Annotated in this window: 58 protein-coding genes and 2 riboswitches (2 of these 60 running past the window's edge); of the genes, 23 read left to right on the forward strand and 35 right to left on the reverse strand. The window is 66.9% G+C overall.

All coding sequences use genetic code 11. The annotated features are described in order from the left end of the window. Positions 1–1,129, reverse strand: the 5' portion of a protein-coding gene (phoH2, locus tag D5S18_RS13605; RefSeq protein WP_439651120.1) for an RNA 5'-3' helicase PhoH2. The gene continues 200 nt to the left of window position 1, outside the view; only the first 1,129 of its 1,329 coding nucleotides appear in the window; it begins with the start codon at positions 1,127–1,129; the stop codon falls past the left edge of the window. Between the two features lie 358 nt (positions 1,130–1,487). On the opposite strand from phoH2, the gene D5S18_RS13610 reads away from it, so the two are divergent. After that, entirely contained in the window at positions 1,488–1,760 is a 273-nt protein-coding gene (locus tag D5S18_RS13610; protein WP_120040848.1) for a hypothetical protein, read from the forward strand. Between the two features lie 28 nt (positions 1,761–1,788). On the opposite strand, the gene D5S18_RS13615 is transcribed toward D5S18_RS13610, so the two are convergent. Both D5S18_RS13615 and D5S18_RS13620 read right to left on the reverse strand, forming a co-directional pair. Beyond that, complete coding sequence (locus D5S18_RS13615; protein ID WP_120040850.1) at positions 1,789–1,983, reverse strand: ferredoxin; 195 nt, start codon at positions 1,981–1,983, stop codon at positions 1,789–1,791. A 22-nt stretch (positions 1,984–2,005) separates the two neighbouring features. Beyond that, the gene (locus D5S18_RS13620; protein WP_120040853.1) at positions 2,006–3,202 is read right to left on the reverse strand and encodes a cytochrome P450; all 1,197 of its coding nucleotides are present in this window, start codon (positions 3,200–3,202) and stop codon (positions 2,006–2,008) included. Between the two features lie 216 nt (positions 3,203–3,418). Here D5S18_RS13620 and D5S18_RS13625 point away from each other — a divergent pair, with 216 nt between their 5' ends. After that, positions 3,419–4,141 carry a helix-turn-helix domain-containing protein gene (locus tag D5S18_RS13625; protein ID WP_120040855.1) on the forward strand — a complete coding sequence of 241 codons (723 nt, stop codon included), beginning with the start codon at positions 3,419–3,421 and terminating at the stop codon, positions 4,139–4,141. Here D5S18_RS13625 and D5S18_RS13630 read toward each other — a convergent pair. Then, positions 4,121–4,843 carry a TetR/AcrR family transcriptional regulator gene (locus D5S18_RS13630; protein ID WP_120040857.1) on the reverse strand — a complete coding sequence of 241 codons (723 nt, stop codon included), beginning with the start codon at positions 4,841–4,843 and terminating at the stop codon, positions 4,121–4,123. The two genes, D5S18_RS13625 and D5S18_RS13630, sit on opposite strands and share 21 nt — an antisense overlap. Before the next feature lie 99 nt (positions 4,844–4,942). Between D5S18_RS13630 and D5S18_RS13635 the strand changes: the two genes are divergently transcribed. The 3 genes from D5S18_RS13635 (at position 4,943) to D5S18_RS34855 (ending at position 8,272) form a co-directional block, all read left to right on the forward strand. Continuing rightward, positions 4,943–6,130 (forward strand): FAD-dependent monooxygenase, encoded by a 1,188-nt coding sequence (locus D5S18_RS13635; RefSeq protein WP_239003750.1) that lies wholly within the window; start codon positions 4,943–4,945, stop codon positions 6,128–6,130. Between the two features lie 157 nt (positions 6,131–6,287). Continuing rightward, positions 6,288–7,514 carry a WXG100 family type VII secretion target gene (locus tag D5S18_RS13640; protein ID WP_158607863.1) on the forward strand — a complete coding sequence of 409 codons (1,227 nt, stop codon included), beginning with the start codon at positions 6,288–6,290 and terminating at the stop codon, positions 7,512–7,514. A gap of 11 nt (positions 7,515–7,525) precedes the next feature. Continuing rightward, complete coding sequence (locus tag D5S18_RS34855) at positions 7,526–8,272, forward strand: ESX secretion-associated protein EspG (RefSeq protein ID WP_158607864.1); 747 nt, start codon at positions 7,526–7,528, stop codon at positions 8,270–8,272. A 6-nt stretch (positions 8,273–8,278) separates the two neighbouring features. On the opposite strand, the gene D5S18_RS13650 is transcribed toward D5S18_RS34855, so the two are convergent. From D5S18_RS13650 to D5S18_RS13660, 3 genes are all read right to left on the reverse strand, one after another. Further along, a complete protein-coding gene (locus D5S18_RS13650; protein ID WP_203236721.1) occupies positions 8,279–9,064 on the reverse strand; it encodes an SGNH/GDSL hydrolase family protein in 786 nt (261 codons plus the stop codon). A 184-nt stretch (positions 9,065–9,248) separates the two neighbouring features. Beyond that, positions 9,249–10,538, reverse strand: coding sequence for a serine hydroxymethyltransferase (gene glyA, locus D5S18_RS13655; protein WP_120040867.1), 1,290 nt, complete (start codon positions 10,536–10,538; stop codon positions 9,249–9,251). 55 nt (positions 10,539–10,593) lie between these two features. After that, positions 10,594–11,175 (reverse strand): TetR/AcrR family transcriptional regulator, encoded by a 582-nt coding sequence (locus tag D5S18_RS13660; protein ID WP_120040869.1) that lies wholly within the window; start codon positions 11,173–11,175, stop codon positions 10,594–10,596. 91 nt (positions 11,176–11,266) lie between these two features. Here D5S18_RS13660 and D5S18_RS13665 point away from each other — a divergent pair, with 91 nt between their 5' ends. Further along, complete coding sequence (locus D5S18_RS13665; RefSeq protein WP_120041028.1) at positions 11,267–11,722, forward strand: PaaI family thioesterase; 456 nt, start codon at positions 11,267–11,269, stop codon at positions 11,720–11,722. Positions 11,723–11,741: 19 nt separating this feature from the next. Here the strand turns inward: D5S18_RS13665 and D5S18_RS13670 are convergent, their stop codons facing one another. Beyond that, entirely contained in the window at positions 11,742–12,938 is a 1,197-nt protein-coding gene (locus D5S18_RS13670) for a DUF885 domain-containing protein (RefSeq protein ID WP_120040872.1), read from the reverse strand. Positions 12,939–13,126: 188 nt separating this feature from the next. On the opposite strand from D5S18_RS13670, the gene coaA reads away from it, so the two are divergent. Next, positions 13,127–14,059, forward strand: a complete 933-nt coding sequence (gene coaA / locus D5S18_RS13675; protein WP_120040874.1) for a type I pantothenate kinase — start codon at positions 13,127–13,129, stop codon at positions 14,057–14,059. Positions 14,060–14,068: 9 nt separating this feature from the next. Here the strand turns inward: coaA and D5S18_RS13680 are convergent, their stop codons facing one another. Then, positions 14,069–14,857 (reverse strand): isoprenyl transferase, encoded by a 789-nt coding sequence (locus D5S18_RS13680; protein WP_120040876.1) that lies wholly within the window; start codon positions 14,855–14,857, stop codon positions 14,069–14,071. Between the two features lie 160 nt (positions 14,858–15,017). Between D5S18_RS13680 and trhA the strand changes: the two genes are divergently transcribed. Next, entirely contained in the window at positions 15,018–15,674 is a 657-nt protein-coding gene (gene trhA / locus D5S18_RS13685; RefSeq protein ID WP_120041030.1) for a PAQR family membrane homeostasis protein TrhA, read from the forward strand. Here trhA and D5S18_RS13690 read toward each other — a convergent pair. Then, the gene (locus tag D5S18_RS13690; protein WP_120040878.1) at positions 15,641–17,866 is read right to left on the reverse strand and encodes a thioredoxin domain-containing protein; all 2,226 of its coding nucleotides are present in this window, start codon (positions 17,864–17,866) and stop codon (positions 15,641–15,643) included. The two genes, trhA and D5S18_RS13690, sit on opposite strands and share 34 nt — an antisense overlap. Before the next feature lie 319 nt (positions 17,867–18,185). On the opposite strand from D5S18_RS13690, the gene D5S18_RS13695 reads away from it, so the two are divergent. Continuing rightward, complete coding sequence (locus D5S18_RS13695) at positions 18,186–19,460, forward strand: ATP-binding protein (RefSeq protein WP_120040880.1); 1,275 nt, start codon at positions 18,186–18,188, stop codon at positions 19,458–19,460. 42 nt (positions 19,461–19,502) lie between these two features. Here D5S18_RS13695 and D5S18_RS13700 read toward each other — a convergent pair whose 3' ends face one another. From D5S18_RS13700 to D5S18_RS13715, 4 genes are all read right to left on the reverse strand, one after another. Beyond that, on the reverse strand, positions 19,503–20,480 hold the full coding sequence (locus D5S18_RS13700; protein WP_120040882.1) for an SDR family NAD(P)-dependent oxidoreductase: 978 nt from the start codon (positions 20,478–20,480) through the stop codon (positions 19,503–19,505). Between the two features lie 27 nt (positions 20,481–20,507). Beyond that, positions 20,508–20,744 carry a hypothetical protein gene (locus D5S18_RS13705; protein ID WP_147403945.1) on the reverse strand — a complete coding sequence of 79 codons (237 nt, stop codon included), beginning with the start codon at positions 20,742–20,744 and terminating at the stop codon, positions 20,508–20,510. Between the two features lie 35 nt (positions 20,745–20,779). Next, complete coding sequence (locus D5S18_RS13710; RefSeq protein WP_120040886.1) at positions 20,780–21,853, reverse strand: glycoside hydrolase family 113 protein; 1,074 nt, start codon at positions 21,851–21,853, stop codon at positions 20,780–20,782. A 119-nt stretch (positions 21,854–21,972) separates the two neighbouring features. Next, positions 21,973–22,656 (reverse strand): TetR family transcriptional regulator, encoded by a 684-nt coding sequence (locus D5S18_RS13715; RefSeq protein WP_203236723.1) that lies wholly within the window; start codon positions 22,654–22,656, stop codon positions 21,973–21,975. 80 nt (positions 22,657–22,736) lie between these two features. Here D5S18_RS13715 and D5S18_RS13720 point away from each other — a divergent pair, with 80 nt between their 5' ends. Next, entirely contained in the window at positions 22,737–23,597 is an 861-nt protein-coding gene (locus D5S18_RS13720) for an SDR family NAD(P)-dependent oxidoreductase (protein ID WP_120040891.1), read from the forward strand. Positions 23,598–23,871: 274 nt separating this feature from the next. On the opposite strand, the gene D5S18_RS34860 is transcribed toward D5S18_RS13720, so the two are convergent. From D5S18_RS34860 to D5S18_RS13730, 3 genes are all read right to left on the reverse strand, one after another. Further along, positions 23,872–24,018, reverse strand: a complete 147-nt coding sequence (locus D5S18_RS34860; RefSeq protein WP_158607865.1) for a hypothetical protein — start codon at positions 24,016–24,018, stop codon at positions 23,872–23,874. Between the two features lie 321 nt (positions 24,019–24,339). Next, entirely contained in the window at positions 24,340–25,113 is a 774-nt protein-coding gene (locus tag D5S18_RS13725) for a CPBP family intramembrane glutamic endopeptidase (RefSeq protein ID WP_120040893.1), read from the reverse strand. A 19-nt stretch (positions 25,114–25,132) separates the two neighbouring features. After that, the gene (locus tag D5S18_RS13730; protein ID WP_120040895.1) at positions 25,133–26,317 is read right to left on the reverse strand and encodes a serine hydrolase domain-containing protein; all 1,185 of its coding nucleotides are present in this window, start codon (positions 26,315–26,317) and stop codon (positions 25,133–25,135) included. Between the two features lie 133 nt (positions 26,318–26,450). Between D5S18_RS13730 and D5S18_RS13735 the strand changes: the two genes are divergently transcribed. After that, positions 26,451–26,915 (forward strand): flavodoxin family protein, encoded by a 465-nt coding sequence (locus D5S18_RS13735; RefSeq protein WP_120040897.1) that lies wholly within the window; start codon positions 26,451–26,453, stop codon positions 26,913–26,915. 23 nt (positions 26,916–26,938) lie between these two features. Here D5S18_RS13735 and D5S18_RS13740 read toward each other — a convergent pair whose 3' ends face one another. From D5S18_RS13740 to D5S18_RS13750, 3 genes are all read right to left on the reverse strand, one after another. Beyond that, positions 26,939–30,085, reverse strand: coding sequence for an AfsR/SARP family transcriptional regulator (locus tag D5S18_RS13740; RefSeq protein ID WP_203236724.1), 3,147 nt, complete (start codon positions 30,083–30,085; stop codon positions 26,939–26,941). A 61-nt stretch (positions 30,086–30,146) separates the two neighbouring features. After that, entirely contained in the window at positions 30,147–30,614 is a 468-nt protein-coding gene (locus D5S18_RS13745) for a type II toxin-antitoxin system VapC family toxin (RefSeq protein WP_345789762.1), read from the reverse strand. Beyond that, on the reverse strand, positions 30,556–30,810 hold the full coding sequence (locus tag D5S18_RS13750; protein ID WP_120040904.1) for a type II toxin-antitoxin system Phd/YefM family antitoxin: 255 nt from the start codon (positions 30,808–30,810) through the stop codon (positions 30,556–30,558). The genes D5S18_RS13745 and D5S18_RS13750 overlap by 59 nt, the downstream gene beginning before the upstream one ends. 161 nt (positions 30,811–30,971) lie before the next feature. Between D5S18_RS13750 and D5S18_RS13755 the strand changes: the two genes are divergently transcribed. Then, a complete protein-coding gene (locus D5S18_RS13755) occupies positions 30,972–31,538 on the forward strand; it encodes a GyrI-like domain-containing protein (RefSeq protein WP_120040906.1) in 567 nt (188 codons plus the stop codon). Here D5S18_RS13755 and D5S18_RS13760 read toward each other — a convergent pair. The 3 genes from D5S18_RS13760 to mca form a co-directional block, all read right to left on the reverse strand. Further along, a complete protein-coding gene (locus D5S18_RS13760; protein WP_120041032.1) occupies positions 31,514–32,074 on the reverse strand; it encodes a TIGR03086 family metal-binding protein in 561 nt (186 codons plus the stop codon). The genes D5S18_RS13755 and D5S18_RS13760 overlap by 25 nt on opposite strands. Positions 32,075–32,310: 236 nt before the next feature. After that, the gene (locus D5S18_RS13765; RefSeq protein WP_120041034.1) at positions 32,311–32,571 is read right to left on the reverse strand and encodes a hypothetical protein; all 261 of its coding nucleotides are present in this window, start codon (positions 32,569–32,571) and stop codon (positions 32,311–32,313) included. 2 nt (positions 32,572–32,573) lie between these two features. Next, entirely contained in the window at positions 32,574–33,458 is an 885-nt protein-coding gene (gene mca, locus D5S18_RS13770; RefSeq protein WP_239003752.1) for a mycothiol conjugate amidase Mca, read from the reverse strand. A 104-nt stretch (positions 33,459–33,562) separates the two neighbouring features. Between mca and D5S18_RS13775 the strand changes: the two genes are divergently transcribed. Further along, on the forward strand, positions 33,563–33,988 hold the full coding sequence (locus D5S18_RS13775) for a DUF4307 domain-containing protein (RefSeq protein WP_120040910.1): 426 nt from the start codon (positions 33,563–33,565) through the stop codon (positions 33,986–33,988). Between the two features lie 303 nt (positions 33,989–34,291). Continuing rightward, complete coding sequence (gene greA / locus D5S18_RS13780; RefSeq protein ID WP_120041036.1) at positions 34,292–34,786, forward strand: transcription elongation factor GreA; 495 nt, start codon at positions 34,292–34,294, stop codon at positions 34,784–34,786. A gap of 88 nt (positions 34,787–34,874) precedes the next feature. On the opposite strand, the gene D5S18_RS13785 is transcribed toward greA, so the two are convergent. Continuing rightward, on the reverse strand, positions 34,875–36,017 hold the full coding sequence (locus tag D5S18_RS13785) for a cystathionine gamma-synthase (RefSeq protein ID WP_120040912.1): 1,143 nt from the start codon (positions 36,015–36,017) through the stop codon (positions 34,875–34,877). A 94-nt stretch (positions 36,018–36,111) separates the two neighbouring features. Between D5S18_RS13785 and D5S18_RS13790 the strand changes: the two genes are divergently transcribed. Both D5S18_RS13790 and D5S18_RS13795 read left to right on the forward strand, forming a co-directional pair. Beyond that, on the forward strand, positions 36,112–37,287 hold the full coding sequence (locus tag D5S18_RS13790; RefSeq protein ID WP_120040914.1) for an acyl-CoA dehydrogenase family protein: 1,176 nt from the start codon (positions 36,112–36,114) through the stop codon (positions 37,285–37,287). A 47-nt stretch (positions 37,288–37,334) separates the two neighbouring features. After that, the gene (locus tag D5S18_RS13795) at positions 37,335–37,670 is read left to right on the forward strand and encodes a DUF6401 family natural product biosynthesis protein (RefSeq protein WP_120040916.1); all 336 of its coding nucleotides are present in this window, start codon (positions 37,335–37,337) and stop codon (positions 37,668–37,670) included. Positions 37,671–37,734: 64 nt separating this feature from the next. Here the strand turns inward: D5S18_RS13795 and D5S18_RS13800 are convergent, their stop codons facing one another. The 3 genes from D5S18_RS13800 to D5S18_RS13810 form a co-directional block, all read right to left on the reverse strand. Next, positions 37,735–38,544 carry a mechanosensitive ion channel family protein gene (locus D5S18_RS13800; protein ID WP_120040918.1) on the reverse strand — a complete coding sequence of 270 codons (810 nt, stop codon included), beginning with the start codon at positions 38,542–38,544 and terminating at the stop codon, positions 37,735–37,737. 131 nt (positions 38,545–38,675) lie between these two features. Then, complete coding sequence (locus tag D5S18_RS13805) at positions 38,676–39,794, reverse strand: AbrB family transcriptional regulator (protein ID WP_120040920.1); 1,119 nt, start codon at positions 39,792–39,794, stop codon at positions 38,676–38,678. A gap of 143 nt (positions 39,795–39,937) precedes the next feature. Beyond that, positions 39,938–41,326, reverse strand: coding sequence for a cystathionine beta-synthase (locus tag D5S18_RS13810; protein ID WP_120040922.1), 1,389 nt, complete (start codon positions 41,324–41,326; stop codon positions 39,938–39,940). Between the two features lie 92 nt (positions 41,327–41,418). Between D5S18_RS13810 and D5S18_RS13815 the strand changes: the two genes are divergently transcribed. The 3 genes from D5S18_RS13815 to D5S18_RS13825 are packed head-to-tail and all read left to right on the forward strand — an operon-like array spanning position 41,419 to position 44,075. Next, on the forward strand, positions 41,419–41,874 hold the full coding sequence (locus D5S18_RS13815; RefSeq protein ID WP_120040925.1) for a hypothetical protein: 456 nt from the start codon (positions 41,419–41,421) through the stop codon (positions 41,872–41,874). A gap of 53 nt (positions 41,875–41,927) precedes the next feature. Next, on the forward strand, positions 41,928–42,815 hold the full coding sequence (locus D5S18_RS13820; RefSeq protein ID WP_203236725.1) for an SGNH/GDSL hydrolase family protein: 888 nt from the start codon (positions 41,928–41,930) through the stop codon (positions 42,813–42,815). Between the two features lie 39 nt (positions 42,816–42,854). Beyond that, positions 42,855–44,075 carry an acetyl-CoA C-acetyltransferase gene (locus D5S18_RS13825; protein ID WP_120040927.1) on the forward strand — a complete coding sequence of 407 codons (1,221 nt, stop codon included), beginning with the start codon at positions 42,855–42,857 and terminating at the stop codon, positions 44,073–44,075. Positions 44,076–44,139: 64 nt separating this feature from the next. On the opposite strand, the gene D5S18_RS13830 is transcribed toward D5S18_RS13825, so the two are convergent. Both D5S18_RS13830 and D5S18_RS13835 read right to left on the reverse strand, forming a co-directional pair. Continuing rightward, positions 44,140–45,000: a Bax inhibitor-1/YccA family protein gene (locus D5S18_RS13830; RefSeq protein ID WP_120040929.1), complete on the reverse strand. Its 861-nt coding sequence runs from the start codon at positions 44,998–45,000 to the stop codon at positions 44,140–44,142. Positions 45,001–45,125: 125 nt separating this feature from the next. After that, positions 45,126–46,274: a class I SAM-dependent methyltransferase gene (locus D5S18_RS13835; RefSeq protein ID WP_120040931.1), complete on the reverse strand. Its 1,149-nt coding sequence runs from the start codon at positions 46,272–46,274 to the stop codon at positions 45,126–45,128. 148 nt (positions 46,275–46,422) lie between these two features. Between D5S18_RS13835 and D5S18_RS13840 the strand changes: the two genes are divergently transcribed. The 4 genes from D5S18_RS13840 (at position 46,423) to D5S18_RS13855 (ending at position 48,985) form a co-directional block, all read left to right on the forward strand. Continuing rightward, positions 46,423–47,004, forward strand: a complete 582-nt coding sequence (locus D5S18_RS13840) for an AMIN-like domain-containing (lipo)protein (protein WP_120040934.1) — start codon at positions 46,423–46,425, stop codon at positions 47,002–47,004. A gap of 49 nt (positions 47,005–47,053) precedes the next feature. Continuing rightward, on the forward strand, positions 47,054–47,596 hold the full coding sequence (locus tag D5S18_RS13845; RefSeq protein ID WP_147403946.1) for a DUF6153 family protein: 543 nt from the start codon (positions 47,054–47,056) through the stop codon (positions 47,594–47,596). An 89-nt stretch (positions 47,597–47,685) separates the two neighbouring features. Then, positions 47,686–48,282, forward strand: coding sequence for a DUF305 domain-containing protein (locus D5S18_RS13850; RefSeq protein ID WP_120040938.1), 597 nt, complete (start codon positions 47,686–47,688; stop codon positions 48,280–48,282). Between the two features lie 163 nt (positions 48,283–48,445). Then, positions 48,446–48,985 (forward strand): Rv2240c family protein, encoded by a 540-nt coding sequence (locus D5S18_RS13855; RefSeq protein ID WP_120040940.1) that lies wholly within the window; start codon positions 48,446–48,448, stop codon positions 48,983–48,985. A gap of 359 nt (positions 48,986–49,344) precedes the next feature. Here the strand turns inward: D5S18_RS13855 and D5S18_RS13860 are convergent, their stop codons facing one another. The 6 genes from D5S18_RS13860 to D5S18_RS13880 form a co-directional block, all read right to left on the reverse strand. Next, the gene (locus D5S18_RS13860; RefSeq protein WP_162500974.1) at positions 49,345–51,099 is read right to left on the reverse strand and encodes an NRAMP family divalent metal transporter; all 1,755 of its coding nucleotides are present in this window, start codon (positions 51,097–51,099) and stop codon (positions 49,345–49,347) included. Positions 51,100–51,185: 86 nt separating this feature from the next. Next, positions 51,186–51,359, reverse strand: coding sequence for a hypothetical protein (locus D5S18_RS34865; protein ID WP_158607866.1), 174 nt, complete (start codon positions 51,357–51,359; stop codon positions 51,186–51,188). Positions 51,360–51,695: 336 nt separating this feature from the next. After that, positions 51,696–51,867: riboswitch (M-box (ykoK) riboswitch) on the reverse strand. 158 nt (positions 51,868–52,025) lie between these two features. Continuing rightward, the gene (locus tag D5S18_RS13865; RefSeq protein ID WP_203236726.1) at positions 52,026–52,733 is read right to left on the reverse strand and encodes a DUF8020 domain-containing protein; all 708 of its coding nucleotides are present in this window, start codon (positions 52,731–52,733) and stop codon (positions 52,026–52,028) included. A gap of 360 nt (positions 52,734–53,093) precedes the next feature. After that, a riboswitch (M-box (ykoK) riboswitch) is annotated at positions 53,094–53,266 on the reverse strand. A 141-nt stretch (positions 53,267–53,407) separates the two neighbouring features. Continuing rightward, positions 53,408–54,337: a Rossmann-fold NAD(P)-binding domain-containing protein gene (locus D5S18_RS13870; RefSeq protein ID WP_120040942.1), complete on the reverse strand. Its 930-nt coding sequence runs from the start codon at positions 54,335–54,337 to the stop codon at positions 53,408–53,410. Continuing rightward, positions 54,334–55,716: an aminotransferase class I/II-fold pyridoxal phosphate-dependent enzyme gene (locus D5S18_RS13875; protein ID WP_158607867.1), complete on the reverse strand. Its 1,383-nt coding sequence runs from the start codon at positions 55,714–55,716 to the stop codon at positions 54,334–54,336. The genes D5S18_RS13870 and D5S18_RS13875 overlap by 4 nt, the downstream gene beginning before the upstream one ends. Then, positions 55,713–56,156 carry the 3' end of a helix-turn-helix domain-containing protein gene (locus D5S18_RS13880; RefSeq protein ID WP_120040946.1) on the reverse strand. Its footprint extends 597 nt past the window's final position, so the window shows 444 of its 1,041 coding nt (coding positions 598–1,041); its start codon lies off the right edge, out of view; its stop codon occupies positions 55,713–55,715. Before D5S18_RS13880 ends, D5S18_RS13875 begins: the two co-directional genes overlap by 4 nt.

Below are 56,156 nucleotides of genomic sequence, written 5' to 3' on the forward strand. Positions count from 1 at the left end.
CCCCGAGCCTGCTCAACACAGTGAGCAGCACATTGCGCTCCAGCGACTGCGCCTCGTCCACGATCACGAAGGAGTCGTGTAGCGAACGCCCGCGAATATGGGTGAGCGGCAACACCTCCAGCATGTCACGGCTGAGCACCTCCTCCAGCACCTCGCGACTGGCCAGCCCGTCGAGGGTGTCGAAGACGGCCTGCGCCCACGGCCCCATCTTCTCGCTCTCGGAACCGGGCAGATAGCCCAGATCCTGGCCGCCGACCGCGTACAGCGGCCGGAACACCACCACTTTGCGCTGGGTGCGCCGCTCGAGCACGGCCTCGAGTCCGGCCGTCAGCGCCAGCGCCGATTTACCGGTGCCCGCCCGACCGCCGAGGGAGACGATGCCGACGCTCTCGTCCAACAGCAGATCCAACGCGATCCGCTGCTCGGCCGAGCGCCCGTGCAACCCGAACGCCTCGCGCTCGCCGCGCACCAACTGCACCCGCTTGTCGGGAGTGACCCGGCCCAGGGCGCTGGCGCCATTGCCGAGCAACCGAAGTCCGGTGTGGCACGGCAGTTCTCGCGCGATATCCAGTTCGATCGCGCCCTCGGAATAGAGCTGATCGATCTGTCCGGAGCTCACATCGAGCTCGACCATGCCCGACCAGCCGGAGGTGACGACATCCTGGGCGTGGTATTCCTCGGCCCGCAGGCCCACCGCGCCCGCCTTGACGCGCAGCGGAATGTCCTTGGACACGAGCGCCACCTCGCGGCCCTCGGCCGCCAGATTCAGCGCGCAGGCCAGGATGCGGGAATCATTGGTGTCGGTGCGAAACCCGACCGGAAGCACCTCCGGATCAGTGTGATTGAGTTCCACCTGCAGCGTTCCGCCCTCGGTGCCGATCGGCACCTCACGATCCAAACGGCCGAACTGCAGGCGCAGATCGTCGAGCAGGCGCAATGCCTCCCTGGCGAACCAACCCAGTTCGTGGTGATGCCGTTTGCCTTCGAGTTCACCGATGACCACCAGTGGCAAAACCACATGGTGCTCGCCGAACCTGGTCACCGCCCAGGGATCCGACAGCAGCACCGAGGTGTCGATGACGAAGGTCACGAGATGATCGAGCGAGGGGCGGGCCCCCTTGTTGTCCAATGGGACAGCGGCGTTCCCCTTCTTGCCGGTGCGGGATTTCGCCGAGGGAGCGGAAACGGAGCGTGCAGCAGTCACGGTGGGCTCCTTTTGTCCACACGGCACCCGTGCGAACCATCTCGCTGGACCGGTCCGTCCTGATGGGATCCGACGACGCGTCGTCAGATGCCACGAGGGCCGGGTGCCGGCCCCCTCGCACTGAATCGCTCAGTCAACGGTCAGGACCTCCCGTGCGAGCCACAACGACGCGACCCGCACTCCCGACGCTACCGGTGAATTCCGGTCCGCGCAGACGCCGCTGGAGGCGTGTCCGTGAATATCTCGTTAACCAGCGACAGTGCGACCGGATAGAGTCGCGAGCATGGCCGAGAAGGAACAATTGGAGCAGCTGTCATCGAAGGAACTGCACGACCGCGCGGTCAAGCTGGCCGTGCGCCGGGGCGACGTGAAGTTCCTGTGGCAGTTGCTGACCCGCATCCCCGCCGCCGAGGTCGCGGCCGGGAACCTCGGCGAGAGCGAGATGGATATCAAATACGTGCTGCCGCTGCTCGACGACTACATCCACGCGGGCGACGGCGCACTGGCCGAGCAGCTGCGGCCCTTCTATCTCGAATACCTCGCCGAGCACTCCTGAACGACGCTGCGGCGACGCGTCTTTCGATTCAGTCCGCGACGGTGATCGCCGCGGCCGGGCAGGTGATCTCGGCCTCGCGGACCGGGCCGTGCCGATCCGGCGCCGGATTCGGGTCGAGCACCAGCGCCTTGCCCTCGACCTCGTCCTGATCGAAGACCTCCGGCACGGTGAGCGCGCACATGCCCGAGCCGATGCAGCGGGTTCGATCGACTGTGATTCTCATCGCCTTCTCCTTCTCGGGGCGTTCACCACGTCACCGGTAGCCGGTGCACCCCGTAGATATCCATATCGTGCCGCAGCGGCACGTCCTGCGGGGCGATCGCCAGGCGCAGACTCGGAAAGCGAGTCAGCAAGGCGGGCAGGGCAACCCGCAGTTCCACCCTGGCCAACTGCTGGCCGAGGCACTGGTGGATACCGTGTCCGAACCCGATGTGGCCGACGGCACTGCGCCGGATATCGAGGGTGTCGGGATCCTCGAAGCGGGCCGGATCGCGATTGGCGGCCTGAATCGACAGCGCCACCGTCTGACCGGCGCGCACCACCCGGCCGCCGATCTGCACATCCTCCAGCGCGGTGCGTGATCCGGTGGGAGTGATGGTGAGATAGCGCAGCAATTCCTCCACGGCCCGATCGATGATGTCGGGATCGGCGCGCAGCGCGGCCAATTGGTCCGGATGGGTCAGCAGGGCGAAGGTGCCCAGTGCCAGCATGTTCGCGGTGGTCTCCAGGCCCGCGCCCAGCAGCAGCGCGGCGACGCCCGCGAGTTCGTCATCGGTGAGATCGCTGATGGCCAACTCGCCGAGCAGGTCGTCCGTCGGCGCGGCACGTGTGGCCCGGACCAGTTCGCGCAGATAGTTCTGGCCCTCCGCGAACGCCGCCATGCGCTCGTCCATGGGGAGATCCATCTCGTTCGCGACGGCCATCCGGGTGCGAAAGGCGTCGCGGTCCGCGTCGGGCACCCCGAGCAGTTCACAGATCACCAGTGCCGGAATGGGGTTGGCGAATGCCTCGACCAGATCGACCGGGCCGCCCGCGCTTTCCATGGCGTCGAGATGGTGGGCGGTGTGCTGTTCGATGCGCTCGGTGAGCTGCCGCATCCGGCGCACAGTGAAGCTGCCCGCCAACAGTTTTCGATAGCGAGTATGGGCGGGGGCGTCGATGCCGAGCATATCGCCGGGGAGGGCGGGCGGTATCGGGCCGGTGTCGGCCAGTGCGTAGTGGCTGATCTCGTAGCGCGTGCTGAAGCGCGAATCGGCGAGGATCGCACGGACTTCCGCGTGGCCGGTGGCCAACCAGCCGAGGTGGCCGTCCGGAAAGCGCATGGGGGTCAATGGCGTTCGGGCGCGCAGGGCGGCCAGCTCGGCGGGTGGGTCGAAGGGACGACCCTCGGGGCGCGCGGTGGGCAGGGTGACTGGGATTTCGGTGGGACCCGATTCGATCATGACCAATCCTCGGCATCAGCATTTGGGGTATCAAAAACGCTACGTTGCATTCACGGTGCCCATCAATGCCGAATTTGAATCAATGCAGTATTGCTACAGCTAGATAGCGAATTCAAATTGCAATGAAATGACGTCGAACGCAAGTTCTCGCGCGAGCGTATTGCAATGAGCTGAGGCTGAACGCATACTTCCACCAAACGAGGTCAGGAGATATCGATGCCGGGTGGCAGGCTGAGGCTGGAGGATCGCCGGTTGATCGCCGATGGCCTGTCCCGTGGCCTCGGCTATGCCGAACTCGCGCGCCGACTCGGCAGACCGACCTCGACGGTCAGTCGCGAGGTGACCCGCAATGGCGGTCCGAATCGCTACCACCCCGAGCGCGCGCAACGGGCCACGCGCCAACGCGCGCGGCGCGGCAACCCGGCCGCCACCGCCACCTCGGACACCTCGGACACCTCGGACACCTCGGACACCGAGAACAACAGTGAGATAGCGGAATTCGCGCAGCGCTTCACCACGCTGCTCATCGCCTCCGGCACGCCGCCGACCGCCGCGCGGGTGCTCGCGGCGCTCTACACCAGCGAGACCGGCAGCGAGACCGCAGCCGGGTTGGCACACCGACTCGCCGTGAGTCCGGCGACCATCTCGGCGGCCGTCACCCTGCTGGAGTCCTTGGAGTTGATCGGCCGCGAACGCGAGCCGGGACGCCGCCGCGAACGCTACTTCATCGACAACAACGCTTGGATCCGAAGCACTTTGGAGAGCGCGCGGCAACTCATCGCGCTGGCCGACTGCGCCCGCGACGGCGCTCGGCTGATGCGCGCGCCCATCGCGCGCGAGCGGCTGCGGCAGACGAGCGGATTCCTCGATCACATCGGCCGCGACGCCATCGCCGCCACGCGCCGCTGGCTCGCCGAGTCAGCGGCGGCGGGCCATTAGCACGCCCAAGCCGTCGAGGATGCGTTCGATGCCGAAGCGGAGGGCATCGCCTTCGCCGGAGGCCGCCGCGGCCTCCTCGGCCAGCGCGGCGGCGAGCGCCGGATAGCTCTCGCCCGCAGCGGAGGTGAGCCGAGCCAAATGGCCGTCGGCGCGCTCGGACATCTGATCCCGACCCGCCGCGCCGACCTGCTGCACCAAGCCCCTGACGTGCCCGCTGAGCAGAGCGACGGTGTCCAACTTCTCCGGACCGGTCAGGCCGGTGTCCGCGAGCGCGCGCACCGCGACCTCGGCCCATGCCGTCTCGTTGGGGCCGATCGGGCGGATGCCGAGCGTGGCCTCGAGTGCCCACGGATGCGCGACGAAGGTGTCGAAGACTGCCTCGGCCCAGCGGTGCAGCACCCCGCGCCAGGGTTCGGCCGTCGAATCCGCGTGCGCGGCCGCGAGATCCGGCGGCTCACCCATCCCCATATCCACCATCAGCGCGATCAACTCGGCCTTGCCCGGCACGTAGCGGTACAGCGACATCTTCGTGAAGCCGAGTCGTTCGGCCAGGCGCTGCATGGACAGGTTGGCCAGACCGTCCGCGTCGGCGAGGGTGATCGCCTCGGCGACGATCCCCGCCACGGTGAGGGCGGGCTTGGGTCCGCGCTTGGGGCGCTCGGGCTGGCCCCACAGCAGTTCGGCGGCGGTCGGTGACGGCATGGTCCGATCCTTTCAAATCCCGCTTGACGTTTAACTGTGTCCGCCATACTCTAATTCGTGTCCGACGGAAACAGATTCCCATGGACACAGAATAGAGGAGTGACCGTGCGCAATCAGACCGTTCTCATCTCCGGCGCGAGCATCGCCGGACCCGCCCTGGCCTACTGGCTCGACCACTACGGCTTCCGGGTGACCGTCGTGGAACGCGCACCCGAACTACGGCGCGGTGGCCAGGCCGTCGACTTCACGGGCGCGACCCACCACGAGGTGCTGCGACGGATGGGCATCCTGGAGCAGGTCTACGCGCACCGCACCGGCACCACCGATATCGAATTCGTCGACGACGACAATCGACGACTCGCCCTGATGTCCGGCGATTTCACCGGCGGCGACGTCGAGATCCTGCGCGGCGACCTGGCCCGCATCATGTACGAGAAGACCGGCGGCGACTGCGAATACCGCTTCGGCGACACCATCACCGCGCTCACCGAGGACGCCGACGGCGTGCTGGTGGAATTCGAGCACGCCGCGCCGCGGCGCTTCGACCTGGTCTTCGGCGCGGACGGAATCCACTCGCGGACAAGGCGGCTGGCCTTCGGACCGGAGCGAGAGTTCGTCAGGCACCTGGGGCACTACTACTGCGTCGCGGGAGCGAGCCCGTGGCTGGACCGCCCCGAGGGCGAACCGCAGCGAGTCCTCGCACAGAGCTACAACGCACCGGGCCGCGCGGCCATCAGCGGCGGACCCAAAGCGCAGCAGACCTACATCTTCGCCGCGCCCGAACTCGACTACGACCGTGACGATCTCGACGCCCAGCGCCGCATCGTCGCGCGGACCTTCGCCGGGATGGGCGGACCGGTGCCGGGCATGCTCGCCGAACTCGACGGCTTCGACGACTTCTACCTGGATTCCATCGCCAAGGTGCGTCGGATGGGCAGCTACACCAGGGGCCGAATCGCCCTGGTCGGCGACGCGGGCTACGGAAATACCCTGGGCGGCTTCGGCACCGGACTCGCGATCGTCGGCGCGTACATCCTGGCGGGCGAATTAGCCGTGGCCGGTGGCGAATACACCACCGCCTTCGCCCGCTACGACGAGATCATGCTCGGCTACACCAAACTCGCCGATTCCAGCAATGCCGGACGCTTCTTCGCGCCGAAAACCGCGCTGGGCATCCGATTCCGCAACTGGTTCCTCGGCTCCAAAGGTATGGATCTGATGGTGCGCATGGCGGCGAAGTCCAAGAATATCGAGTTGGTCGACTATCCGGCCCTTGCCTTGAAGTGACGCCTGGTTCCCTCGCACCGACTGTGTTTCGATGGAACCCGAACGCAGCGGTGCGCGTCAAAGGGGTCAGGGCGGTACTGACGGAAGGGCGCAGGATGGGCCACAGCATGGGGAGAGCCATCGGAACCTGTGCACAAGACAGCTCGGGAACCCGCGCATGAGACAGACCGACGGTCGCGCGATCACCGATCCCGAGAATGTGCACAGCTTTTCGCACCGGGCGATTCACGATGGGGCCCAAACCATGAATCCGGAGTCGCTCGACAGCGCGCTCGACGCCTGGTCCGCCATGGCTCGCACCGTCACCGATGCGGGCGAGCAGTTCCAAACCTCGGTCAAGGGGGCGGTGGAGCAGCACTGGGAGGGTGCCTCGGCCGATGCGGCGGTGCGCCGTATCCGCGAATTCGTCGCGAGAATCGCCGAATTCGGCGAGGCGCTGGAGCAGCAGAAGGGTCCACTCACGGCGGTGGCCGCGGCGGCGTCGCGATTCAAGGCGGCCGTGCCCGCTCCGGTCGTCGGTGGCGGCGCGGAGGCGCGCAATGAGCTGGAGCAGCAGGCTCGCGACGATATGAGCACCTACTACGTACAGCCCTACAGCGCGGCCGCGCCCACCCTGCCCACACTGCCGCCGCCCGTGGATATCGTTGCCGCACCGCCTATTACAGTGCCGGGCACGGATTCGAGGAGTTCGCCGAACACAACGGGCGGTGGCGGTGAGCGCACCACCGATGGTCCCAACACGACCGGCAAGCACGACAGGACCGGGGATCACGATAAAGCTGCGGATTCCGACAAGGCAGGCGATCACGACGGGGAGGGGAAGTCCACCGGCGAGCAGTCGGGCTCCGACGGCAAACTCCAGCAGGGCGAGAATTCCGACGGCACCCCGGAGCATCAGGGCAAACCCGAGGCGAAGCCGACGAGTCAGAATTCCGTTGCACCGCAGTCGATCTGGAGCGAACGGACCGCACCCGCCGGACATTCCGCCACTGTCCCACTCGCGGCGACGACACTGTCCACCCCGCCGACGCAGACCGCACCCGCGTCCTTCGCCGCGGCCCCGCACAGCGTCTTCACCCCGGCTTCGCACGCCGGTCCGCACGCCGCGGAAGGTTCCGGCGCGCCCACCTCCGCGGTGCCGCGACCGGGTCCGGCCGTACCACTGTCCGCCGCGCCTGCCGCAGGCAATGCCCAATCGACAGGTCCCGCACGCGTGGGAACATCCGCTCCCGCAGGCTATTCCGGCCTCGCGCCGCACGGCGCGGGTCGGCGCGGCGCAGGGGACGGCGAGCACAAATCGCCCGAATACCTGCGCAGCGAGGAATATATCGAGGAGTTGCTCGGCGAGTCCGCCAAAACCGTGCCGCCTGTACTCGGCCAGTAGGGCACGCCGAGGTGACGATCAAAGCGCAATGGACGCTGTCGGCCGAGCAGTTCGCCGCGGCCTGGTTCGGCACCGGCGCGGACCGGATGCCCTTCCCCTTCCGGTTCACCAGCCGCCATCACGGTTTGCGCGAATATCAAGCCTTCCAGCGACAATTCCAATTGGAGTTGGCCCGTGTGGAACGCGAACCGCTGCGGCGCGTCATCCAGGTGCTGGCCAAACCCGATTGGCGCATCGAACTTTTCGGCACCGATCAGACCCGCGACGGTGCGGAGATCCGCGCCGTCGGCTGCGCCGTCCGCGGCGGCGCGGCGGTCCTGGCCGACCAGTCGCCCGCACCGGACGGCGGCCCGGTGCGCCTGCGCCGCTGCCGAATAGAGCAGTTGACCGCCGAACTGGTGGCACTGCTCCCCGATCCGCCCGCGGGCGCCGGCAGCGAGAAGAGCTACCTGCTCGACGATCTCACCGACGACCGCCCCGACCCGACGGGCAATGCCCCCGCCACCGAGATCAAATCGCGCTACCGCCGCTTCTGGCGGCAACCCTGCCAGACGAAGGGCATGGTCACGGTCTTGGTCGGCCCGCGCAACGCGTCGCCCACCCGCACCGGCAGGCTGCGTTGGATCGACACGCCCAACGGCCGCTACTGCGAGGTCCCGGCCAACCGCGCCTTGATGATCCGCCCCGGCTCGAGCGCGGATCTCCGCCGCTACCTGGACGAGTCGATCATCCGCGCTCGCGCCCGCCTGGATCGCTAGGTTCTCTCATCCATGGGCGCGGATGGTCGCCTCCAGGATCAGTGCCTCGTTCGCATACCCAACGGCGTTGGCGTGCAACGGTTGTGCGGGCGCCTGCGGGATCACGCCCTCGGCCCAGCGCACATTCGCGGGCGCGCAGGCGTCCAGACCAACGGAGGGCGTATACGTGTCGACATAGATCGCGCCGTGCGCGGCCGCCTGAGCCGCGCTCGTAGCGTTCACGTCCAGCACCCCCTGATAGATCCGATCGGCGTCGTCCGGGGGCAGCGGCACCGAAGGGAAGCAGCCGCCCGCGCGGATTCGTTCGATCTTGCCCATCACATAGATGGTCGCGTGGGGCGCGCGGGCACGGATATCATCGAGCAGCGCGGCGTATTTCGGCTCCAACTCCGATCGGGTCCAGCCATCGGAGACGTAGTCGTTGATCCCGATATCGACGGTGACCACCGAGACGTCCTCGGAAAGCGTGTCCAATTGCGGGGTATCGGGTCCGTCGAACGGAATCTGCTGCGGCGCGTACATATTGGCGATCCGCGCCCCGGAGCAGGTGGCGTCGCGCAGGGTCAGGCCGAGCGCGGCCGCGGTGAGGTGGGCGTAATTGTGGTCGGAGCGGAAGCAGCCCAGCGGCGCCAACTGGTTCGGGATGAACGGGCCTGCCGCACCCGATTCGCCGAGCGCCACATAGATTCCGCCCGCTGCCTCGGCGGTCGCGGGCGCACTCGACAGCGCCTGTCCCGAGGCGAAGATCGCCGATAAACCCGTCACCGCGGCCCAGACCGATCGTCGGATCAACTTTCGCGCCTTTCTGCGTCGCACATCGATGGCGAGAGGCGGCGGATGCCGACCCCCGAGGTCGAGCGAAGGTGCGCAGCGAGCGGATCCGGTCCCGCACACCGAGTTGATTGTTTGCACACCTAACGGTGGACACGCCACCGGTGTTGCGCAACCAACCCGACGTGCGGGCTGATCAGGATATTCAGCCGAGCAGGTGCCAATCCTCGAGGCCCTGGTACAGCGGCACGCTCTGGGCGAGCTTGGCGACCCGGCCGCGCAGTGCCTCGACATCGACGGCGCCGGTGAGCGCGCTCGCAATGATCTCGGCGACCTCGGTGAACTCGGTATCGCCGAAGCCGCGGGTGGCCAGGGCCGCGGTGCCGATGCGCAGGCCGGAGGTGACCATCGGCGGGCGCGGGTCGAACGGAACGGCATTGCGGTTGACCGTGATGCCGATCTCGTGCAGCAGATCCTCGCCCTGCTGGCCATCGAGGGCCGAGTTGCGCAGGTCGACCAGGACCAGGTGCACATCGGTGCCGCCGGTGAGCACGCTGATGCCCTTGTCCTTGACATCGGCGGCGGTGAGCCGCTCGGCCAGGATCCGGGCGCCGGAGAGGGTGCGCTCCTGCCGGTCGCGGAATTCCGCGCCCGCGGCGATCTTGAACGCGACGGCCTTGGCGGCGATGGCGTGCATCAGCGGGCCACCCTGCTGGCCGGGGAAGACCGCACTGTTGAGCTTCTTGGCGAACTCCTGCTTGGCCAGGATGAGGCCGGAGCGGGGGCCGCCGAGGGTCTTGTGCACGGTGGAGGAGACCACGTCGGCGTAGGGAACCGGCGAGGGGTGCAGTCCGGCCGCGACCAGTCCGGCGAAGTGCGCCATATCCACCCACAGGTACGCGCCGACCTCGTCGGCGATCTCGCGGAAGGCCGCGAAATCCTGGTGGCGCGGGTAGGCCGACCAGCCCGCCACGATGACCTTCGGCTTGGCGGCGATGGCGGTCTTGCGCACCTCTTCCATGTCGATGCGGTGGTCCTCCTTGCTCACGCCGTAGGAGTGCACCTCGTAGAGCTTGCCGGAGAAGTTGAGCCGCATGCCGTGGGTCAGGTGGCCGCCGTGGGCCAAGTCCAGGCCGAGCAGCCGCTCGCCCGGATCCATGAGCGCCATCAGGACGGCGGCGTTGGCCTGCGCGCCCGAATGCGGCTGCACATTGGCGAATTCGGCGCCGAACAGCGACTTGGCACGGTCGCGCGCGAGGGTCTCGACCACATCGACGTGCTCGCAGCCGCCGTAGTAGCGGCGGCCCGGATAGCCCTCCGCGTACTTGTTGGTGAGCACGCTGCCCTGCGCCTGGAGCACCGCGCGCGGCACGAAATTCTCCGAGGCGATCATCTCGAGGGTGTCGCGTTCGCGGGCGAGCTCGCCCGCCATGGCGGCCGCGAGTTCGGGGTCGAGCTCGCCGAGGGACTGGGTATTGACAGAGGCGGTCGTCACCCGGCCAGTCTATTGGCCGCCCCGCTGCCGGTCGGCTCGGGGTTGTCGGTTGGGTTCACCGTGTCTCGAGCGGAGCCACCCCATCCAGGTGGTGGGCGAGCACGATCGCGAGTTGGACCGCGACATCGTCTAGGGGGGTGGTGGATTTCAGCGCCCGTGCCTGGATGATGGCGCCCTCGAACGAGCTGATGACGAAACTCGCGCAGGATCGGGCGGATTCGGGTGCGACGCCCGCGTCGGTGAGCGCTCGCGCGAGTTGGTCGGTCCAGTTCCGCAGCGCCGCGGCCGCCGCGGCCTGGACGGCGGGTTCGGATTCGGCCAGCGCCGCACCCGCGATCGGGCAGCCCGCGCCGAATTCGCCGCGGATCAGGTTCTTGCGCCACCAGTCGACCAGCGCGCTCGGGAACTCGCGCGGACCCGCGGCGAGGAATCGGTCCAGCAGTGCGGTCATTCGGGCGCCCGCGGTGTCGGTGGCGGCCGCGACCAGTTCGCCCTTGCCCGCGGGGAAATGCTGGTAGAGCGAGTTGCGCGAGGTGCCGGTGCGGGTGAGCAGTGCGGTGAGTCCCGCGCCGGTGACGCCCTGTTCGCGCACCAGCTCGATCGCGCCATCGATGAGGCGTTCGCGCGGGCCGGTCATGGTGGTCCTCCCCTCGGTTGCGTGAACCGATCGGTCCATGTTGCAATCATGACAGATGTGGACCGATCGGTTCACCGGAAAGGGAATGACCATGGGCGCGCCCGCCGTCGACTACCGCACGATGTCCGGTCTGGAATTGCTCCGCGCCGTCATGGCCATGCCCGAAAAGCCGCGATCCATCGGCTCGCTGATGGGGATCGATGCCGAGGAGATCGAATTCGGCCGGGTCGTCTTCGCCCTGGAGACCCGCCCCGATTTCGCCAACCCGCTCGGCACCACCCACGGCGGCATCTGCGCGACCCTGCTGGATTCGGCCATGGGTTGCGCGGTGCACACCGCACTCGAGGCGGGACTCGGCTACACCACCCTGGAACTCAAGGTCAACTACATCCGCGCGGTCCCCACCGACGGACGGCGGCTCGTCGCCACCGGGACCACCATCCACGTCGGCCGCACCACCGCCACCGCCGAGGGGCGGGTGCTGGACGCCGAGGGACGGCTCGTCGCCCACGGCACCACCACCTGCGTCATCCTGCGCGGCAACTGACCCCCGTCCGCGCCCGAATTCACCTGGCGCGCAGCGCGCCCGGAGTCAGCGGCTCGTCGAGCAACCTGCCGAAGCGCGCGATCCGGTCGTTGTCGTCGCGCGCGCGATCGAGCCAGCCGCCGAGCAGCCGGTAGCCCTCGACGTAGGTGCTGATGTAGGCCCGCCACAGCGGCGAGGACAGAAAACGCAGCGACTGCCGCGCCCGCTCCTCGGTGGTCAGACCCCAGCGCCGCAGGAAGGCCACCACCTCGTCGGCGTCGCGATGCCGATCGTGCAGCAGCAGCGCGGCGTCCTGCCGCACGCTCAGCAGGGCGGCCGAGGCTTCGGAAAACCGTTCCGCGCGTTCGCCATCGAAGCGCAGACCGAGGTCGGCGTAGATCTCCTGCGCCCATTTGCCCCAGCCGGGACCGACGATCGCGCCCAGCGCCAGATCGGCCAGACCTTCGGCCATCAGGCACTGCGGGGTGTTCACCAGGAACAGCGTCTGCTCGGCCTGACCGGCCGCGACCAGTCCGGCCTCCTTGCGGCAGTGCTCGGTGTGATGACCCGGATACGACTCGTGGGCGATGAGCAGCGGCAGATGCACCATGTGCTGCTTGAGGTCGGAGTTGATGGCGACCGTGGAGCGGTAATTGCCCAGGTAGTAGTTGAAACCGGACCACGGCTTGTCGCCGACGATCTCGTAGCTCACCTGCTCGTGATCGGGCAGCGGATACCGCTCGCGCACCAGTTCGCGCAGCGCCCCCGAGAACGCCTCCACACACGCGGCCAGTCGCTCGGGCGGAATCTCGTCGGCCCTGCGGTGCGCGATCACCCGCTCGACCAGCGGACCCGACCCGCCGAGCACCTCGTCCATCCGCCGGTGCGCGTCGCGGTAGTCCTCGGTATCGCCCGGCGCGATATCCACATCGAAGTAGGCGCGCACCTCCGCGACGAACGCGATGTCCTCGCCCGCGAACTTGCGCGCCGAGCACTCCATGGCACCCAGGTGGACATCGAGGAATTCGACGCGCTGCGCGGGGAGTCCGCTGTGCGGCAGCGCCGCTCGCAGTTCGACGGCGCGACGGGCCAGTTCGCCGGGCTGCGGGGGCGGCGCGTTGTCCACCGCGCGACGCAATGCGGGATCGCCGGTGTAGGCGTCGACGAAACCCTCCTCCAGCCGGTCGAAGGCCAATCCGAGCCGCAGGTACTCCGTCACGAGTTGGTGCGCGTCCATTTCGCCGACCTTAGCCGGTCGCTGCCGCCCGCGAGCCGACCACACGGCAGCATCCGATCGGTTACCAAGCGGAAGTGGCACCCGCCGTGTCACACGGGCAAGGGGCAGAGCAGAATTCAGCTATGCGGCCCCAGTTAGACCGAATCGCGCATTGTCGTCCGGATTCGCGAATGCGGAGCGTCGGGTAAATGGCGCGAATGAGCGAGCCGAGCCCCTATGTGGAATTCGACCGGAAGCAGTGGCGCACGCTGCGCAAATCCACACCGCTCGTGCTCACCGAGGAAGAACTGATCGGCCTGCGCGGCCTCGGCGAACAGATCGATCTGGAGGAGGTGGCCGAGGTCTATCTGCCCCTGGCCCGGCTGATCCACCTGCAGGTCGCCGCGCGCCAGCGGCTGTTCGCCGCCACCGCCACCTTCCTCGGCGATACCCATCCCGATCGTCAGGTGCCTTTCGTGATCGGCGTCGCGGGCAGTGTCGCGGTGGGCAAGTCCACCACCGCCCGCGTGCTGCAGGCGCTGCTGGCGCGCTGGGATCACCACCCGCGTGTGGATTTGGTCACAACGGATGGATTCCTCTATCCCACCGCGGAACTCACCCGCCGGGGCATCATGCACCGCAAGGGTTTTCCGGACAGTTACGACCGGCGCAAACTGCTGCGCTTCGTCACCGAAGTCAAATCCGGGGCGGCCGAGGTGTGCGCGCCGGTGTATTCGCACATCTCCTACGACATCGTGCCCGACAAAATGCACTGCGTGCACCAGCCCGACATTCTCATCGTGGAGGGTCTCAATGTGCTCCAGACCGGGCCGCGGCTGATGGTCTCGGATCTGTTCGACTTCTCCATCTATGTCGACGCGCGCATCGAGGATATCGAGAACTGGTACGTGCGGCGATTTCTCGCGCTGCGAGCGACCGGATTCGCCGAACCGAACGCGCACTTCCACCACTACGCCCAGTTCACCGACGAGCAGGCCACCACGGCGGCCAAGGAGATCTGGAACAACACCAACCGCCCCAACCTGGTGGAGAACATCCTGCCGACCCGTCCCCGCGCCACCCTGGTGTTGCGCAAGGACGCCGATCACAGCATCAATCGAATTCGGTTGCGGAAACTCTGAATTGAGAGTTCAGATTCCGTAGCGGCGATGCCTTGCCGCATAGTCGCGCAAGGCACGCAGGAAATCCACTCGACGGAATTCCGGCCAGTACGCCTCGGTGAACCAGATTTCGGAGTACGCGCTCTGCCACAGCAGGAAACCCGAAAGTCGCTGCTCTCCCGAAGTTCTGATGACCAGATCCGGATCGGGCTGGCCCGAGGTGTACAAATGCTGGCCGATCGCATTGACGGTGATGGACTGGACCAGGTCCTCACCCGTCTCCCCCGCAGCGATCTCCTGGCGAACCAGCGAACGCACGGCGTCGGCGATCTCCTGCCTGCCGCCGTAACCGACCGCGATATTGACGTGGATGCCGGTGCGCCCCTCGGTGCGTTCGGCGGCGGTGCGCAGCCGCTTGGCGATCAGCTCGGGAAAACCCTCCAGCGAGCCGACGATGCGCACACTCCAGTTCTGCTCCGGGGCCGAGATCTCCTCGACCACATCGGTGATCACCTCGAAGACCGTTTCCAGCTCGTCGGGATCGCGCTGCAGGTTCTCGGTGGACAACAAGTAGACCGTCACCATCTCGATGCCCGCCGCCGCACACCACCCGACGAGTTCGGCGATGCGCAGCGCACCGACCCGGTGGCCGTGGGTGACATCGGCGAAACCGTTCTCGCGCGCCCAGCGGCGATTGCCGTCGCAGATCACCGCGACATGGCGCGGATGACGTTTGCCCTCGAGCTGCTTGGTGAGCCGGGCCTCGTAGATGCGATACGGCAGCAGACGCACCAGACTGGGAAGCTCCACGGCGACCAACCCTACGCCTCACCGGGCCGATCCCGGCAGCGGCCGGGGATGGACGCTACAGTGGACCAGACACAAACCTACGGTGCCGTAGGTTACCGTTGGGTTATCTGGGAGGTTCTTCGTGTCCGAATCACTGGACGCGGCCGCATACGGTCCACCGGAAACCGGACTGCGCCACGCCGTCGGCGCGCTCAAACCGCGCCTGCGCGGCTGGATCCACACCTGGGCCGTCGGCATCGGCGCCGTCGCCGCCATCGTGCTCATCACCTCGGCCAGCACCATCACCGAGACCGCGGGGTGGTCCACGCTGGTCTACGGGCTCACCGTCTGCGCACTGTTCGGCGTCAGCGCGGTCTATCACCGGGTCACCTGGCAGACCGTGCGCGCCCGAACACTGATGAAACGGGCGGATCATTCGATGATCTTCCTTTTCATCGCGGGCAGCTACACACCTTTCGCACTGCTCGGACTACCCGGCGGCACCGGACGCACCCTGCTGATCGTGGTGTGGGCGGGCGCGCTCGCCGGTGTCACGCTGAAACTGCTGTGGCCCACCGCGCCCCGCTGGGTCGGCGTACCGCTGTACCTGCTCCTCGGCTGGGCCATCGTTCCCGTCGTGGGCCGCCTGCACGCCAACATCGGCGTCGCGCCGCTGGTGCTGCTGGTCGTCGGCGGCGTGCTCTACAGCGTCGGCGCCGTCCTCTACGCGACCAAATGGCCCAACCCGTGGCCCGCCGTCTTCGGCCATCACGAGTTCTTCCACGCCGCGACGGTTCTCGCGGCGACGTGCCACTACGTAGCGGTCTGGTTGGTCGTGTTCCGCTGAGCGGCGGCACGATTCGGACGAATAGTCTGGCCCCACCCGCGCTCCAGCGACGCTCGCAGTTCCTCGACAGTGGTGACCGGAAGGTCACATACCGAACCCCGACATACGTATGCCGCCGGAACACCGTCGCGCAGCGGGCGCGCCTCGAGCAAAGGCACCGAATCAGGTTGCGCCGCGACGATGACCGCGCCACCGGGTGCGAGCATTCTGGCGGCGGTCAGCAACGGTCCCGCCGCGGGCCACATTCCGGCTTCGAACTCGATGGGCGAGTCGAACGAGTGCGCACATCTCGTGGTCGCATCGGGCACGGCGGCTGAAGCGGGAAGCGTTGGCGCGTTGGATGATTCGGCACGCGCGGCGAGAGGTAGCGGGTCGTCCGGAGTGGCTATGGCTATCTGGAGGGGGCCGTGGAGCGCGGCTTCGGCGGCGGCGAGCCAGTGACCCGCGGCGCGCGGGATACGGGACAGGATGACCGCACCTCTGGCGAGCGTCTGATCCGCGATTTGGCGATAGCGAGTGTCTGACGCACTGGCGGCGGCGGTCAGGAGGGCTTCGAGAACAGCCGAGGCGCCGGAAGGGGTCGCGCCGTCCACCGGGTCACGGGGGCGGGTGACGAGGGTTTCGGCGTCGTCGGCGGTATCGAACCAACTGCCAGGAGCAGCCGGGTCGGTGAAGTGCTGAATTGTCTTGTCCAGCAGGCTCTGTGCCTCGACGAGCCAGTCCGGCCGCCCGGTGGCCTGATACAGGGCGAGCAGACCGGTGGCGAGCCAGGCGTAATCCTCCAGAATGCCCGCCGCATTGCCCGCGACGCCCTCCAGGGAGGCGCGCAGGACCCGACCGTCGACCACATGGACACTCAGCACGTGACGGGCGCAGCGAGCGGCGGCGGCAAGCCAATCCGGTTGCCCCAGCGCGGCTCCCGCCTCGGCCAAGGCGGTGATCGCCATACCGTTCCACGCCGTGATCACCTTGTCGTCGCGGGCCGGTTGCGGACGCCCGGCGCGGGCGGCCCGCAGTGCGGTGCGCACCCGCGCGAAACGTCCGGCATCATCGGGATCGCGGTAGCGGGTGAGCACCGAGGCGCCCTGTTCGAAGTTGCCCGCCGTCCTCACGCCGAGAAGTTCCGCCGCCCAAGCCCCATCGGCCGGCCCGAGCACACCGATCAGCTCGGCGGGCGTCCACACGTAGGTCGCGCCTTCGACACCCGGCTGCCCCGCCGCCACCTGCGTATCGGCATCCAGTCCGGAGGCGAAACCGCCTGCCGCCGTACCGAGATCATCGAGCAGGAACTCCGCCGTCTCCCGCACGATCCGATGCGCCAACTCCGATCCGTCGCGTCGCGCGAGATGCGCGTAGACCCGCAGCAACAGCGCATTGTCGTAGAGCATCTTCTCGAAATGCGGCACCACCCACCCGGCATCGACGGAATACCGGGCGAACCCGCCGCGCAACTGGTCATAGATCCCGCCCCGCGCCATCGCCACCGCCGTTCGCGAAACCGCCTGGAGCACTTCACTTTTCCCGGTCCGCTCATAGCCGCGCAGCAACCCCTCCAACTGCGCCGACGGCGGAAACTTCGGCGCCCCACCGAATCCCCCGCGCTCGACATCCTCCTCCCCCAACACCGCCGCCACCGCACCATCCAAAAGCTCGGCATTCACCGCGATCCGCGCCTCGGGCAACCCGGAAGCCTGCTCCCGCAGCGCCACCGCCACCTGCTCGGCCGCCTTGTGCACCTCATCGCGCCGCGCCTGCCAAGCCTGCGCCACCGCCGCCAAAACCTGCGTGAACGACGGCATCCCACCCCGAGGCGCCTTCGGGTAATACGTCCCGCAATAGAACGGCTCCCCCGCCGGCGTCAGAAAACACGTCATCGGCCACCCGCCCTGCCCCGTCATCGCGACCGTGGCATTCATATAGATCGCATCCAGATCGGGCCGCTCCTCCCGATCCACCTTCACACAGACAAACCCCTCGTTCATCACCCGGGCCGTCCCCGCATCCTCGAACGACTCATGCGCCATCACATGACACCAGTGGCAACTCGCGTACCCCACCGAAAGCAGAATCGGCACATCCCGCGCCGCGGCCTCGGCCAATGCCTCGGCGTCCCACTGCCGCCAATCAACTGGATTATCGGCGTGCTGACGCAGGTAAGGCGATGTCGCAGTAGCCAATTGGTTCACACCCATCAACCTCCTATGTCAAGCCGACACACAACACATTCCGGCTGCTCCTCAGAGTCGGACTTGCCGAAATGGCAAAAGCCTGTCTTGCCACCGCACCGCAGATTCGTGCGCCATCACATGAAGGGTAGTGCGCCATCACCCGCCACATCCGGGTTGAACCGTCCCTGCGGCAGGCGCGCTGGACCGTCGGCCCGTCCGCGCCCACTTCCGGTAGTCGGCAGCTCTGGCAGATCTTGGATCAAAGATCTGGCAAATCTGGGATTTTAATGTCGCGAATGTGGGATTATCTCGCCGGCAGATCTCAGATTAGAGAGGATCCACAGTGCCGGAGCCCAAGCTGATCGAACGTCACCTACAGGCAGTGCTGGCCGAGCTCGTCCACGACGAACCCGTGGTCGTGCTGACCGGCGCCCGCACCGTCGGCAAGAGCACCCTACTCTCCGCATGTGCCAGGACAGCGGGCCTGCAGGTCCTCGATCTCGATGATCTGGAGACCCGACGAGCCGTCTCAGCCGATCCAGCGCTGTTCGTCGCCTCGGACCGACCCACACCTGTGTGTATCGACGAATTCCAGCATGTTCCGTTGCTCCTGGATGCCATCAAGGCCGAACTCAACAAGGATCTACGGGCTGGACGCTACATACTGACGGGCTCGACTCGCTATGGGTCACTCCCGGCAGCCGGGCAGTCGTTGACCGGCCGAGCCCATGTCGTGACGATGTGGCCGCTCTCGCAGGGAGAACTGGCAGGGACACGCGAAACGGCCCTGGACGCGCTGATCAGCGATCCCGCATCACTGGTGACCGCCAGTGCGTCGACAAGCACCCGTGCCGACTATGAGCGGGCCGTGCTCGCCGGCGGGTTCCCACTCGCTCTGGCCAGGGAACCAGGCCGCTCCCGCGATCGGTGGTTCCGGGACTTCGTCAACCTGGTCGTCGAGCGCGATGTCATGGAGATCCGCAAAGTCCGCCAGCGGCAAGTACTGCCACAGGTACTTCAAAAGCTCGCGGGCCAGACCGGCCAAGTAGTCACCATCGCGAACGTCGCCGACGCGGTCGGACTCGACTCGACGACGGTCAAGGACTATCTCGGCCTTTTGGAAGCGGTCTTCCTCATCCATCGCATCGAACCGTTCACCCGATCGGCTACCCAACGGACCATCCGCAGCGCGAAAGTTCATGTTGTCGACACCGGCCTCGCCGCGTACCTCACCGGACTAACAGAACAGAAACTGGCCGGCCGAATCCCCGCGACACTCAGCCAGTTCGGCCACCTCGTCGAAACCTTCACCGTGAACGAGCTGATCAAGCAGGCAGGCTGGGCAAGTCAGGAGGTTGGGTTCTCCCACTTTCGAACCCGCGACCAGCAAGAGGTCGACCTCGTCATCGAAACGGTCACGGGGGCCGTCACCGCGATCGAGGTCAAAGCAGCAGGCACAGTAGCCGACCGCGACTTCGAAGGACTCCGGATGCTCCGGGACAAACTGGGCAGCGCCTTCGTAGGTGGCACGGTCATCAACCTCGGCAGGAAGTCCTACACCTACGAAGACAAGTTGCACGTGCTACCTCTCGATCGACTGTGGACGGCCCTCGACTGAGCCCAACCCACCCGGGTCGGATAGTTCGGGGAATCCCTTGTGTCAGTGGCGCATCGCGGAGGTGAGGTGTTCTCGGGTGAGGTGCCAGAGTTTGTCGGCGGCGGCGGGGTCGAGGGCCCAGGGGGCGTAGCCGGTGCGCTCACCCGCCACGTTTGGTCCCGCTTCTCGGCAGTCTTCGAAGTAGCGCCCCCCTACTCCCTCGAGTAGCGGTGAGGTGGCGACGAGGACGGTGGTGGCGGCGCCTTGCTGGGGTGTCTTGATCGCCGCAGGTGTGACCTGTGCGGAGTTCTGGATTTTCGCAGTGTCCCCGGGGATTGCCGCTACGTGTCGCTGTAGCCCGGTGTCCGGGATGACCCCGGGGTGCACGGCGTTCGCGGTGATGCCTTCGGCGGACCAGCGCTGCGTCGCCGCGACCGCGAACAGCGTATTCGCGGTCTTGGACTGTGCGTAGGCGAGGAGGGGGTTGTAGGGAATGCGCTCGAAATGAATGTCGTCCCACTGGATGTCGGAGAGCAGGTGCGCGCTCGAGGACACCGAGACGATGCGGGCCGCCCCCGACTCGGCCAGTGCGTCGTGCAGCGCGAACGTCAGGGCGGCATGGCCGAGATGATTGGTGACGAACTGCGAGTCCCAGCCTCGGCTGGTTCGGGGGTCCGGTGGCATCATGACTCCGGCGTTGTTGATCAGGACGTCCAGCCGCCCGGTCCACTGCTCGGCGAATGCCTCGATGCTCGTCAGGTCGGTGAGATCGACGGCGGCGGCCCGCACGTGGTTGCCGGTGGCGGCGGTGATCTCGTGGGCGACGGCCGCGGCGGCAGTGAGCGTGCGGGCGGTCAGCGTGACCCTCGCCCCGGCGTCGGCCAGGGCGCGAGCGGTCTGCGCGCCGATTCCCGACGCGCCGCCGGTGACGACGATGTGTTTGCCGGACAGGTCTGTTCCGGCGGCCACCTCCGCGGCGGTGGATTCGGCGGAGAATTCGGTGGTGATCAGGTGGGACACCAGGTGTTCCTGTTCTCTCATGGGATCAGAGGACTTCGTTGTCGACGGCTACGGTTTCGGTAGCAGGAGCAGGACCCAGTCGCCTCGGGTCGGCAGCGATTTGCCGAAGCCGCCGGGAAGGATTGCCTGACCGTGCCGGTCGGGTCGAAGGACGAAGGGTGGGAGTCGCGCTCCGGTGCGAGGGTCGATGAACTGCCCCTGCCAAGAGTTTTCGCCGAGGTCGTTGACCCACAGCGCCCGCAGTCGCAGTCCGTATTCGCGGACGGCGTGTTGAGCGACCGACACCCGGTTCATTGCCGTCTCGGATCGGCAGCGGAAAGCTACCTGTCACCCAAAAGACCTGTGTTGCAAGGGATCTGCGTGTCACCCCCGTCGGCGTAGCGTTCGGCGACGGCAGCGAAGGCCGCTTTGGGCTCCCATGTCATGTCCGGGTAGGTGACGCCGCGGCGGTCTTCGAAAACCTTGACGATGCCGAGACCGGCGCGGTCGAGGTCGTCGCGGGGATCGCCGTCGGGGCGGTGGGGGTGGCTGTGCAGAGCGAACAGGAACACGAATGCGCTGTCGACGCCTTCGCTGTCGAAGATCTCCAGCAGTTCGCTCAGGTAGGTGGCCTGCTCGGCCTCGTCTCGCTCGTAATCCCCGTTCAGTCGGATCGGCGCGCCGGTGGCGGCGTCGTATTCGACGATCTCGTTGCTGCGTGGCGCGATGTCGGCTGCTCCGCGCCAGGTGGCCGTGCCGAATCCGGTGACCGCCAAGGGTTTTCCCTGCGCGACGAGATCACGTACGCCGCCGCGGAACCGGTCGGCCACCTCGGCGGAGCGGATGAGTTCGATCGACATGATGTCGAACGGTGTCCAGTCGATCCGTTCGAAAGGTATCGCGCAGTAGGTGAGCTTGCCGCCGAAGTGCGCGCGGACCGCGGTGACGGCCTCGGCGAGGAAGTTGTTGAGGCGGGCGATCAGCTCGTCGACCCGCTCACTGCGGGCATACGGGTCTGCGAGCAGGGATTCGAGCCGCTCCCAGACGGTATCGCCGGGCAGGAATTCCGGATTCATCAGGCTCAGTTCGACTCCGGTGACGAACACGACCTCGGCCCCGGTCCGTCGCAGTCGCTCGGCCCGCTGCGCGCAGTCGGCGAACAGGGACAGGATCTGCGCATTCGTCAACTCCAGGGGGTAGGGCGAGAACCAGACCTCGAGCCCCAGTTCGGCGGCGCAGCGGGCTGCCAGTTCCAGCCTGTCGGCGTCGCCGCCGACGATCTGGACGGCATTGCAGTGCAGATCATCTCGGATGATGGCGAGCTCCCGCCGAACGACCTCGGGGTCGAATTCCGGGCGTGATGACTGGCCCTCCGAGAGGAAGCCGGTGTCGTAGGTCATCCCTTTGCTTCGCATGTGCGTGGTCCTTCTGTCGATCGGGGTTCGGTCGACGCCACGTTAGCGTCAAAAATGCGTGCACGCAATATTTCGCACACGCATTTTTCGTGGCAGGATGGGATCGCGGCGGCCGGGCCTTACCCCGCCGGGGACCGCTCGTTGGCGTAGCCGTCGAGCAACGCGGAAACGATGTCGACGATGCGGGGTTCGACATCGACTACCGCGTGGGCGAGGTCGGGATCGGATTCGTAGAAATCGCGCAGGTGCGTGCCGGGCGCCGCCATCTGCCACAGCGCTCCAGCCATGACGGTGGCCGTCACCACGACATTGAGTGCCTGATCCTGCCGTAGCGGCGCGATCACGCTGATCGCCGCCGCGACAGCGGCGGTGTCGGCGATCGCGCGAATCTTGAACGCCCGCACCGCATCCAACGAGACGTTTCGCTCGAGGTTGAGCGGGATGTGGGCGAGCAGATCACAGAACAGGGGGCGCTCGATCAGGGTTCGCGCCAGCACGGTGGCGATGGCGCGCGACGGATCCGCGTCGACGGGCCGGGCCGAGAACGCCGCCAACCGGTTCCGCGCGTCGGTCGACCACTCCTCGTAGCCGGTCGCGGCCAGTTGGAGATAGATCTGCTCGCGCGTCTCGAAGTAGCGCAGCAGCGCCGACTTGTGCATGCCGATCTCGTCGGCGATCGCGGTCAACGTGACCTCGCGAACTCCGTCTCGAGTGGCCAACCGGGCCGCGGCGGCGAGAATGGCGTTCTCGCGCGACCGTTTCGCTTCGGGTGTGCGGGCACGTTCGAATTTGGAACCAACCACGACCCACCGTAACACAACGATGTTGCGATACATAACACAACCCGGTTGCCTTAATAGCGCAACGGTGTTTCACTAATTTCATGACCGCACATACCTGGTTCATCACCGGTTCCTCCCGCGGCTTCGGCCGTTCCCTCGCCGCGGCGGCACTGGCCGCGGGCGATCAGGTCCTCGCCACCGCCCGCAAACCCGAACAACTCGATGACCTGGTCTCGCAGTACGGCGACCGGGTGCACCCGGTCGCATTGGATGTCACCGACACCGACGCGACCGACGCCGCGTTCGCCGCGGCCGAGCAGCGGTTCGGGCGGGTCGATGTCGTCGTCAACAACGCCGGTTACGCGAATCTCGCGCCGGTCGAGACCGCTGACGCGGCGGACTTCCGGCGCCAATTCGAAACCAATTTCTGGGGCGTCTACAACGTTTCCAAGGCGGCGATCCCGCTGCTGCGCCGACACGGCGGGGGCATCGTGATCCAGTTCTCCTCCACCGGCGGGCGCATCGGCGGCGCCGCCGGGCTGGGGTCGTATCAAGCGGCGAAGTTCGCCGTCGACGGCCTGACCCGCGTATTGGCCACCGAAACCGCATCGATGGGGATCCGCTATCTGGTGGTCGAGCCGAGTGGTTTCGCGACCGACTGGGCCGGGTCATCGATGACCATCGAAGACGTCCCCGAGAACTACCGGGCAACCGTCGGAGCGCTGGGCGACCTGCTGCGCTCAGGCACCACCCAGATCGGCGACCCCGATCGCGCCGCGCAGATCCTCGTGCGGATCGTCCACTCCGACACATTGCCCACCCACCTGCTGCTCGGCGGGTTCGCAGTACAAGGGGCACTGCTCTACTCGCGCCACCAGATCGAAGAGGCAACTACCTGGCAGGCCGTATCAGCCTCCGCCGACCAGGGCGCGCAATACCCGGTCGACCTGCCCACCACATAGCCCGTTCACCCCTTCGAACCTCCGGACTCCCATCGCCGAACTCCGGCAGCCCAGGTTCGGCCTGCTGATCTGCCTTCGAGGAGTGGGTCCGCAAACGCGACAACCAGTTCGAGCACCTCGGAGAACAGATCGGGATAGCCTGCAGCGACCTCGCCCTGCCGTCGACGCCGCGCCGCGTACGAGACTTGCCGCAGGTCGGGGAGCCGGGTTATCGAACCACCGAGTGGTCGCAACACAATTCCCCAATGGGTAGCTGTGGCCTCCAGTGCGTTCGTCAGGTCGGTGCCATCGAGATGGACACGGCCATCGTCAGGCGCAGCCCGTGGCACTCGTCGTCCTCTCGGATCGGAACCGACTGCAGCGTAACGGGATCGAACTCAACGCCAACCTCGACCGCGCAGCAAGACAGCAGGCGCGCCATCGCGTCCAGCAGCGCCGGCTGCGGCCAGTGCGGTGGATGTCAGGGTCCCTGCAACTCGGGCGTGGACTTCACCTCTCGGAACAGCGCGGTCGAGTTCGTTTGCCGCCGCTTCGACTGCGGCTTGGACACGCTCACTGGACAATCCGGCGAGGTAGACGTACACGTCGGCGATCGCAGTCTCCCGCCGGATCAGCGGCCGATCTCTGACCGACAGAACATGTGACCAGTGGTCACATGACCACTGGTCACACCAGGAGTTCAAGTCGGTTCCGTCAACCGTCGGCATGCGCGCGACCGGTCCGCAAGGCCCGATGCAGAGGATCAGACGAAGTTCAGGGCAATGGCGATGGTCCCGAAAAGCGCGAGGAGTCCATCACCACCCACATGCATCCCGATCGACAACCTGATGTCCTTCTCGCGCCAGACCAACCAGATACCGGGAAACATGAAGATCACCCGCGAGACGAACACCCAAGGCGACCAGAAGTGGTAGAGGGAGAACAGGACCGCGCTCAATACCGGTGCCCAGCCGTTCAGGTGGGCGATGCGGGGCATCAGGAAACCGCGGAAGTAGAACTCCTCGATGAGTGGGAGCGAGATCCCGGTCAGCGGCAGGCAGATCAGCATCGCGGTGAGCGTGGTCGAGTGCGGGTAGCCGTCGATGGATGCGGTGATGCTGCTGCCGATATTCGCGTAGGGGAGCCAGGTGAATGCTTTCCGGAAGAAGTGATTCACCGGTGCCAACGCGAACCCCACCCCTATCGACCACACGAGGAGGCCGATGACCAGCACCACGAGTCGCCCACGCGGGACCGGCTTTTCGGTGTAGGACAGCACGCCGCGCAACGTGAAGCGACCGTTGCGGACGCGGCCCAGCCACAGCAGCCCCAACAGGATCGGCGCCAGCACCAGAAACAGTGCGATCGCCCAACCCAAGAGCGTCGGATAACCGATGGCTCGGACGAATGGTTCGCCGATGAACAGGTACATCGCGACGATCAGGACACCGGGGACCAGATGCAACGCGATGGACAGTGGTAGGGAATGGCGCTCACTCAGCAGCAGCGCCGCGATCCGGTTCGGCCGAGTGCCCATGACATGAGTCGCGATCAACCTACTGCCCGCCGCAGAATGCCTCGCGCGGCAGCCGCTGCCACGCCTGCTGCTCCGCTTGCACCGGGGCATGGGCGACATCGGCGTCCACGAAGGTGAGCGAGGCGGCCATGATCTTGCCGCCGTCGAGCGTGCCACGCAACAATGTGCCGTAGCCCTGGACACCGCCATCGGCGGCGACGACGGTGCCGACACAACCCGAATCCCGCACCTCGAGTCCGAGGCCGTAACCCATTGCCGGATCAGGTGTCGAATGCGGTTTGATCATTTCGGCCAGCAGCGGGGCGGGCAGGAGCTTCCCGCCCAGCAGTGCGGCGAAGAAATTGCTCAGATCCTCGGTGGTCGAGATCATGTCACCGCCCTGCGAGACCCAGGACGGATTCTGCCGAGAGACATCTATCGTCTGCCACTGCCCGGCGTCCTCGTATTTGTAGTAGGCATGCGCGTGCGGCTCCGCGATCTCCGGCGAGGCTTCCGGCGCCACGGTGTCCCGCAGCCCGAGCGGCCCCAGGATCCGCCGCTGGAGTTCATCGACATACGAACTGCCGGTGACCTTTTCGATCAGCAGCCTGGCCAGCACATAGTTGGTATTGGAATAGTTCCAGTCCGTGCCCGGTGCGAACCTCGGCGGTTTGGACAAAGCCATCCGCGCCAGCTCCTCGGGCGCGTAGGTGTGGAAACGGTTGTCCACCCATGCCTTTCCCTCCCAAGGGATTCCGGGCTCGTATCGCCCACCGGGGAAGTACTCGCCGGTGGTGTTGAATATCCCGCTGGTGTGCTGCAACAGCATTCGCACCGTGATCCGCCGATCCATCCCGAGATCGGGCAGGTAGTCGGCCGCGGCGGCATCCAGCCCGACCTTGCCTTCGGCCACCAGCCGCAGCACCATGACGGCGACGAAGGCCTTGGTGGCGCTGCCCGCCCGGAACTTCCCGTCCTTCGGCGGCTGCTCGGCCTTTCCCAGCTCGCGTGCGCCCGCGGCGCCGACCCATTCGCCTTGCTGATCGCGCACGCGCATCTGTATCCCGGTGAAGCCGGAATCGATGGTCTCCTGGAGGGCCTTTCGCAGGTCGGCGCGATCCGGTCCGGCATCGGCGTGCGATTCTGCCACCCCGGTCAGCAGCGTCGTCGCCAAAGCCGCGACCGCGACCTGCCGCACGACCCGTCGCATTCTCGTTGTTCCCATGGTCCCCCTCCTCGTTGCACTGATCACCGAAACCACGGTGGCCCAACGCCCTTACACGGGACCGCCACCGCGCTGACACGCTGCTACTGTCGGCGGTAGCTGCACTGGGGTCAGGGAATCAAGGAGTGTCGGTATGAGGACCATCATCGTGTGCAAATCGGTATCCCACGGCAACACCAGGAAGGTCGCCGACGTTATCGGCGAGGTGCTGGGATCGCGCATTGTCGACCCCTCGGAGATCGATGCGGCCGAGCTTTCTTCCTACGAATTGGTCGGATTCGGCTCCGGGGTACGCAATATGGACTACTACCAGGAGCTGCGTGCGTTCGTTCGAGCACTGCCGGGGGAACAGCGGCGCAAAGCATTCGTGTTCCACACCGGCGGCTTTCCGGAACCTCCGTTCCGGCGCTACCAGCACAATTTCACGGGATTGCTCGAGCAAAAAGGCTTCGAGGTCCTCGACACCTTCTCCTGCTTCGGGTACGACACGCTGTGGCCGTTTCTGATCGTCGGCGGGGTGCGCAAGGGACGGCCGAATGCCGCGGATCTCGCGGCGGCACGCACGTTCGCCGAGAATCTGCGCACCACCGCTGCTTGATCCGCGTCCTCGAGGCACGCGATTCATCGCGCGAGTGTCGCCGCGACCAACTCCCGCCAGTTCGCCTGCGCCCCTTCCGCGCTCGCGGCGGCGAACCGCACCGCACCGAGGTGGTCGCGCGCGGCCTGTTCAATTCTGGCCGCATCCGGTTGGGAACGATCCGGCAGTCCGCGCACGCGGGCGCTCGCCGCCAGCAGTCGCGCCGTCTGCTCGTACTGCCGCGCACGCAGCGACAGATCCGCGATGCCGACGAGCACCTGGGCGATCCGAAGCGGGTGCCCGGAGTCGGAGGCCGCTTGGATGGCGGCGCCGAGGTGCGCACGGGCTCGGTCGTGCTCCTCGGCGAGGTAGCCGAGCAGATTCTGTATCACCGCGCGGATGTTCGCCCGCTCGGCGTCGGCTCCCAGTTGCGCGGTCGCGATGTCGAGCTGCCGGTATGCCTGCTGCGAGTCACCGTTCCAGCGTGCGAGTTCTGCCTTGGACAAGGCCAATTCGGCCAGGGCGTTGGGCCAGGCGACGCGTTGCGCGAACCGCTGCGCCTCGGCCATGGCACCCGCGCAGGCATCCTGATCGCCCGATAGCCAGTACAACTGGGCCTGCCGCGACCGTATCCCCACGACATCCTCGATCGCGCCCACCTCGGTCACGACCGTGATCGCCTCTTCCAAATGCCCGCACGCACCGGCGAATTCGCCGTGCATGGCGATTCGATCCGCCAACTCGATCAGAGCGAAGGATATCCCCCACCTTTCACCGAGCACGCGAAACTCGTTGAGCGCCAGTTCGAGATACGCATCTGCACCCTCGAGACCCAGTTGGCTCCGTATCTTGCCCAGGTGCAACCGAGCCAACGCTCGCACCCAGGGATCCGCGTCGACAAGCAGCGCTTCCCACGCGGGCAGGCACCCCGCGGGCGACCGCAACATAGCTTCCAACGGGACGACCAGCCGCAGCGCGGGCGGCGGATCGCCGACACGCAGGCTGATTTCGTAGGCCTGGTGGATCCACTTCGCCACCTGGTCCTCATCACCCTGCTGCCCGAAGGTGACGAACTGCACGACGAACGCGTACACCACGCCTCGGATCTCGTCCGGCACCGCACCGGGAACGGCGGTGGCCGCCATGATCAGCTCGATACCCTCCGCCTTGTGTCCCCCGAGCCACCAGTACCAGGCGGCGGCCGCGGCGAGTCGCATCGCCGCGGCCGCATCGCCCGCCGCCAGCGCACCGCGCATCGCGGCGGCGATATCGTCGTGTTCGATCTCCAGTGCGGCAAGACATTCCAATTGTTCGGCCCGCCGCAGCCGCGGCGTCGCGATTTCGACGAGTTCGGTGAAGTACGCCAGATGCGCCCGGCGGGTCCGATCCGCTTCGCCCGCCTCCCCTAGACGCTGCTCGGCGTACTCCTTGATCGTGCCGAGCATCCGATACCTTTCGCCCGCACTGACCAGCAGCGACTTCTCGGTCAACGCGGTCAGCAACTCGAACACCGCACCCGACTCGATCACGGTGTCGCCGTCGGCACCGGCGCAGACCTGTTCGGCCGCGGCGGCACTCGCGCCACCGCAGAACACCGCGAGTCTGCGCAGCACCACCCGTTCGGCCGCGCTCAACAGCTCCCAACTCCAGTCGATCAGCGCGCGCAGGGTCCGATGCCGGGGCAGTGCGGTGCGGCTGCCGCCGGTCAGCAGGCGGAACCGGTCGTCGAGCCGGTCGGCCAGTTGTTCGACAGATATGGTGCGCAACTTGGCCGCCGCGAGTTCGAGCGCCAAGGGCATCCCGTCCAAGGCTCGGCAGACGCGCGCCATGGTCGACAACGTGTGGGCATCGGCGGCGATATCCTTGCGCACCGCGCAGGCCCGGTCGCGCAATAACCGCACAGCCGCGGCGGATTCGATTTCGCTCGAATCCGCGTCCGGCGCCGGGAGTTCCAGCGGCTCGACCTGCCACAGCGCCTCACCGGTGATGCCGAGGGACTCCCTGCTCGTCGCGAGGATCCGCAGCCGAGGGCAGTGCGCGAGCACCCGATCGGCGAAGCTCGCCGCGGCTTCGATGACGTGCTCGCAGTTGTCCAGAATCAGCAGCATCTCCTGCGCGCGCAGCGCGGCGATGACGCGGTCCGTGGGATCCGGGTCCGGCGCCTCGCCGAGCAGCCCGTCCCGCAGTCCGAGCGCGACGAGAGCCGCCCGCGCGACGTTGTTCCCGGCTTCCACGCGGTCGATGGTCGCGAGTTCGACCAGATAGACACCACCGGCCAGATCGCCGAGCAAGGTGCGCGCGGTTTCTGTAGCCAGCCTCGTTTTCCCCAAACCACCCGGCCCGACAACAGTGCTCAACCGATGCTCGGCGATTAGCGCGCGCACCGCGACGACATCGGCGTCCCGGCCGACGAAACTGGTCAACTCGGCCCGCAAATTGGATTTCCGATCCTCCCCGCGCAATTCCCCCCGCAACAGCGCGATATGCAGTGCGGACAGCTCCGGCGCCGGATCAACCCCCAACTCCTCGGCCAGCGCCTCCCTCGTGCGCTGATACACCCGCAACGCCTCGGTATCCCGACCCGCTGCGGCGAGCGCCCGCATCAACGCGGCCACGAACCGCTCCCGAACCGGATGCGCCGCAACCAATTCGGTCAGTTCCCGCACCAACTCCGCACCGTGACCGAGCCCGACCTCCGCGTCGAACCGATCTTCCAGCGCCGTCAAACGCAACCCCTCCAGCCGAGAAACCGCCGCATCGAACGCCGGACTCTCCCGCAATCCGATATCCGACATCGCCGCACCCCGCCACAACCCCAGCCCCTCCCGCAACCTGTTGGGACCCCCGCCATCACGAGCCAGATCAATCAGCCGTTCGAACCGCACGGCATCGACCTCATCGGCCGTCACCAGCAACCGATACCCATCCCCCCGCCCTTCGAGCAGTCCCTCCGGCAACACCTTCCGCAACCGGAAGACCAAACGTTGCAACGCATTCGACGCATCCGCTGGCGGCCTCGCACCCCAAACCCAGTCAACCAGCATCGCCTTCGAACAAACCTGCCCCGGCCGAAGCGCCAACGCCCCCAACAGCCCCCGCAATCGCGCCCCCGACACCTCGACCAAAACCCCATCGGCCGTCCGAACCTCGAACGGCCCGAGCACTCCGATCCACACCCCCGACCCTCCCATCCGCGAACCAAACCTCCGCTGCACCTACCCCACCCCGGCCGTCGTCGCCTGCACGCGGCCGCTAGACCGCGACGACCGTCAACAGCGGATCGATATCCTTGAAGTCGTCGGCATTTCGAGTGAACAGCGGCAGATCGTGCACTGAAGCCACGGCGGCGATCATGAGGTCCATCTTCCGCGGTTTGGGATTCCGTTTCGACGCCACAACCAATTTCGCCATCGACGTGAAGCGCCTGGCCGCGTCGGAGCCGAATGGCAGGGCTTCGAAACCGTGCTCCACAACCAAGAGTCGCTCGGTGCGCAGAGCGAGTTCCGCAGGCGCCGCAGCCATCGCGATACCTAAACCCAACTCGGCCAAGGTAACCGTGCTGATTTTCCCCAAGATGGGCAGTTCGCTCTCGGGGATCTTCGCGATGTCGATGAGCACACAGGTGTCGAGAAGTCCGACCGGATGACGATGCTTCGGCACTTCAGTCACCGAGCCGATCGGGACCGAAGAACGCCTCGATCTCGGCACGCTCCTGCGCACTGTCGCCCGCACCGGTGAAGCCTGCGAACCGAACCTTGAGCTCCGCGATGGACATGTCACGGTGCGGCTGGATCGGCCGCAACTCGCCGACGGGACGACCATTCCGGGTGATGATGAAGTCTTCGCCCGCCTCCAGCGCATCCATCACACCTGCACTACCGTTGCGCAGCTCAGCCTGGGTAATCGTTCTCGTCATCTCCTCAAGATAGCATTCGATGCTATCCGATGCTATCTACTGGTCGACATCATCCAACCGATCCGCGTGGACGGAATCGCAGTAGGTGCAGCGCCCGGATTGCGGCCTGCCGGGCGCGTCGCGCTTGACTCTCCAGCTGTGGGAGAGCGCACCCTGACCGGATGAAGATCGATCTGTTGAAAGCGGACCGGGACTACTACGACGCGCCCACGGAGCCGACGCTGCGGACCTTCGGCCCCTACCCCTACGCGACGGTCGTGGGGGTAGGCGAGCCGGAAGGGGAACGGTATGTCGAGGCGGTAGGGGAGTTGTATCGGGCGGTTTACGGGGCGAAGAAACAGGCCAAGGCACAGGGGCGGGACTTCACCGTGGCCAAGCTGGAGGGGTTGTGGTGGGTGGAGGGGGATCGGGAACCGTTGAAAGTGCCGCGCGCCGAATGGCATTGGAAGATGATGATTCGGGTGCCGGAATTCGTTGCGGCGCAACAGCTACAGGGGGTAGCGCACGAGTGGGTCGAGGAGGGGGAATGCGTGCAGGTCATGCATATCGGCCCGTACGCGACCGAACCCGAGACGCTCGCTCGGCTGGAGGCGTTCATCGCGGAGTCGGGACTGACCTACCGCGACCGGCACCACGAGATCTATCTGTCCGATCCGCGCAGAACCGCCCCGGAACGGATGAAAACGATTCTGCGGCAGCCGGTTCAGCGGATTTCGCGGCCCAGGTAGGCGAGCAGTCGACGGTGCGCGGGCGCGTCGGCGGCCACCAGCACCTCGGGTCCGAACGCGCCCTCCTTGCGGAAGGCATCGATACCGCCGAGCGCGCGCAGGGTGGTGAGCACCTCCTCGCACAACTGCTCGTCGAGCAGGTCCGCCCGGTCGATGGCGACGGCGACATCCGCGCCGTGGGCAAGGATTTCCATGAGGTGGATCTGCGCGGCCGCGGCGGCGGGCACCTCGGCGAACGGCAGCACGACGGTGGCCTCCAGCGCGTCGGGCCGATGCCAGGCGGCGCGGCCGACCTCGGCGGCCGCGGCGTAGGCGGCCTGCGGATCGCTGGCGAGCCAATCGGGTTCGTGATCGATATCGGTCTTGCTCACCGCTGCGGCGAAGCTGTACATCGAGCCGACTATGTGGTTGAGCACCGCCCGCACATCCCATTCCGCGCAGAGGGTGGGCGCGGTGAGATGTGTGGCCTCGACGGCATCGATGATGGCGGCGGTCGAGTCTATGGCGCGGTCGATCTGTCCGATCACATGGTCCATGGTCATCCTTCGGTCGATCGGGGCTTGCGCTGCATTGGAACACATCGGACCGACACATTGGGCGAGTTGATGATTGCCTGTCCGACGACCCAAAACTTCTGTCCAGGCACCGTTTTGGTGCGACTACTCGACGCAACTGCGAACCCCGCCATCGAGCATAGGCCCCCGCGCCGCGCCGCGCGACGATTGATATCAAAATTCAATGAAATCCGCTGCGGCACAGCGCGAGTCGCACGTCAGCCCGCGCGGGGCGGCGACCCGTTCCGCTCGGTCTCGCGCTCGCTTACCCCGTGCTCGGTACCCTCGTCGGCCTCCTGGTCCGGTTCGGGATGCTCGGGTTCGAAGGTCGCGGGCAACTTCTTGATGTGGCGGTTCATCGAGCGAATGAGCAGGGCGGTGCCCGCGAGCAGGATGAGCACGATCACCAACCCCAGCGGGGACGCCTTGCCGAATTCGGGTCCGGTGGGATTGGCGGGGGTCTGCGCCAGCAGCACCATGATCACTGGATCTCGTCCTCGATGCCGGCGAACAGGTCCGTCTCGGGCAGCGTGGTCGGCACCCGCGACTGCGCCAGCTCGAACTCCTCGGTGGGCCACAGCCGCTGCTGCATCTCCATCGGAATCGCGAAGAAGACGCCATTGGGGTCGATCTGGGTGGCATGGGCGCGCAGGGCGTCATCGCGCTGCGGGAAGTACTTGGCGCACTCCACTCTGGTGGTGACTCTGCTCAACCCGTCGGGGCGGCCGGAGCGGTATTCGCGCATCCGGTCGTACCACTCCTGCAGCGGGAACGGCTCGCCGAGCTTCGCGTATTCGGCGGCGAACGCCTCGAGTCGGCCCAGGGTGAACCCGTGGTCGTAGTAGATCTTCAGCGGCGTCCACGGCTCGCCCGCGTCGGGGAAGCGCTCCGGATCGCCCGCGGCCGCAAAGGCCGCCATGGACACCTCGTGGCAGCGGATGTGATCCGGATGCGGGTAGCCACCGTTCTCGTCGTAGGTGGTCATGACGTGGGGGCGGAATTCGCGGATGACCCGCACCAGCGCCTCGGTGGACTCCTCCAGCGGCACCAGCGCGAAACTGCCCTCGGGCAGCGGCGGCAGCGGATCGCCCTCGGGCAGGCCGGAATCCACGTAGCCGAGCCAGTGCTGCCGCACGCCGAGCGCGCGGGCGGCCTCGGCCATCTCCTCGCGCCGGATCTCGTCGATGCGCTCCAGCACGCCGGGCGTATCCATGGCCGGATTCAGAATGCTGCCGCGCTCGCCCCCGGTCAGCGTGACGACGAGGACTTCGTGTCCCTCGTCGGCGTAGCGGGCCATGGTCGCCGCGCCCTTGCTGGATTCGTCGTCGGGGTGGGCGTGCACCGCCATGAGGCGAAAGCCACTCACGTCTCGTTCACCGTCGCTCTCGCTCGCGGGTGTCTGGTCTTCGTTTTCTATAGTTCCATTCGACCCGATTTTGTTCCGACGTACCCCCCAGGGAGCGGCCCGTAATGAGTGAATCCGCCGACCTGCGCGCCGACCGGTACGGCGCGCGGCCCCCGCGTCGCCGCCGCTGGATTCCACTGGCGCTGGGCGCGGTGGTGATCCTCGCGGGCCTCGGCGTGGCCTTCGTCGGCTTCCGCAGCTACGGACCGTCCGATATCGACTCCGAATCGTTGGGTTACACCGTTGACGACGATTCGACCACGAGCATCCGAATGAAGGTGACCCGCAAGGACCCGCACCGACCGGTGGTGTGCATCGTGCGGGCCATGACGCGCGACGGTTCGGAGGTGGGGCGGCGCGAGGTGCTGATCGAGCCGTCCGACAGCGGCACGGTGGAGGTGAACACGATCATCAAATCCTCGGCGCGACCGGCCGCGGGCCACGTGTACGGGTGCTCGGACCAGGTCCCCGACTACCTGCGCGCGGGCTGAATCGACCCATTTCGGATCGTGACGCCCGGTAAAATCAACTCCGACCTGCGTGTTTAGTACTCATGCTAAAATGGCGTGACACACGGTTCCGGGGTTCGGAGCCGTGTTTGCTGCATTGACGGCCAGCGCCGAGCGTACGGGCGGTTTTCGATCGCGTCCGGGATCGGGGTCCTGTCGGAGTTGTACACGACTCCTAGGGAACGCTGTGGCCGTCGGCTGGTGCGTGCCTGCGCTCCGGGTGGGTACTGCAGCTGCTACACCGAATCCCGTTCCGCCGGGAACAACTACTAGGGAGTGATCGAGATGACTGAGACGCAAGTGACCTGGCTGACCCCGGAGTCGCACGACAGGCTCAAGAGCGAACTCGACGCGCTCATCGCCAACCGTCCGGTCATCGCCGCCGAGATCAACGAACGCCGCGAAGAGGGCGACCTCAAGGAGAACGGCGGCTACCACGCGGCGCGCGAGGAACAGGGCCAGCAGGAGGCGCGCATCCGCCAACTGCAGGAACTGCTGAACAACGCAAAGGTCGGCGTCGCGCCCACCAAGTCGGGTGTCGCCCTGCCGGGTTCGGTCGTCAAGGTCTACTACGACGGTGACGAATCCGATACCGAGACCTTCCTGATCGCGACCCGCGAGGAGGGTCTGAGCGATTCGAAGCTCGAGACCTACTCGCCGAGTTCGCCGCTGGGCCGCGCGCTCATCAACGCCAAGGTCGGCGAGACGCGCGAGTACACCCTGCCCAATGGCAACACCATGAAGGTCACCCTGATCAGCGCCGAGCCCTACCACAGCTGAGGTGCGCGGCCTCGGCCGCGAACACACCGAAACGCACGAGCGGCCGCGCCAAGTACCCTGGCGCGGCCGCTTCGTCATTGTCCGGACCCTAGCTCAGGGCCTGCTCGATATCGGCCAGCAGGTCGGGGGCGTCCTCGATACCCGCCGAGAGCCGGACCAGATCCTCGGGCACCTCCAATTGCGAACCCGCCGTGGAGGCGTGGGTCATGGCGGCCGGATGCTCGATCAGCGACTCGACACCGCCGAGCGATTCGGCGAGGGTGAACACCTTGGTGCGCGAGCAGAACTCCTGCGCCGCGGCGCGCCCGCCGTGCAACCGCACCGAGAGCATGCCGCCGAAGCGGCGCATCTGCTTGTCGGCGACCAGGTGGCCGGGATGCTCGGCCAGGCCCGGATAGATGACCTGCGCGATCTTCGGGTGGTTGACCAGCAGTTCGGCCAAACGCTCGGCATTGTCGCAGTGCCGCTCCATGCGCAGGGCGAGGGTCTTGATGCCGCGCATGGTGAGGTAGGCGTCGAAGGGGCCGGGCACCGCGCCCGCGCCGTTCTGCAGGAAGGCGAACGCGGCGTCGAGTTCGGGATCGTCGGTGATCAGCGCGCCGCCGACCACATCGGAATGACCGCCGAGGTATTTGGTGGTGGAGTGCAGCACGATATCCGCGCCGAGCCGCAACGGCTGCTGCAGGTAGGGGGTGGCGAAAGTGTTGTCCACCACCAGCTTCGCCCCTGCGGTGTGCGCGATCTGCGACAGGGCCGGGATATCGCCGATGCTGAGCAGCGGGTTGGTGGGCGTCTCGACCCAGATCAGCTTGGTGTTGGGGCGCACGGCCGCGCGCACCGCGTCGAGGTCGGCGATGTGCGCGGGCGAATGCTCGATCCCCCAGTGCCGGAAGACCTTGTCGATGAGGCGGAAGGTGCCGCCGTAGGCATCGTCGGGGATGACGAGGTGATCGCCGGGGCGCAGGGTGGCGCGCAGGGCGCAGTCGGTGGCGGCCATACCGGAGGCGAAGGCCCGTCCGTGCCGACCGGATTCGAGGGCGGCGAGGTTCGCCTCCAGCGCCGACCTGGTCGGATTACCGGTTCTGGCGTATTCGAATCCGCCGCGCAGGCCGCCGACGCCGTCCTGGGCGAAGGTCGAACTCGCGTAGATGGGCACATTCACCGCGCCGGTCCGCGGATCGGGATCGTATCCGGCGTGCACGGCCCTCGTGGAGAATCCCAGCTCGCTCATGGGCTAAGCGTATGATCCCGCGTTCGCCGGGTGTGCGGCGGGGGCGTGCGTGAGCCCCGTCTCACCGCGACGACGTCCGAATTAGGCTTGGCACATGGTGACTGTGGAAGAACTGTTCGCGATCGATACCCTGCTCTCGGACGAGGAGCGCGAGATTCGCGCCGCCGTGGCGAGTTTCGCCGCCCAGCGACTGCGACCGCATATCGCCGAATGGTTCGAGGCGGGCACCGTCCCGGTGCGCGAGCTCGCGCCGGAGCTGGGGCGGCTGGGTCTGCTCGGCATGCATCTCGAGGGTTACGGCTGTGCGGGCCTGTCGGCCACCATGTACGGGTTGGCCTGCCAGGAGTTGGAGGCCGTGGATTCGGGTGTGCGCAGTCTGGTCTCGGTGCAGGGCTCGCTGGCGATGACCGCCATCCACAAGTTCGGATCCGAGGAGCACAAGCAGCGGTGGCTGCCGGAGCTGGCGGCGGGCACGGCGATCGGCTGCTTCGGGTTGACCGAACCGGATTTCGGATCCAATCCGGGCGGTATGCGGACCAGGGCCAAGCGCGACGGCGCGGACTGGGTGCTCAATGGGTCCAAGATGTGGATCACCAACGGGTCGGTGGCCGATATCGCGGTGATCTGGGCGCAGACCGAGCACGAGGGCAGGCAGGTGGTGCGCGGCTTCCTGGTGCCCGCCGGGACGCCGGGCTTCACGGCGCGCGAGATGCACCACAAACTGTCGCTGCGGGCCTCGCTGACCGCCGAACTGGATCTCGACGATGTGCGCCTGCCCGCCGATGCGGTGCTGCCCGAATCGCGGGGTCTCGGCGCGCCGCTGGCCTGTTTGAGCGAGGCCCGCTTCGGCATCGTCTTCGGCGCGCTCGGCGCCGCTCGCGACTGCCTGGCCGCCACCATCGATTACGCCCGCACCCGCGAGGTGTTCGACAAGCCGCTGGCCGCCTACCAGCTCACCCAGGCCAAATTGGCCGATATGGCACTCGAATTCGGGAAGGGGCAGTTGCTCGCCCTGCACCTGGGCAGGCTCAAGGATCAGGGCCGTGTCACCTCGGAGCAGGTCAGCGCGGGCAAACTGAATTCCACCAGGGAGGCCATCGCCATCGCGCGCCAGTGTCGCACCATCCTCGGCGCGAACGGCATCACCCTGGACTACCCGGTCCTGCGCCACGCCAACAACCTGGAGTCGGTCCTCACCTACGAGGGCACCGCCGAGGTGCACCAGCTGGTGCTCGGCAAGGCACTCACCGACGCCAACGCGTTCCGCTGAGCGGATCCCGCCGAACTCTGGAAAACGCCTGGACCTAGACTGATCGGATGTTTGTGCTCGGCCCCGCGTTGCTCGAAGTGTCGGCGCGTCGCATCCTGAATCGCCTGCACCGCACGCACGGGGTGCCCGCGCTGGCGGCGGCGGCCGAGACGCCCGCGCTGCTGGCCGTATTGGATCAGCATGCGGCGGCGGTGCGCGACATTCTCGCGGTCGGGGTCGCGGATGCGGGGCGGGTGCCCGCGAGCGTGCTGATCGCCGGGTATGTGCGCGGGCTGGTGGCCGAGGCCGGGGAAAGGGCTGCCGCGCCGAGCGATTGGGCCGCGGCCGGGTGGTTGCCGCTGCGTCTGGCCGGGGCCTGCCTGCACGCGAGTCGACAGGCCTGAGTCCCTAGCACGAAATGTCGCGCGCCCCACCGGATCTCCGATGGGGCGTGCGCTGTCCACTGGTTCAACGAGGCTGCTGCGGGTATCCGCCCTGTTCCATGGGCTGCTGACCGCGCGCGGCCTGCTGATCCATCCACATCCCTTCGCGCTCGGCGTCCTCGCGACCGCGCTGATACGCCTCGGCATGCCCGCGCACCGCGGGCATCTCCTGCTCCAGCCCGCTGAGCCAACCCTCCCAGCGCTGCTGCATCGGGCGCACCATACCGCCGCCCACGCCGACGATCAGGATGCCGCCGACGGTGGCCAGCACCGTGATCAGGATGGGCATGGTGACCGAGGTGGCCACCCCGATCTGATTGAGCGCGGCGACTATGCCGATGCCCCAGACGAACACGGCGGCGAGACGACCCAGCATCGGACCGTAGGACAGACCGCCGAGCATATTGCCGACCATCTCGCGCACGCCGTGCGCGATGGCCGCCGCGATGATGACGATGACAATGGCCACGGCCAGGCGCGGCAGCCAGGCGACGATGCCATTGAGCATGGTGCTGATCGGATTCGGCCCGAACACACCGAAGCCGAGTTGCAGCGCGATCAGCAGGATCGCGTAGTAGGCGAGCTTCGCCAATAACTCCGAGGCGTCGTAGTTGCCGCGCGCGAGCGCCTGTTTGACACCGCCCCGCTCGACGAGCCGGTCGAAGCCGACCTTGGCCAGCACCCGGCGCACGATGGCGGCCACCACCCGCGCGATGATCCAGCCGATGACCATGATGACCAGGAATCCGACCAGCTTGGGAACGAAGGTGGCGACGGAACTCCACGCGTCGGAGAATCCCTGCTGGAAATCGATAGCCAAACTGGAGGTATACACGGACCTTCCCTTCGCTGATCGATTTGCGCCAAGGCAATTGCCGAGGCCGGTCTACCGGCGGTTATACCCCCTTGACATGGTGCGTATCGCGAATTTGCGAATAAATTGCCCGAGCCGATGCGGGGATCGACTCAGGTGGTGAGGAGTTCGCGCGGTTCGGTGCGCCCGGCATACCGGAAGACGCGCACCAGCAGGGGCAGCGCGAGCACCATGAGCAGCAGCCGCAAACTCTGCACGCTGGTGATGAGCGGCAGATTGGCATGCATGGATTCCGCGGTGGCCAGGACGGCATTGATTCCGCCGGGTGTGGTGGCCAGGTAGATATCCGACAATTCCAAATCGACGAAAAGGGCGACCAAATAGGCGAGTGCGCCGATGACGCCCGACAGCGCCACAATGGTCAGCGTCATACCGGGAATCATCCTGGCCATCTCCACCACGACGGCGCGGGTGAAGCGGGTGCCGACCTCGAATCCGATAATGACGAACAGCGATTCCTTCAGCAGGTTGGTCGGCGCGTAGCCATGGGTCGCGCCGAGGGCGGTGAGCAGCGCGGTCAGCAGCATCGGGCCGATCAGCGCCGGACTCGGCACCCCGAAGCGGCGACCGAGCCGAACACCGACCAGGCACAGCACCACCGCGATCGAGAGTCCGGCCACCTGATCGCCGCGACCGAAGATCATCCAGTGCGGCAGATCCGGATCGGTGACCGCGCGGGTCACCGGCGCGCCTGCCGCGAGACCGTCGCCGTCGGCCAGTACGGCGGCCAGGGTCGGCGCGCTGAGCGCCACCAGCGCGACCCGCAGGTACTGCATGAACGCGACCCGGCGCGGATCGGCGTCCATCTCGTCGGCGCAGGCCACCACGGCCGCCGAACCCCCTGCGAGCAGACCCAGTGTGGCCGTGGGCAATTCGACCTTGGCCACCTTGGCGAACACCCATGCGGCGGCAACGCTGACCACCAGCGTGGCCACCGTGACCGCGAGCACCGGGATCAGGGCGAATCCGATCGAGGACAGCAGCGAGATCTCCAGGTAGCTGCCCATCAGGACGCCGAGCATCGCCTGCGCGCCGAGCGACACCTCGCGCGGTAGGGGCGCGGGCAGTCGTCCGGCCAGCGCCAGCGCCGCGCCGACCACCATGGCCAGGATCATCTGCGGCGCCGGGAAATGGATCCGGTCGAGCAGATCGGCGCAGACGAGCACGCCGCCGAATAACGCCACCCAGCCGATCGCCTGCCACCGGTTCATGTCGGGCAATCCTGGCAGCGCACCGTGAACGGCCCGTTACGCCACCGTTATCGGGGCAGACCGGCCGTGTGACACCCGCCATGCCCGCGTGGGCGAATCACCGGCACAATTTGCGACAACCTGTGTCGCACAGCGGGATTCGCTCAGCCGAGCGAACCGGTGCTCAGGAATCCGAGCAGGTCGTGTCGGGTGATGACGCCCACCGGCTTGCCCTCCTCGACGACCATCAGCGCATCCGATTCCGAGAGCGCTTTGGTGGCCGCCGAGATCGGCTCGCCGGATCCGATGAGCGGGAAGGCCGGACTCATGTGGGTGGCAACCGAATCGGTGAGGTGGGCGCGGCCCTCGAAGACGGCCGAGAGCAGGTCGCGTTCGGTGACGCTGCCCGCCACCTCGCCCGCCATGACCGGCGGTTCGGCCCCGACGACCGGCATCTGCGAGACCCCGTACTCGCGCAGGATCTCGATGGCGTCGCGCAACGTCTCCTGCGGGTGGGTGTGCACCAGGTCGGGCAGCGCACCGGACTTGCCGCGCAGCACATCGCCGACCAGGGGTTCGGCGGTGCTGCCGTCGAGGCGGGTGCGCAGGAAGCCGTAGGAGCTCATCCACTGGTCGTTGAAGATCTTGGACAGGTAGCCGCGGCCGCCGTCGGGCAGCAGCACCACGATGACCGCCTCCGGGTCGCGGCGGGCGATCTCGAGGGCGGCGACCACGGCCATACCGCAGGATCCGCCGACGAGCAGACCCTCCTCGCGGGCCAGTCGCCTGGTCATATCGAAGGAGTCGGAGTCGGAGACGGCGATGATCTCATCCGGGATGGTCGGGTCGTAGGCGCTTGGCCAGAAGTCCTCGCCGACACCTTCGACCAGATAGGGCCGACCGGTGCCGCCGGAGTAGACCGAACCCTCCGGATCGGCGCCGATGATCTTGACCCGACCGCCGGAGACCTCCTTGAGGTAGCGCCCGGTGCCGGTGATGGTGCCGCCGGTGCCCACACCCGCCACGAAGTGGGTGATCCGGCCCTCGGTATCGCGCCAGATCTCCGGGCCGGTGGTCTCGTAGTGCGAATCCGGACCGCCCGGATTGGAATACTGATCGGGTTTCCACGCGCCATCGATATCGCGCACCAAGCGGTCGGAGACGCTGTAGTAGCTGTCCGGATGATCCGGCGGCACCGCGGTCGGGCACACGACCACCTCGGCGCCGTAGGCGCGCAGCACATTGCGCTTGTCCTCGGAGACCTTGTCCGGGCAGACGAAGACGCACTTGTAACCATGTTGCTGGGCGACCAGGGCCAGGCCGACGCCGGTATTGCCGGAGGTGGGTTCGACGATGGTGCCGCCGGGCCGCAATTGCCCGGACTTCTCGGCGGCCTCGATCATCTTCACCGCGATCCGGTCCTTGGCGGAGCCACCCGGATTGAGGTACTCGATTTTCGCCGCGACCAAACCGGCGTCGGATCCCACCACCGAGTTCAACCGAACCAGCGGCGTATTGCCGATGAGGTCCACGACATGATCCGCGATGCGCATGCCCCCATCGTTGCAGAAGCGGTATCCGAGGGTTGATCCACACCATGAACAATCGCGGGCGAGGTCCCGGCAAACCCGTAGGATTTCGGGTCATGAGGCTGCCGAATTCCGCCCGCGCCGCCACTTTCGCCGTAGCGTCGGCCGTTACCGTCGTCGTCGCGTCAGCGCACGCGAACGCCGCCACCGTCGAATTGCCCGGTGTCCCAACACTCGCCCATGGCGGCCTGTGCGGGACCACCATTCGGACCTGGGCCGATACCGGTCCGCAGTGGCCGGGTCGGATGATTGTCAATGTCAGGGCCGATCCGGTGATCGGGGTCGGCCCCGGCGCGTATCCGCTGGCCCCGCTGTGCGAGGTGTGGACCTCCGTCGCCTGGCGCAATACCCGCACCGGCGCGACGGGCGTCTACGACAACAACGTGGTCACCGGCATGTACGGGAGCATCCAGTACGCGCTGTTCCAGGACACCGGGCCGGGCCGGGTCGAATTGACCGTCACCACGAATGCGGCGAGTCTGCCCGCGCACGGTTCGGTCGAGGTTCCCTGACCTGGCCTTCCTCGACCTGCCCGCCCGGCTCGAACACGGTAGATTTTCCGACCGTGGCTGGTCGCATCGGGTGGAAGACGGCCGCGGCGACCACCGCCGCGACCGTGCTCGCCGGTTCGGGGGCGGGTACGGCGTCCTGGGCGGCCTATCGGCTGCTCATGACCCAGGCGGGGATCGCGCGCGGCGTCATCGGCCGCGACACCTCGAAACCGCCGGAGGCCGACGGCCTCTACACGGCGGGTTGCGGTGCGCCGCAGCCGTGGCGCGCGGGTCTGCGGGCGCAGACCCACCTGATGATCTTCGGCGATTCCACGGCGGCAGGTGTCGGCTGCCTGACCGCCGACGAGGTGCTCGGCGTGCGTTTGGCGCGCGGGCTGGCCGATGCCACCGGACAGCGAATCCGGTTGAGCACCAAGGCGATTTCCGGAGCGACCTCGAAGGGCCTGGCCGGACAGGTGGACGCGATGTTCGTCGCGGGCCCGCCGCCCGACGCCGCGGTCATCCTGATCGGGGCCAATGACATCACCAAGAAGCACTCGATAGGGGCCTCGGCGCGGCGACTGTCGGCGGCGGTGGCGCGATTGCGTCGGGCCGAGAGTGTCGTGGTGGTCGGCACCTGCCCGAATCTCGGTACGGTCGGGGCGATTCCGCAGCCGCTGCGCACGGTGGTGCAGTCCTGGAGCGTGCGGCTGGCGAAGGCGCAGACCGCGGCCACGCTGGCGGCGGGCGGTCGTCCGGTGGCGATGGGGCATCTGTTGGCTCCCGATTTCCTTGCCGCGCCCGAACTCCTTTTCGCCGCAGACGGATTCCATCCGTCCGCCGCGGGTTACGAACTCGCCGCGACGCAGTTGCTGCCGCCGCTGCTGGCGGCGCTGCACGAGTCCACCCCGGCTTCCGGTCCGCGCACCCGCGACGTAGATTCGATACGAACCCGCGAGTAACAAGCCGGTTCGCACGTACCTTCCGACAAAGGAGTCCTCATGCCAGAGGCCGTCATCGTTTCGACCGCCCGCTCCCCGATCGGCCGTGCCGCGAAAGGTTCCCTGGTGAGCATGCGGCCCGATGATCTCACCGTGCAGATGGTGCGCGCCGCGCTGGACAAGGTACCCGCCCTCGATCCCGCCGCGATCGACGACCTGATCCTGGGCTGCGGCTCCCCCGCGGGCGAATCGGGCTTCAATATTGCCCGTTCGGTGGCCGTGCAGCTGGGCTACGACTTCCTGCCCGGCACCACCGTGCACCGCTACTGCGCCTCCTCGTTGCAGAGCACCCGCATGGCCTTCCACGCGATCAAAGCGGGCGAGGGCGATGTGTTCATCTCCGCGGGTGTGGAGACGGTCTCGCGCTACCAGTTCGGCAGCGCCGACAGCTGGCCCAACACCAAGAACCCGCTGTTCGCCGATGCCGAGGCGCGCACCGCGACGACGGCGCAGGGCGGCGGTCCGCGGTGGCAGGATCCGCGCACCTCCGGCCTGATCCCCGATATCTACATCGCGATGGGCCAGACCGCGGAGAATGTCGCCCAGTTCATGGGCATCACCCGCCAGGAACAGGACGAGTGGGGTGTGCGCTCGCAGAACCGCGCCGAGGAGGCCATCAAGGCCGGCTTCTTCGAGCGGGAGATCGTCCCGGTCACGCTGCCCGACGGCACCGTCGTCTCGACCGACGACGGCCCGCGTCCCGGCACCACCTACGAGAAGATCTCCCAGCTCAAGCCGGTCTTCCGCCCGGATGGCACGGTCACCGCGGGCAATGCCTGTCCGCTGAACGACGGCGCGGCCGCGCTGGTCGTCATGAGCGACACCAAGGCCAAGGATCTGGGTCTGACCCCGCTGGCCCGCATCGTGTCCACCGGCGTGTCCGGTCTGTCCCCGGAGATCATGGGCCTCGGCCCGATCGAGGCCACCCGGCGCGCGTTGGCGCTGGCGGGCAAGTCCATCGGCGATATCGACCTCTACGAGATCAATGAGGCGTTCGCGGTCCAGGTGCTCGGTTCGGCCCGCGAGCTGAACATGGATCTGGACCGGTTGAACGTCTCCGGTGGCGCGATCGCGCTGGGTCACCCGTTCGGTATGACAGGCGCGCGGATCGCCACCACCCTCATCAACAACCTGCAAACCCACGACAAGCAGTTCGGTCTGGAGACCATGTGCGTCGGCGGCGGCCAGGGCATGGCGATGATCATCGAGCGGCTGAGCTGAGTCGACCCGAACAGAACAGCGGCCCCCTTCCCGGATCGGGAGGAGGCCGCTGTTCCTCTCATGATCAGTCGTTCTGGAAGTAGCTCAACAGCCGCAGGATCTCGGTGTAGAGCCAGACCAGGGTGACGGTCAGCCCCAGGGCGACGCCCCAGGCGGCCTTCTCCGGCGCCTGGGCGCGGATCAGCTGGTCGGCGGCGTCGAAGTCGAGCAGGAAGCTGAACGCGGCGACACCGATGCAGATCAGGCTGAAGATGATGGCGATGGCGCCACCCGAGCGCAGGCCGAGGCCGCCGGGGATGAAGAAGCTCGCGACCAGGTTGCCCAGTACCAGCACCATGATGCCGAACAGGGCGCCGACGACCATCCTGGTCAGTCGGGGCGTGACCCGAATGGCGCCGGTCTTGTAGACGACGAGCATGCCGCCGAAGACGCCGAAGGTGCCGAGTATGGCCTGCACGATCAGCGTGCTGCCCGACACACCCATGGGTCGGAAGTTGGCGAAGACATAGGAGAACGCGCCGAGAGCCAGACCCTCCAGGGCCGCGTAGCTCAGCACGATCGCCGGATTGTCCTGTTTGTTCATGAAGTTGGCGATCATGACCAGCACGAATGCGCCGAGACCGCCGACGATGAGGAACAGCGGGGCCAGCGCGGTATTGCCGTGCGTGATCGCGTAGGACAGGACCGCCATGACCACGACCACACCGAGGGTGATGCCGGTCTTGATCACCACATCGTCGATGGTCATCGACCGGGTGGCGGGGGCCTGCTGCTGATAGGGCTGGTACTGCTGGGTGTACGGGTCCTGGTGCTGCTGGGCCTGCGGATTGCCGTACTGATTGAATTGGCCTGCACCGAAGTTGGCGTAGCCACCGCCCTGCTGCCTCGGCAAGTTACGGAAGACCGGGTTCGATGTGGTACGCACCTGCGTCCCTTTCTGGTGTGGTTTTGCGGCCGGTTTCGAGCGCGAACTCGAGGTCCAACTGCCTGTCCAACGTCCATCCGCGCCATCCGGTTCCCCGCAAGCCGATAAGACAGACAATTCGGACTCTACCGCCGCGAATCCCGCAGGCCCCGCACCGATCGCGTAATGGTGAATTTTCGATTGCGCCCGATCACCTCGGTCTGCCCAACCATGCGCTGGATCACACCGCGATAGTTCAGATGTGAGTTGTACACCGTCCACAGCTCGCCGCCTGGTCGCAACACCCGACCGGTCTCGGCGAACATCTTGATCGCCGACCCGGTGTGCACTGCGGCGCCGACATGGAACGGCGGATTGCACAGCACCAAGTCGGCGCTGTTGGCGGCGGCCGAGGACATGGCGTCGTCGCGGACGACGCGCACCCTGTCGGCCACCGCGTTGGCCGCAGCGGTGGCACGGGCCGAGGCCACCGCGGCCGCCGACTGATCGGTGCCGAGCACCCGGATACCCGGTCGGGCCTTGGCCAGCGAGACCGCGAGAATGCCGGTGCCGCACCCGAGATCGACCGCGTCGCGGGCGTCGGGCTTCATCTTGTCGAGGAACTCCAACAGGAACCGGGTGCCGATATCGAGGCGCGGACCGGAGAAGGCCGCGCCGTGCGCCACCACCTCCAGATCGAGTTCGCCGATCCGCTCGGACACCGGAAAGGGCGGCTCCCCAACCGGTTTGGGTCCCTCGACCAGCAGTGTGCGCGACTTCTGCCTGCCCCGGCTGGCATGCACCTCCGAAAAGGACTGCGCCAATACGTCATTCATCGAATGGGTGAGGTACTTGTCCCGACCGCCCGCGAATACCGTGACATCCGGTTCGGCATAGCGGGCGATGGCGTCGGCCGCCTCGGCCAACCCGGCCAGCACCCTGGGCAATCTGAGCAGCACCACCCGCGCACCGGCCAGCAACTGCTCGCCGAGCGCGTGCACCGCGTAGCGATCCGACAGACCGAGGGTGCGCGCGTTATTGGCGAGGGCTTGTTCGCCGGTCAACAGGTCCTGATGCACCCGGATATCCCGCAGACCGTGGCCGGCGACCGCGCCGAGGGTCAGGGCGCCGTATCCGTCATCGATAACGGCAACCTCCCCGCTACCGACAGCGTCGAGTGCGTCGGCAGCCACGTCGAGAATCAACCGATCGGCGGCATCCACTGCATAGAGGTTCAGCGCCTCCACGTCCGGATAGCGCCGCAACCGGCCGAGAACCTCCTCGATATCACCCACCTGACAAGTGTGCTAGATCGTTGCCGATGCGTTGCGCCCACCCCCTCCTCCCGCGACACGCACAAACGTCCAGCGAGCCAATCGGATTCGTCCGGCGCGCATCGGCGTTCCCTGCGGACTCGGACATCGCTCAGTACCATCTGCCCCCATGCGCAACAGGATGGTGTTGATCCCCGCCGCGACAGCGACACTGCTCGCGGCACTGCTCGCGGGCTGCGGCAGCGGATCGAACACACAGGCCACGACCACCACGGCCACGGCGGCGGGAGCACCCGCCGCACCCATCGGCGACCTGCGGGACGCGCAGGCCAAGGACGCCAAAGCGGGCAGCGGGGCGGCGCTCACCGTCACCGATATCGGCATCGAACACCATCAGGGCTTCGACCGGATCGTCTTCCAACTCGGCGGCGCCGGCACCCCCGGCTGGCATGTCGGCTACACCGACAAGGCGGTCCAGGACGGCAGCGGGAAAACCTTCGACATCACCGGGAAATCACTGCTCGAGGTGAAGATCCTCGGCGCGGCCTACCCGTTCGACACCAAGGTCGCGGCCTACTCCGGACCCAATCCGACCTCCAGCGCGGAGGCGCCCGCCATCGCCGGGGTGTATCAGGCCGCCGTCTACGAAGGGGCGAGTCAGGGCTTCATCGCCCTCACCGGCGACCGGCCCAAATTCGCGGTCGGCCCGCAGACCGATCCCGACCGCGTGGTCATCGATATCGCGAACTGACCGCCATACGGGTGCGGGGTATTTCCCCTCGGCGGATAGAATCGCCGCCGTGCCCGCATCGCCTCGCTCCACCCGCGCATTCGGCTTGGTCCGACTGCTCGCGATGTTGGCGCTGCTGATCGGTGTGATCGGTATGCACGCGGGGGTTTACGCGATCACGTCGCATGGCCACCATGTGACGCAGCGGTCCAATGGGCACCCGATGGCGGGTGAAACCGACGCACCAATGGGCGCGCATCATGGGCCTGCCGGCGAACCCACCTCGGCCGGTGCCGCCGCAAGACAGCCTGCGGCATTCGATACCGCGCCGGCGAGCGCGGCCGTGCGCGATCACGATTCGACGCAGCCGACAGCGGTGCGGCAACTCGATTGCGAGGCGGGCGGCTGCGATATCGCGCACGGCGCGCACCATGCCTGTGTATTCGTGCTGTCGGCGCTGGAGCTGGTTATCGGGCTCGTCCTGCTCGGCTGGCTCGCGGTCGATCGGCCGGAAACGACTTCCCCGCTCCCCCGGTACTGGCGGATCCGGCGCGGCAGGCCGCCGCCGTGGACCGTGCTCTCCCTGTCGCAATTGTCGATCCTGCGGATCTGATGGGCCTGCGCGCCCGCACTGTCGTTGTGCGCGTGCGCGTTTCCCCGACTCATTCCGCACTGCTCGATGATTACCCAAGGAGTCCGAACATGTTCGTCGCTCGCACACGTATCGCCATTGTCTCGGCCGCCGTCGCCACCGTCGCGCTCACAGCGGGTTGCGGTGACAAAACCGAGAGCAAACCCATGTCCGGGATGGACCACGGCACGACCTCGACCGCCGCCGCCCGCACCGATTTCAATGACGCCGATGTGACCTTTCTACAAATGATGTACCCGCATCACGCCCAGGCCGTCGAGATGGCGCAACTGGTGCCGAACCACAGCCAGAATCCGCAGTTGCGGACCCTGGCCGCCAATGTCGAGGCGGCCCAGGCGCCCGAGATGAAGCAGATCACCACCCTGCTGCAGAGCTTCGGCAAGCCCGCACCGTCCGCCGGGGGGCATTCGGGCCACACCATGTCGGGCATGATGACGCCCGATCAGATGACCGCGTTGGGCGCGGCCACCGGCCCGGATTTCGACCGGCAGTGGCTGACCATGATGATCGACCACCACACCGGCGCGCTGACCATGGCGCGCGATGAACTGGCGGGCGGGGTCAATCCCGAGGCCAGGACGTTGGCCACCAATATCGTGGCCGACCAGCAGAAGGAGATCGACACCATGCGGGGCATGCTCCGCTGAACCCGCCCGTCGACCGGGATCGGCTCTCGCCGGTCCCGGTCGACGGCCTGCCCATGGATAATGAGACAGGCGCGCACCGCGTCCACGTGACCAAGTAACGTCGAACGGTCCTGGATTTACGGGTGGCCACGGCCGGACCGCCCGCGGGGAGATAGGGATCAGCATGCGAGGACTGGAACGGGCCGGACTGCTCGCCGCGGCGGCGGCGACCGCGGCCGGGATCATGATCATCGGAGCCTGCTCGAAGCAGGTCCCCGGAAATGCCCAGGTCAACCGGGCCGATTTGGCCTCATACGCCGCGGATGTCACCTCGTCCTCCGTCGCCGCCTCCTCCTCGAAAGCGGCAAGCATCGAGCGGGCCGCGGTCACGGCGTGCAACGCCTTCCGCGACGCGCACGAGGCCACGGTGAATGTCTTCAACGACTACATCGATGCCAGCAACACCAATGCCCCCGACCAGAACAGCAAGGCCGATGCCGCCGTCGCCGCGCTGCGCGATACGGCGGGCAAGGTCGGCAAGCAGCTCACCAAGGATGTGCCGCCCGACGTCTCCGGCGCGCTGCAGACCTACCGCGACGACATCTCCGCACTCGCCGACACCCTGGCGCACCGGGCCGACACCGATACCCTCAACGGCGCCATCGACAAGTTCAACGGCACCAAGGACCGAACCCTCGCCGCCTGCCGCCCGCACGGGCGTTGACGCGCGAATCTCCCCGGCGTCCTTGAACTCTCGCTTACTTCCGTCCGCGCAGCACCAGGACGGCGATCCCGGCCGCGCCTGCGACGATCAGACCGATCACGACGCCGATTCCGGACAAGATGAAATCCATGAATCGATGGTAGGCCGCATTCGCGGCGCAGGTGCGACGCTTTCGCTCGATGACGGTCGGGCCTCGGCGGGTTGCCCGCCGTCGGGCGCGTCGGATTCCTTCCGCGCGTGCGGATTTCGCCAACCGGCTCAGTACACGGCGTAGCAGCGGCGGCACGGAAGACCCGCACCGCCGCCGACGATTTCGCGCGGACTGCCCGCGAACCGCCTTGGGATGAACTGTCTTCGATTCAGCCCATGATGGACTGCACCACCTTGACCCCGACCAGTATCACCGCGATGACGAGATACCCGCGCAGGGCGATCATGCCCGCCATGCGCACCGGGGAGAAGGCCGGACGCTCGAGGGTGTCCAAAGCCGGTGTGCGCCAAGCGTCGCGGTCGGCCTCCAGAATGGCCTTGCGCTCGGCGCGGCTCAGCTCGATGTCATCGATCGCCTCGACCTCGTCCGGATCCAGATTGCCGAGTTCCTTGGCGGTCTGCTCGGTGGCCCTGCGCTCGGCCCGCCGCCGGGCGAACCAGATGCCGATACCGCCCAGCAGACCGACCAGCGCGCCGACACCGAAGCCGATCTCCAGGGTGGAGGTGGCCAGGTTCGGGAAGAAGGTGGCCGCGGTGAGCGCCAGCGACAGCAGTACCAGCGACCACACGATGACACCGGCGATGATGTTCTGCCGCATCGTATTCACCCACGGCCCGAGCACCGCCTTGTCATTGCAGAGCAGTACCAGGAATACCGTCGCCGAGGGCAGCAGCACACCGGCCAGCGCCTGCACGCCCTGGGTCAGCAGGCCGAGCACGTGGTCCGGGCTGAAGGAGACGGCAGCCGCCACACCGAGCAGCGCCGCGTAGCCGACGTAGAACATCGGGGCCTCGGTGATCTTCCAGTGCAGCGAATGCCGCTTGCCCAGAGTATCGCCGAGGGTGTAGGTGGTGGCGAGGCCGACGGCGTTCGCACCGATCAGCGAGGCGTCGAGCAGCAGGATGGCGAACAGCGCGCCCACGGTGTGACCCATATTGTCGCGCAGGGCCGTGGCGACCGCGCCCGCGTCGGTGAAATTGCCGATGGCATCGGTGCCCGCCAAACCGAAGGCGGCGGCGGCCATGATCGCGACCGCGCCGAGCATCACCACGACGATGCCGACCCACAGGTCGATCCGCTCGTAACGGATCCAGCGCGGGGTGATGCGCTTGTCGACGACATTGGACTGCTGGAAGAACAACTGCCACGGCGCGACTGTGGTGCCGACGATGGCGACGATCAGCAGCAGCAGGGTGGAGTTCAAACCGCCGGGGAACGAGGGGATCACACCCTTGGCGGTCTCGGACACGCTGGGGTGCACCATGAATGCCAGCGGGAACATGACGATATTGATCGCGATCAGCGCGAACAGGAAACGCTCCCAGCGCCGGAACGAACCGCCCGCCACCACGGCGAACAGCAGCACCGCGGCCAACGGCACCGAGATGCCCTTGGGCAGACCGAAGTACCCCAATGCCATTGACACACCGATGAATTCGGTGACGATGGTCAACGCGTTGACGACGAACAGGTCCCCGACGCTGAACGCGCCCCAGAACTTGCCGAATCGGGCGAAGATCAGCCGGGCATGACCGACGCCCGCGACGGCGCCGAGCCGGACGACCATCTCCTGGTTGACGTAGAGCACCGGAATCAACAGCAGCAGTGTCCAAACCAGCGCCATGCCGTAGTTCTGACCGGCCTGGGCGTAGGTGGCCACACCGCCCGCGTCATTGTCGCCGACCATGACGATGAGGCCGGGACCGATGATGGCCAGCAGCATCCGAAAGCGCTGCAGGCGGGTGCGTCCCTCCAGGGTGTCGTGCTGCTTGATGGTGCCGAGCGCGCCGACGATATCGCCGACATGCGCCGAGTCCAGTGCGGCGGGTGCGCCATCGGTCGGCGCCACGGTGGCCGTGGCGGAGTTGGTGCGGCGGTTCCCGCCGTTCGAGAAGAAGGCCATGGCCATTCCCTCGCTTCCTGAATTTTATTGCCGCACAACGGCAATGGTGGAACTTCGGCTGCTCGTTCGACGCCGGTGTCGACAGATCAGTAGGTGGTGTGGCCGCCGAGGGAGGCGGTGAATACGGCCTGGCGGCCGCAGCTGGCACGCAGATTGACCCGCTCCTGCGCGGTGAGGGTGTGCCGGGCGCGGTAGCGCCGGGCCGACTCGCCGAGTACGGCGAACAGGGAAACCTGACCGGGAAATGCGATCATTGCCATAACGGAACTCCTGACGGAATCTGAGCGAAAAACCTCAGCCGCCACAACCGTTTTCGGGCACCGCGAAATAACCGAGAACCACGAAAGGTCGAATCCGCACCGGGGCAGCAGAAAATGCGGCCTCGTGGATCGACAAAGGGTGATTTCGGTATGTCAGGCGGTGATCAGGCCGCAGCAAGCTGGGAACGACGTGGATATTCGAACCGGACTCGGATACGGACTATCGCCGGACTTCATGTCGTCTCCCACCTCCTTGCTGCCGAGACGCACGCGCGCGTCGCTGTTCCCTCTGGGTCAGACCAGGAATGACAGGGAGGCCGCGCCGAAAGTGCGAGGCAGGCACCCCTCTCGTCAGAGCTTCGGCACTGCACGACGTATCCCCTTGCGGGGGAAGCCACTTCGGATCGCCCCTTAATCCGGAACGATCTGTCCTGACCCTGGGCGTCTCTCGACGTCGTGGGATCAGTGGCCTGTGTTCGTACAGGAGCCTCGCCTAGCGAGGTGCTGACTCAAAAATGTTGCACCCACATTGAATATTTGTCAAATCAATGCCGGTCGGTTCTCAATACATACGTAATAGGAATACGTATGCCCTGGCGATACCACCGGATTCGTTCCGGCCGCGCCGGATGCGCGCGCGGCCGGAACGAAATTTTTCCGCTCGGATCAGGCTTCGGCGGGCGCGGCCGGAGCCGGGGCCTCCGCCGCGGCGGCGGGCGGAGTATTGATCCGCTGGAAGAACTGGATGGCCGAGGCGATACCGACCGGCAGACCGAGGCCGATCATGCCCGCCGCCGCGCCGAGGGCGATACCCGCGGCGGCGCCCGCCACGCAGCCACCCGCCGCGCCGGGCAGGAAGATCGGCGGCATCAGCGCGGCGCCGACCACCGCACCCGCGACACAGCCGAGGGCCGCGCCGATAATGGTGCCGGTCAGCGTGCCGATTCCGGTGGCGAGACCGAACTGGTTGGCCGCCGCGCTCAACGCGTTGTCGAAGTCGGCCTGCGCGTCGACGGGCTGCAGCGCGGGGGTCTGAGCCGGGGTCGCGGTAGCCGGATCGACGCTCGGGGTCAGCACGGCGGTATTGCCGTCGATCTTGGCGGCGATCGGCCAGATCTTGTCGTCGAGACGGTAGCTCAGCGGCAGGGCGGCGGCGAGGCGGCCTTGACCATCGAGCACCTGGAACTGACCGTCGGCGGCGGCGAGCGAGCCGATATCGGTGGTCAACACGATGGTTTTGTCGACCACCTTGGCATCGTAGTGGATGCCAGGGGGCGCGGCCTGCTCGGGCGCGGCATTGGACTCGGGGACAACGGCATTGAGCACGCCGAGCGCGACGGCGACACCCGCGGCCACGACAGTGAATTTCCTCATCAGATGAAAACCTTTGGTAATTGAACTGCGATTGGACTGGGTCCGTGCGGCATGACCGGTCCACACCGGACGGCGTTCGGAGAATAACGTCCGACTATCCGAGTCGCGGCATGCGTATTTTTGTATGCGTATTTCGCGCAGCACAAATCGGCGATACATCGATATATATGCGTCGCCTGATACGGCGGTCGACTCAGTACTGCGATACGAAAAGGTATGCGCACCGCGACATGGAACGACCACGACTCGGATGAGGTCTATCTCCGGGGGGCATCGGGCCTTCCTCACCTCCTCGGTGCCATGGCGCGCGGGGACGCCGGAACAGTGCGCATGAGGAGTCAACGGCGGGAAACCCGCTGGTGAGCACCCCTCTCGTCAGAGCTTCGGCACTGTAGGACGTATCGCCGAATACGGCGAAGCCACTTGGGATCGCCCCTTAATCCGGGACGATCTGTCCTGATCTTGGGCGTCTCTCGACGTCGTCAGATCAGTGGCCTGTGTTCGTACAGGAGCCTCGCCTAGCGAGGTGCTTATTACTTGTCGAATCCTTACACCCCGGAATTGGGAAGTCAATTCGGGGGCGAGATCCGATGTCGGGGGATTCGATCCGATCGATGGTCGGACGGATTTACCGCGACTTCACTCGGCGCCGATAAAGTGATGCGCTCCACAATCTATGGGGTATTGCGCCGAGCCACCCGCAAGTGGATCATGGCGGCCACCGCAGCGCCGTAGGCGAGGCTGGCCTCCTGTGGGCGCGCGGCCGGATAGTTCGAACGATGGGTGATGATCACGCCGTTGGGCAGCATGACGGTGCGATCCGGGACGACGCCCGCGCAATTTCCGCCCGACTTCGCGACCAGGTCCACGATCACCGTGCCCGAAGGGAGGGCGGCGAGGACGGTTTCGTCCAGCAGGACCGGGCCGCGTTCACCGCGCCGAACGGCTGCGCAAATGATGAGATCCGGTGTGGCGGTGAGTATTCGACACCGGGAACCGCTGAGAATGAAGTGGTCGGCGCCTGCCGCCGCGGCGAGTCGCGCCTGTTGCGGGCGGTTGCCCATGGCGATGATCTCGTCGCCGCCTTTCGCCCCCTCGGCGACGGCCGCCAAACCCGCCTGGCCGCATCCGATTATCAGCGCGCGCACAGGGTTACGGTGATCGGCACCCGAGATCAGTTGCCGCCCCTCACTATACGCCACCGAGCCTGCGATACGACTCATGGCGGACAGCGCGTCGATCTCGGCCATATGATGCGGGACCGTCTCGAACCCAACGGATTCGATGGCGCGCTCGCTCAGTTCGGCAATGGCGGCGGCGCGGTGCATCGGATCCTGGAAGCCCAGGGTGACCGCACCGGGTCGCAGCGAATCCAATTGGTAGACAGGTGGTTTCACCCATGCGACGAGTTCGGCGCGCGCCAGGAGTTCGGATCGATCGACGATCTCGGCTCCGGCGTCCCGATATCGCGCATCAGGGAATCCCGCCCGCGCACCCGCGGACCGCTCGACCAGGACCTCGCACCCGAGTTCGCGCACTTGGTCGGGTGTGAGCGCCACCCGCCGCTCGGCAGGTGCCGTCTCACGCAGAACCCCGACAATCATTGGCAACCCAGGGGTTCGAGCTCGGGCAGGCCGCGCTCGGCGAGCGCCTCCCGATAGGTGAGTCCGGCGCGCAGTCGCGCGAGCAGTTCCCCGATCCGGATGAACAGCTCGTCGAGCAGATCCACCGACCCCTGCCCCGGCCCGCGACGCGGGGCGATCACATTCAGCCGGACACCCAGCCGGGCCGAACCGGTGCGATCCAACGCCACACTGTCGACACCCGACGCCACCAACAGCAGATCCTCCAGCTCCGAACTGGTTTCGACGCCCGCCGCGTCGAGCAGATCCGGATCGAAGGCCAGACTGAGGAACATGCCCTCGGCGGCGCCGAGCGGACGCAGCAGCGGCGCGCCCCCGGCCGCGTTGATGGCGGCGATCCCGGCCAGCGCGCGATCCTGGCGGGCGAGCATGAGGGTGCGATTGTGGGCGAAATAGGTATCGGGCGTGTGCTCGAGGATGGCGCGGGCCAGGTGGGTGGACTCGCGCTGGAAGGAGATGGTCAGCCGCTCCCGGATCCGAGCCAGCCAGGCGGCGTCGCCGGTGCAGGCCGCGCCCATCTTGCAGGGGCCGAACGCGTTGTAACCCTTGGAATTACCGGTGATGGTGAGCACCCGGTCGTACATTCGTCCGACGGAGAGCTCCAGCGAAGCGATCGGAATGTGCTGGGCTACCAGGCAATCGAAGGCCATATCGCAGATGACCGGAACGCCGCTGCGGTGCAGCACCTCGGCGATATCGCGCAACTCCCGCTCGGAGTAGTCCGCGTATACCGGATTCCCCGGCAAGGTGAGCAGCACACCGCACAGCGCACCCGAGGCGGCGACCTCCGCCAGGCAGCGGGCCAACCGCTCCGGATCGATCTTGAACGCCGCATCCGGCGCGACCGGGCACGGCACCATGCGCAGCCCGAACTTCGCCACGTGAATGCTGGAACTCTTGTAGAACCCCTCCGGACACACCAGCACCCCACCGGGCCGCGCGATCGTCGCCACCGCCTCTTCGAGCAATATGGTGCTCGAATACGGCGCGACCACAACCTCTTCCGGGCGCACCGCGATACCCGCGACCTCGGCGACGGGATGGTCGAGGCGACCGAAAAGCCTGCGGGCGGCCAACTCCCGCAGAATCAGGGGCTGCCGCTTGTCGTAGCTCGCGGCATCACGGTATTGGGCACGCAACTCCGACCAGGCGCGGTCCAGCGCCGCCGCGGCACTCGGATGCACCGGCAGGCCCGTCTCCCCGTGATAGGCGTCGACAATCCCGTGGCGGCCACCGAAATCCGCGTCCGCCAGTGCGCGGCGCAACACCCGCTTGCGGGCCTCGGAGCGCGCCGTCACCGCCAACGGATCGGCCGAAGGCCGGGTGCACACCGGGCTCACTGCGCTTCTCCCCCGAGACCCGCCTCCCCCGGCGCGGGCATCTCGTGCCACCCGCGTTCGAGCGACGCCTGGAAAAGCGCGCGACAGTCACCGTCGGCCAAGCGCTCGAATTCGGTCAGATCCGGTTGCGCCACAACGTCATTGACGGCGATGGCGCAGCCCGCGATCTTGAGGTCGTAGAGCCGCTCGAAGCGGCGCACCGCGAAGGCGACATCGTGTTTGAGCGCCGAGAATCTGGTCGCCACCCGCGCCTGGCGGGAATAGTCGTACTCGCCGACCGCGACGTAGCGATCGTCGACCACCAGCATGCTCTGCGCGTTGCGGGCGTGCTCACGCTTGACCAGGACGCTCTCCACGCCGGAACGTGTTTGCTTCCATAGCTTTTCGGCATACGGCCAGACGTCCTCGATGGCGTCGAGAACATACATGCGGCGCACATC

Source organism: Nocardia panacis, from assembly GCF_003598715.1.
Lineage (GTDB): Bacteria > Actinomycetota > Actinomycetes > Mycobacteriales > Mycobacteriaceae > Nocardia > Nocardia panacis.

Coding starts and splice junctions, on each gene's coding strand:
- D5S18_RS13720 (WP_120040891.1), top strand. CDS start 22,737: ATGACCGCACATACCTGGTTCATCACCGGTTCCTCCCGCGGCTTCGGC.
- D5S18_RS13840 (WP_120040934.1), top strand. CDS start 46,423: ATGCGCAACAGGATGGTGTTGATCCCCGCCGCGACAGCGACACTGCTC.
- D5S18_RS13700 (WP_120040882.1), bottom strand. CDS start 20,480: ATGAGAGAACAGGAACACCTGGTGTCCCACCTGATCACCACCGAATTC.
- D5S18_RS13805 (WP_120040920.1), bottom strand. CDS start 39,794: ATGAACCGGTGGCAGGCGATCGGCTGGGTGGCGTTATTCGGCGGCGTG.
- D5S18_RS13725 (WP_120040893.1), bottom strand. CDS start 25,113: ATGGGCACTCGGCCGAACCGGATCGCGGCGCTGCTGCTGAGTGAGCGC.
- D5S18_RS34865 (WP_158607866.1), bottom strand. CDS start 51,359: ATGGCAATGATCGCATTTCCCGGTCAGGTTTCCCTGTTCGCCGTACTC.
- D5S18_RS13665 (WP_120041028.1), top strand. CDS start 11,267: ATGGGCGCGCCCGCCGTCGACTACCGCACGATGTCCGGTCTGGAATTG.
- D5S18_RS13660 (WP_120040869.1), bottom strand. CDS start 11,175: ATGACCGGCCCGCGCGAACGCCTCATCGATGGCGCGATCGAGCTGGTG.
- coaA (WP_120040874.1), top strand. CDS start 13,127: ATGGCGCGAATGAGCGAGCCGAGCCCCTATGTGGAATTCGACCGGAAG.
- D5S18_RS13750 (WP_120040904.1), bottom strand. CDS start 30,810: ATGACGAGAACGATTACCCAGGCTGAGCTGCGCAACGGTAGTGCAGGT.
- D5S18_RS13865 (WP_203236726.1), bottom strand. CDS start 52,733: ATGAGGAAATTCACTGTCGTGGCCGCGGGTGTCGCCGTCGCGCTCGGC.
- D5S18_RS13860 (WP_162500974.1), bottom strand. CDS start 51,099: ATGGCCTTCTTCTCGAACGGCGGGAACCGCCGCACCAACTCCGCCACG.
- D5S18_RS13815 (WP_120040925.1), top strand. CDS start 41,419: ATGAGGCTGCCGAATTCCGCCCGCGCCGCCACTTTCGCCGTAGCGTCG.
- D5S18_RS13855 (WP_120040940.1), top strand. CDS start 48,446: ATGCGAGGACTGGAACGGGCCGGACTGCTCGCCGCGGCGGCGGCGACC.
- D5S18_RS13730 (WP_120040895.1), bottom strand. CDS start 26,317: ATGGGAACAACGAGAATGCGACGGGTCGTGCGGCAGGTCGCGGTCGCG.
- D5S18_RS13625 (WP_120040855.1), top strand. CDS start 3,419: ATGCCGGGTGGCAGGCTGAGGCTGGAGGATCGCCGGTTGATCGCCGAT.
- D5S18_RS13735 (WP_120040897.1), top strand. CDS start 26,451: ATGAGGACCATCATCGTGTGCAAATCGGTATCCCACGGCAACACCAGG.
- D5S18_RS13760 (WP_120041032.1), bottom strand. CDS start 32,074: ATGGACCATGTGATCGGACAGATCGACCGCGCCATAGACTCGACCGCC.
- D5S18_RS13740 (WP_203236724.1), bottom strand. CDS start 30,085: ATGGGAGGGTCGGGGGTGTGGATCGGAGTGCTCGGGCCGTTCGAGGTT.
- D5S18_RS13810 (WP_120040922.1), bottom strand. CDS start 41,326: ATGCGCATCGCGGATCATGTCGTGGACCTCATCGGCAATACGCCGCTG.
- D5S18_RS13710 (WP_120040886.1), bottom strand. CDS start 21,853: ATGCGAAGCAAAGGGATGACCTACGACACCGGCTTCCTCTCGGAGGGC.
- D5S18_RS13785 (WP_120040912.1), bottom strand. CDS start 36,017: ATGAGCGAGCTGGGATTCTCCACGAGGGCCGTGCACGCCGGATACGAT.
- D5S18_RS13630 (WP_120040857.1), bottom strand. CDS start 4,843: ATGCCGTCACCGACCGCCGCCGAACTGCTGTGGGGCCAGCCCGAGCGC.
- D5S18_RS13615 (WP_120040850.1), bottom strand. CDS start 1,983: ATGAGAATCACAGTCGATCGAACCCGCTGCATCGGCTCGGGCATGTGC.
- D5S18_RS13775 (WP_120040910.1), top strand. CDS start 33,563: ATGAGTGAATCCGCCGACCTGCGCGCCGACCGGTACGGCGCGCGGCCC.
- D5S18_RS13790 (WP_120040914.1), top strand. CDS start 36,112: ATGGTGACTGTGGAAGAACTGTTCGCGATCGATACCCTGCTCTCGGAC.
- D5S18_RS13825 (WP_120040927.1), top strand. CDS start 42,855: ATGCCAGAGGCCGTCATCGTTTCGACCGCCCGCTCCCCGATCGGCCGT.
- D5S18_RS13850 (WP_120040938.1), top strand. CDS start 47,686: ATGTTCGTCGCTCGCACACGTATCGCCATTGTCTCGGCCGCCGTCGCC.
- D5S18_RS13610 (WP_120040848.1), top strand. CDS start 1,488: ATGGCCGAGAAGGAACAATTGGAGCAGCTGTCATCGAAGGAACTGCAC.
- D5S18_RS13795 (WP_120040916.1), top strand. CDS start 37,335: ATGTTTGTGCTCGGCCCCGCGTTGCTCGAAGTGTCGGCGCGTCGCATC.
- D5S18_RS13640 (WP_158607863.1), top strand. CDS start 6,288: ATGAGACAGACCGACGGTCGCGCGATCACCGATCCCGAGAATGTGCAC.
- D5S18_RS13670 (WP_120040872.1), bottom strand. CDS start 12,938: ATGGACGCGCACCAACTCGTGACGGAGTACCTGCGGCTCGGATTGGCC.
- D5S18_RS13690 (WP_120040878.1), bottom strand. CDS start 17,866: ATGGGTGTGAACCAATTGGCTACTGCGACATCGCCTTACCTGCGTCAG.
- D5S18_RS13620 (WP_120040853.1), bottom strand. CDS start 3,202: ATGATCGAATCGGGTCCCACCGAAATCCCAGTCACCCTGCCCACCGCG.
- D5S18_RS34860 (WP_158607865.1), bottom strand. CDS start 24,018: ATGGCGCGCCTGCTGTCTTGCTGCGCGGTCGAGGTTGGCGTTGAGTTC.
- D5S18_RS13755 (WP_120040906.1), top strand. CDS start 30,972: ATGAAGATCGATCTGTTGAAAGCGGACCGGGACTACTACGACGCGCCC.
- D5S18_RS13765 (WP_120041034.1), bottom strand. CDS start 32,571: ATGGTGCTGCTGGCGCAGACCCCCGCCAATCCCACCGGACCCGAATTC.
- greA (WP_120041036.1), top strand. CDS start 34,292: ATGACTGAGACGCAAGTGACCTGGCTGACCCCGGAGTCGCACGACAGG.
- D5S18_RS13870 (WP_120040942.1), bottom strand. CDS start 54,337: ATGATTGTCGGGGTTCTGCGTGAGACGGCACCTGCCGAGCGGCGGGTG.